This is a genomic window from Arthrobacter jiangjiafuii, from assembly GCF_018622995.1.
Taxonomy (GTDB): domain Bacteria; phylum Actinomycetota; class Actinomycetes; order Actinomycetales; family Micrococcaceae; genus Arthrobacter_B; species Arthrobacter_B jiangjiafuii.
In genome coordinates this window covers 900,749-957,526 of the sequence record NZ_CP076022.1, presented here as the reverse complement: position 1 = coordinate 957,526, position 56,778 = coordinate 900,749, and the positions used below count along the sequence as shown (strand labels likewise).

General features: G+C 65.5%; 53 protein-coding genes, 1 tRNA gene, 3 pseudogenes and 1 riboswitch (1 of these 58 running past the window's edge). Of the genes and pseudogenes, 18 read left to right on the top strand and 39 right to left on the bottom strand.

Features of this window, described 5'->3' with window-relative positions:
• The 6 genes from KKR91_RS04635 to KKR91_RS04610 form a co-directional block, all read right to left on the bottom strand.
• Positions 1-1,386, bottom strand: the 5' portion of a protein-coding gene (locus KKR91_RS04635) for an ABC transporter substrate-binding protein (RefSeq protein WP_210230254.1). Its footprint begins 6 nt before the window's first position; the window shows 1,386 of its 1,392 coding nt (coding positions 1-1,386); its start codon is at positions 1,384-1,386; the stop codon falls past the left edge of the window.
• 171 nt (positions 1,387-1,557) lie between these two features.
• Entirely contained in the window at positions 1,558-1,941 is a 384-nt protein-coding gene (gene rbsD / locus KKR91_RS04630; protein WP_210230252.1) for a D-ribose pyranase, read from the bottom strand.
• Complete coding sequence (locus tag KKR91_RS04625) at positions 1,938-2,879, bottom strand: substrate-binding domain-containing protein (protein WP_210230250.1); 942 nt, start codon at positions 2,877-2,879, stop codon at positions 1,938-1,940. Before KKR91_RS04625 ends, rbsD begins: the two co-directional genes overlap by 4 nt.
• A 67-nt stretch (positions 2,880-2,946) precedes the next feature.
• Positions 2,947-3,945: an ABC transporter permease gene (locus KKR91_RS04620; RefSeq protein WP_210230248.1), complete on the bottom strand. Its 999-nt coding sequence runs from the start codon at positions 3,943-3,945 to the stop codon at positions 2,947-2,949.
• Positions 3,942-5,474, bottom strand: coding sequence for a sugar ABC transporter ATP-binding protein (locus KKR91_RS04615; protein WP_210230246.1), 1,533 nt, complete (start codon positions 5,472-5,474; stop codon positions 3,942-3,944). The genes KKR91_RS04620 and KKR91_RS04615 overlap by 4 nt, the downstream gene beginning before the upstream one ends.
• Complete coding sequence (locus KKR91_RS04610; protein WP_210230244.1) at positions 5,471-6,484, bottom strand: LacI family DNA-binding transcriptional regulator; 1,014 nt, start codon at positions 6,482-6,484, stop codon at positions 5,471-5,473. The genes KKR91_RS04615 and KKR91_RS04610 overlap by 4 nt, the downstream gene beginning before the upstream one ends.
• A gap of 210 nt (positions 6,485-6,694) precedes the next feature.
• On the opposite strand from KKR91_RS04610, the gene KKR91_RS04605 reads away from it, so the two are divergent.
• Positions 6,695-6,970 carry a hypothetical protein gene (locus KKR91_RS04605; protein ID WP_210230242.1) on the top strand — a complete coding sequence of 92 codons (276 nt, stop codon included), beginning with the start codon at positions 6,695-6,697 and terminating at the stop codon, positions 6,968-6,970.
• Between the two features lie 15 nt (positions 6,971-6,985).
• On the opposite strand, the gene KKR91_RS04600 is transcribed toward KKR91_RS04605, so the two are convergent.
• The 18 genes and pseudogenes from KKR91_RS04600 to KKR91_RS04520 all read right to left on the bottom strand — a co-directional run bounded on the left by KKR91_RS04600 (position 6,986) and on the right by KKR91_RS04520 (position 26,794).
• Positions 6,986-7,058, bottom strand: a tRNA-Leu gene (locus KKR91_RS04600).
• Between the two features lie 114 nt (positions 7,059-7,172).
• The gene (locus KKR91_RS04595) at positions 7,173-8,558 is read right to left on the bottom strand and encodes an NAD(P)/FAD-dependent oxidoreductase (RefSeq protein ID WP_210230240.1); all 1,386 of its coding nucleotides are present in this window, start codon (positions 8,556-8,558) and stop codon (positions 7,173-7,175) included.
• A gap of 31 nt (positions 8,559-8,589) precedes the next feature.
• On the bottom strand, positions 8,590-9,990 hold the full coding sequence (locus tag KKR91_RS04590; protein ID WP_210230238.1) for a S8 family serine peptidase: 1,401 nt from the start codon (positions 9,988-9,990) through the stop codon (positions 8,590-8,592).
• Positions 9,987-10,841: pseudogene (locus KKR91_RS17230) on the bottom strand (Ppx/GppA phosphatase family protein); the annotation flags it as partial. The gene KKR91_RS04590 and the pseudogene KKR91_RS17230, both read right to left, overlap by 4 nt.
• Before the next feature lie 117 nt (positions 10,842-10,958).
• A pseudogene (locus tag KKR91_RS17225) lies at positions 10,959-11,627 on the bottom strand (DUF501 domain-containing protein); the annotation flags it as partial.
• Between the two features lie 89 nt (positions 11,628-11,716).
• Positions 11,717-12,568, bottom strand: coding sequence for an FtsB family cell division protein (locus tag KKR91_RS04580; protein ID WP_210230234.1), 852 nt, complete (start codon positions 12,566-12,568; stop codon positions 11,717-11,719).
• A gap of 146 nt (positions 12,569-12,714) precedes the next feature.
• Positions 12,715-13,998: a phosphopyruvate hydratase gene (gene eno, locus KKR91_RS04575; protein ID WP_210230232.1), complete on the bottom strand. Its 1,284-nt coding sequence runs from the start codon at positions 13,996-13,998 to the stop codon at positions 12,715-12,717.
• Positions 13,999-14,119: 121 nt separating this feature from the next.
• Positions 14,120-14,878 (bottom strand): MazG nucleotide pyrophosphohydrolase domain-containing protein, encoded by a 759-nt coding sequence (locus tag KKR91_RS04570; RefSeq protein ID WP_237687488.1) that lies wholly within the window; start codon positions 14,876-14,878, stop codon positions 14,120-14,122.
• Positions 14,871-16,028 (bottom strand): adenosine deaminase, encoded by a 1,158-nt coding sequence (locus tag KKR91_RS04565; RefSeq protein WP_210230230.1) that lies wholly within the window; start codon positions 16,026-16,028, stop codon positions 14,871-14,873. Before KKR91_RS04565 ends, KKR91_RS04570 begins: the two co-directional genes overlap by 8 nt.
• Before the next feature lie 44 nt (positions 16,029-16,072).
• A complete protein-coding gene (locus KKR91_RS04560; protein WP_210230750.1) occupies positions 16,073-16,750 on the bottom strand; it encodes a DedA family protein in 678 nt (225 codons plus the stop codon).
• 126 nt (positions 16,751-16,876) lie between these two features.
• Positions 16,877-18,166, bottom strand: a complete 1,290-nt coding sequence (locus tag KKR91_RS04555) for a thymidine phosphorylase (protein WP_210230228.1) — start codon at positions 18,164-18,166, stop codon at positions 16,877-16,879.
• The gene (locus tag KKR91_RS04550) at positions 18,163-18,600 is read right to left on the bottom strand and encodes a cytidine deaminase (RefSeq protein ID WP_210230226.1); all 438 of its coding nucleotides are present in this window, start codon (positions 18,598-18,600) and stop codon (positions 18,163-18,165) included. Before KKR91_RS04550 ends, KKR91_RS04555 begins: the two co-directional genes overlap by 4 nt.
• 37 nt (positions 18,601-18,637) lie before the next feature.
• Positions 18,638-19,924, bottom strand: coding sequence for an ABC transporter permease (locus KKR91_RS04545; RefSeq protein WP_210230224.1), 1,287 nt, complete (start codon positions 19,922-19,924; stop codon positions 18,638-18,640).
• Positions 19,921-21,288 carry an ABC transporter permease gene (locus tag KKR91_RS04540; protein WP_210230222.1) on the bottom strand — a complete coding sequence of 456 codons (1,368 nt, stop codon included), beginning with the start codon at positions 21,286-21,288 and terminating at the stop codon, positions 19,921-19,923. Before KKR91_RS04540 ends, KKR91_RS04545 begins: the two co-directional genes overlap by 4 nt.
• Positions 21,285-22,829, bottom strand: coding sequence for an ABC transporter ATP-binding protein (locus KKR91_RS04535; protein ID WP_210230219.1), 1,545 nt, complete (start codon positions 22,827-22,829; stop codon positions 21,285-21,287). The genes KKR91_RS04540 and KKR91_RS04535 overlap by 4 nt, the downstream gene beginning before the upstream one ends.
• A 134-nt stretch (positions 22,830-22,963) precedes the next feature.
• On the bottom strand, positions 22,964-24,070 hold the full coding sequence (locus KKR91_RS04530; RefSeq protein WP_420481421.1) for a BMP family lipoprotein: 1,107 nt from the start codon (positions 24,068-24,070) through the stop codon (positions 22,964-22,966).
• A 270-nt stretch (positions 24,071-24,340) separates the two neighbouring features.
• On the bottom strand, positions 24,341-25,507 hold the full coding sequence (locus tag KKR91_RS04525) for an amidohydrolase (RefSeq protein ID WP_210230745.1): 1,167 nt from the start codon (positions 25,505-25,507) through the stop codon (positions 24,341-24,343).
• Between the two features lie 147 nt (positions 25,508-25,654).
• Entirely contained in the window at positions 25,655-26,794 is a 1,140-nt protein-coding gene (locus tag KKR91_RS04520) for a mannose-1-phosphate guanylyltransferase (RefSeq protein ID WP_210230217.1), read from the bottom strand.
• Positions 26,795-27,054: 260 nt separating this feature from the next.
• Between KKR91_RS04520 and sdhC the strand changes: the two genes are divergently transcribed.
• The 5 genes from sdhC (at position 27,055) to KKR91_RS04495 (ending at position 31,417) form a co-directional block, all read left to right on the top strand.
• Positions 27,055-27,435, top strand: coding sequence for a succinate dehydrogenase, cytochrome b556 subunit (gene sdhC, locus KKR91_RS04515; protein ID WP_210230743.1), 381 nt, complete (start codon positions 27,055-27,057; stop codon positions 27,433-27,435).
• 3 nt (positions 27,436-27,438) lie between these two features.
• On the top strand, positions 27,439-27,918 hold the full coding sequence (locus KKR91_RS04510) for a succinate dehydrogenase hydrophobic membrane anchor subunit (protein ID WP_210230216.1): 480 nt from the start codon (positions 27,439-27,441) through the stop codon (positions 27,916-27,918).
• A 71-nt stretch (positions 27,919-27,989) separates the two neighbouring features.
• Entirely contained in the window at positions 27,990-29,756 is a 1,767-nt protein-coding gene (gene sdhA, locus KKR91_RS04505) for a succinate dehydrogenase flavoprotein subunit (protein WP_210230214.1), read from the top strand.
• Positions 29,756-30,532, top strand: a complete 777-nt coding sequence (locus KKR91_RS04500) for a succinate dehydrogenase iron-sulfur subunit (protein ID WP_210230212.1) — start codon at positions 29,756-29,758, stop codon at positions 30,530-30,532. Before sdhA ends, KKR91_RS04500 begins: the two co-directional genes overlap by 1 nt.
• Before the next feature lie 111 nt (positions 30,533-30,643).
• The gene (locus tag KKR91_RS04495; RefSeq protein WP_210230210.1) at positions 30,644-31,417 is read left to right on the top strand and encodes an alpha/beta hydrolase family protein; all 774 of its coding nucleotides are present in this window, start codon (positions 30,644-30,646) and stop codon (positions 31,415-31,417) included.
• Positions 31,418-31,435: 18 nt separating this feature from the next.
• Here KKR91_RS04495 and KKR91_RS04490 read toward each other — a convergent pair whose 3' ends face one another.
• The 5 genes from KKR91_RS04490 to KKR91_RS04470 all read right to left on the bottom strand — a co-directional run bounded on the left by KKR91_RS04490 (position 31,436) and on the right by KKR91_RS04470 (position 35,335).
• Positions 31,436-32,014 (bottom strand): 2'-5' RNA ligase family protein, encoded by a 579-nt coding sequence (locus KKR91_RS04490; RefSeq protein ID WP_210230208.1) that lies wholly within the window; start codon positions 32,012-32,014, stop codon positions 31,436-31,438.
• 3 nt (positions 32,015-32,017) lie between these two features.
• On the bottom strand, positions 32,018-33,055 hold the full coding sequence (gene trpS / locus KKR91_RS04485; protein WP_210230206.1) for a tryptophan--tRNA ligase: 1,038 nt from the start codon (positions 33,053-33,055) through the stop codon (positions 32,018-32,020).
• Positions 33,052-33,915: an exodeoxyribonuclease III gene (locus KKR91_RS04480; protein ID WP_237687487.1), complete on the bottom strand. Its 864-nt coding sequence runs from the start codon at positions 33,913-33,915 to the stop codon at positions 33,052-33,054. The genes trpS and KKR91_RS04480 overlap by 4 nt, the downstream gene beginning before the upstream one ends.
• A gap of 94 nt (positions 33,916-34,009) precedes the next feature.
• The gene (locus KKR91_RS04475; protein ID WP_210230203.1) at positions 34,010-34,525 is read right to left on the bottom strand and encodes a hypothetical protein; all 516 of its coding nucleotides are present in this window, start codon (positions 34,523-34,525) and stop codon (positions 34,010-34,012) included.
• Between the two features lie 57 nt (positions 34,526-34,582).
• A complete protein-coding gene (locus KKR91_RS04470; RefSeq protein ID WP_210230202.1) occupies positions 34,583-35,335 on the bottom strand; it encodes an SDR family NAD(P)-dependent oxidoreductase in 753 nt (250 codons plus the stop codon).
• Positions 35,336-35,488: 153 nt separating this feature from the next.
• On the opposite strand from KKR91_RS04470, the gene KKR91_RS04465 reads away from it, so the two are divergent.
• Entirely contained in the window at positions 35,489-36,055 is a 567-nt protein-coding gene (locus tag KKR91_RS04465; protein ID WP_210230201.1) for an O-acetyl-ADP-ribose deacetylase, read from the top strand.
• Here KKR91_RS04465 and KKR91_RS04460 read toward each other — a convergent pair.
• From KKR91_RS04460 to glyA, 5 genes are all read right to left on the bottom strand, one after another.
• Entirely contained in the window at positions 36,021-36,869 is an 849-nt protein-coding gene (locus KKR91_RS04460) for an ABC transporter permease (protein WP_210230200.1), read from the bottom strand. The genes KKR91_RS04465 and KKR91_RS04460 overlap by 35 nt on opposite strands.
• Positions 36,866-37,765: an ABC transporter permease gene (locus KKR91_RS04455; RefSeq protein ID WP_237687486.1), complete on the bottom strand. Its 900-nt coding sequence runs from the start codon at positions 37,763-37,765 to the stop codon at positions 36,866-36,868. Before KKR91_RS04455 ends, KKR91_RS04460 begins: the two co-directional genes overlap by 4 nt.
• A complete protein-coding gene (locus KKR91_RS04450) occupies positions 37,758-38,723 on the bottom strand; it encodes an ABC transporter ATP-binding protein (RefSeq protein WP_210230199.1) in 966 nt (321 codons plus the stop codon). The genes KKR91_RS04455 and KKR91_RS04450 overlap by 8 nt, the downstream gene beginning before the upstream one ends.
• 81 nt (positions 38,724-38,804) lie before the next feature.
• Entirely contained in the window at positions 38,805-39,737 is a 933-nt protein-coding gene (locus tag KKR91_RS04445) for a bifunctional methylenetetrahydrofolate dehydrogenase/methenyltetrahydrofolate cyclohydrolase (RefSeq protein ID WP_237687580.1), read from the bottom strand.
• A 122-nt stretch (positions 39,738-39,859) separates the two neighbouring features.
• Entirely contained in the window at positions 39,860-41,143 is a 1,284-nt protein-coding gene (glyA, locus tag KKR91_RS04440) for a serine hydroxymethyltransferase (protein ID WP_420481420.1), read from the bottom strand.
• A 104-nt stretch (positions 41,144-41,247) separates the two neighbouring features.
• A riboswitch (ZMP/ZTP riboswitch) is annotated at positions 41,248-41,335 on the bottom strand.
• A gap of 116 nt (positions 41,336-41,451) precedes the next feature.
• On the opposite strand from glyA, the gene KKR91_RS04435 reads away from it, so the two are divergent.
• Positions 41,452-42,564, top strand: coding sequence for an FAD-dependent oxidoreductase (locus KKR91_RS04435; RefSeq protein ID WP_210230197.1), 1,113 nt, complete (start codon positions 41,452-41,454; stop codon positions 42,562-42,564).
• On the opposite strand, the gene KKR91_RS04430 is transcribed toward KKR91_RS04435, so the two are convergent.
• Entirely contained in the window at positions 42,561-43,097 is a 537-nt protein-coding gene (locus KKR91_RS04430; RefSeq protein WP_210230195.1) for a GNAT family N-acetyltransferase, read from the bottom strand. The two genes, KKR91_RS04435 and KKR91_RS04430, sit on opposite strands and share 4 nt — an antisense overlap.
• Positions 43,098-43,142: 45 nt before the next feature.
• On the opposite strand from KKR91_RS04430, the gene purU reads away from it, so the two are divergent.
• The 7 genes from purU to KKR91_RS04395 all read left to right on the top strand — a co-directional run bounded on the left by purU (position 43,143) and on the right by KKR91_RS04395 (position 51,498).
• Positions 43,143-44,030, top strand: coding sequence for a formyltetrahydrofolate deformylase (gene purU, locus KKR91_RS04425; protein WP_237687485.1), 888 nt, complete (start codon positions 43,143-43,145; stop codon positions 44,028-44,030).
• A 54-nt stretch (positions 44,031-44,084) separates the two neighbouring features.
• On the top strand, positions 44,085-44,609 hold the full coding sequence (locus KKR91_RS04420; RefSeq protein ID WP_210230193.1) for a gamma carbonic anhydrase family protein: 525 nt from the start codon (positions 44,085-44,087) through the stop codon (positions 44,607-44,609).
• 92 nt (positions 44,610-44,701) lie between these two features.
• On the top strand, positions 44,702-45,916 hold the full coding sequence (locus KKR91_RS04415; RefSeq protein ID WP_210230191.1) for an ROK family transcriptional regulator: 1,215 nt from the start codon (positions 44,702-44,704) through the stop codon (positions 45,914-45,916).
• Positions 45,917-46,176: 260 nt separating this feature from the next.
• Entirely contained in the window at positions 46,177-47,748 is a 1,572-nt protein-coding gene (gene mmsA, locus KKR91_RS04410) for a multiple monosaccharide ABC transporter ATP-binding protein (RefSeq protein ID WP_210230189.1), read from the top strand.
• Positions 47,745-49,040, top strand: coding sequence for a multiple monosaccharide ABC transporter permease (gene mmsB / locus KKR91_RS04405; protein WP_210230187.1), 1,296 nt, complete (start codon positions 47,745-47,747; stop codon positions 49,038-49,040). The genes mmsA and mmsB overlap by 4 nt, the downstream gene beginning before the upstream one ends.
• Positions 49,041-49,114: 74 nt before the next feature.
• Positions 49,115-50,191, top strand: a complete 1,077-nt coding sequence (locus KKR91_RS04400; protein ID WP_210230185.1) for a substrate-binding domain-containing protein — start codon at positions 49,115-49,117, stop codon at positions 50,189-50,191.
• A 194-nt stretch (positions 50,192-50,385) separates the two neighbouring features.
• Positions 50,386-51,498, top strand: coding sequence for a Gfo/Idh/MocA family protein (locus KKR91_RS04395; protein WP_210230183.1), 1,113 nt, complete (start codon positions 50,386-50,388; stop codon positions 51,496-51,498).
• A gap of 78 nt (positions 51,499-51,576) precedes the next feature.
• Here the strand turns inward: KKR91_RS04395 and KKR91_RS04390 are convergent, their stop codons facing one another.
• The 4 genes from KKR91_RS04390 to KKR91_RS04375 are packed head-to-tail and all read right to left on the bottom strand — an operon-like array spanning position 51,577 to position 53,666.
• Positions 51,577-51,768 (bottom strand): hypothetical protein, encoded by a 192-nt coding sequence (locus tag KKR91_RS04390; RefSeq protein WP_210230181.1) that lies wholly within the window; start codon positions 51,766-51,768, stop codon positions 51,577-51,579.
• Positions 51,769-51,820: 52 nt separating this feature from the next.
• A complete protein-coding gene (locus KKR91_RS04385; protein ID WP_210230179.1) occupies positions 51,821-52,429 on the bottom strand; it encodes a DUF3618 domain-containing protein in 609 nt (202 codons plus the stop codon).
• Entirely contained in the window at positions 52,426-52,845 is a 420-nt protein-coding gene (locus KKR91_RS04380; protein ID WP_210230177.1) for a phage holin family protein, read from the bottom strand. The genes KKR91_RS04385 and KKR91_RS04380 overlap by 4 nt, the downstream gene beginning before the upstream one ends.
• Positions 52,845-53,666, bottom strand: a complete 822-nt coding sequence (locus KKR91_RS04375; protein ID WP_210233873.1) for a hypothetical protein — start codon at positions 53,664-53,666, stop codon at positions 52,845-52,847. The genes KKR91_RS04380 and KKR91_RS04375 overlap by 1 nt, the downstream gene beginning before the upstream one ends.
• Positions 53,667-54,007: 341 nt before the next feature.
• Between KKR91_RS04375 and KKR91_RS04370 the strand changes: the two genes are divergently transcribed.
• The 3 genes and pseudogenes from KKR91_RS04370 to KKR91_RS16945 form a co-directional block, all read left to right on the top strand.
• A complete protein-coding gene (locus KKR91_RS04370) occupies positions 54,008-54,547 on the top strand; it encodes a hypothetical protein (protein ID WP_210230173.1) in 540 nt (179 codons plus the stop codon).
• A 110-nt stretch (positions 54,548-54,657) separates the two neighbouring features.
• Positions 54,658-56,115 (top strand): glutamate-cysteine ligase family protein, encoded by a 1,458-nt coding sequence (locus KKR91_RS04365; RefSeq protein ID WP_337925351.1) that lies wholly within the window; start codon positions 54,658-54,660, stop codon positions 56,113-56,115.
• Positions 56,116-56,295: 180 nt separating this feature from the next.
• Positions 56,296-56,691: pseudogene (locus tag KKR91_RS16945) on the top strand (Hsp20/alpha crystallin family protein); the annotation flags it as partial.
• Positions 56,692-56,778 lie beyond the last annotated feature (87 nt).

Here is a 56,778-nt window from a genome sequence, read left to right as displayed (position 1 = left end):
CTTGCCCTCTTCGGAGCGGCTCGGAACCGGCTTGTTGTCGGCGTCGTACTGGTAGATACCGATGAACGCCTCGGTCGGGTCACCGTTCTCATCGAAGGTCACCGGGCCGGAGTAACCGTCGTAGTCGATGTCCCCTCCGCCGCGCAGGATGGTCACGCAGCCCGCGTAGTCGAAGCACTTCTCGCCCTCCGCAGAGACACCCTGCAGTTCGGCGGCCATTGCCTTGCCATCCGTGCTGCCTGCTGCCTCAGCGGCCAGCGCCAGCATGGTCACGGCGTCGTAGCTTTCACCGGCGTAGGCCCAGTCCTTGAGGGCCGGGTCCAGTGCCAGCAGCGATTCCTTGAAGTTGTCGGAGGCGAACGGGCCGGGGATTGTTCCCTGTGCCCCTTCAAGTGTTCCGGCTTCAAGATCCTTGCTGTAGTCGGACGTGTTGCCGTCCACGAGGAACAGCTGGGTGGGATCGATGCCCTTTGCAGTCAGCAGCGGAACAATGCTCTTGGCCTGTTCGAAGCTGATGACCACAATGGCGTCCGGCTTGGCAGCCGCGACCTGGTCCACCTGGCTGCTGAACTGGGACTCGCCCTCGTTGAACATTTCTTCGGCAACAATCTGTCCGCCTGCGGATTCAACCGAGCTTCGGACGTTGCTCGCCAGTCCGGTGCCGTAGGCATCATTCAGGACAATCATGCCCACGGTCTGGGCGCCGCAGCCAATGACGTAGTTGCCGAGGGTGCGTCCCTGGAGTACGTCCGAGGGAGCGGTCCGCCAGAACAGTCCGTTGTCATCCCAGTCCGTGAAGTCCGGCGAGGTATTCGCAGGCGAGAACTGGATAACGCCGGCTCCGGTGATCTGACCGATGACGGTCTTGGAAACGCCCGAGGATGCAGCACCGACAATGCCGCTGACCCCCTGGCTGAGCAGATCGGTAACCGACTGCGTGGCGATGTCCGTGGTGGTGTCACCGGAATCGCGGTGGATAACTTCCATTGGCTGGCCCAGGACGCCGCCGGCGGCGTTGACTTCCTCAACGGCCAGGTTGACGCCGGCAATCTCGGGCGGGCCCAGGAAAGCCAGGGCGCCCGTGGTGGGAAGCAGGGAGCCGATCTTCAGCGGGGTGGCAGTGGTGCCGGTGGACGCGGGCACTGCCGAGGCGTCACCCTTGGGTCCCGGGTCTTCGCCCTTGCCGCCTTGATTGGGCGGGCAGCTGATTGCCGACGATGCGGCCGCAGTGGATGCCGACTCTGAGCCGGTGGACTCCGCGGGGCTGTCTCCCCCGCTGCAGCCGGTTGCGAACATCGCGAAGCCCAGCCCGAGCGCAGCAATTTTGGCCGCCCGGCTGTAACCGACCCCTAGGCCCAACCGACTCGTGGTGCGTAGTTCAGTCATAGATTTTTCTCCCGGATCGAAAGGCGGAGGCCTTTGATGCTGTTATCAGGTATTCCTGATTAGAAGAAAAGCTAGTTGAATAATGAGTCAAACATAAGGGTTTAGGGTTACGTCCTTGTAACACTCGTCACAAAGCCGTTCTTTACCTCTTGCTTCGGAACGCTCCGGCAGTTAAAAGCTCACTCCGCTGCGCAACATGACGTTGGCGTAGGGCGTGGCCTCCCCCGTCCGCACGATGAGCCGTGCGGACGGGAGCAGTGCCTTGAACTCCTCATGTGTCACCGTTTCAGGGCTCAGCCCCGCAGCAGCAACGAGGGCTTCCACGCCGGTGCCTCCGGCTTCCTCAGCCAGCAATGCCCCCTCGACCACAATCTCCTCCATCAGCGCGGCCAGCACCTGGGCGAAGGACGGGATGCCCTTCACCAGGGCCAGGTCCACGGCAGGGACGCCGTCGGGAATCGGCAGGCCGCAATCGGCGATCACCACGAGGTGGCCGTGACCGAGCCGGCCGATAGCGGCGTTCAGGGGTGCGTTGAGGATGCCGGCCTTTTTCATGAGGTGAATTCAGCCACGTTGTCGGTGTTCACGGTGGTGACCGGAACCGGGATAGTGGATTCCACGGTTTCGCCGGCGAGCAGCTGTGCCAGGACCTCTACGGACCGCTTGCCCAGCTCGGCGGGCTGCTGGGCGATGGTGGCCGTCAGGGTGCCATCCTGGATCGCCTTGAAGCCGCCTTCCGTGCCGTCGAAGCCGACCACGCTGACGTCGCTTCCGGCGCGGTTGCCCAGGGCCTGGATAGCGCCCAGCGCCATCTCGTCATTCTCGGCGAAGATTCCCGTAACCCCCGGATTGGCCTGGAGCAGGTTGGTGGCGACGTTCAGGGCTTCGGCCCGGTCAAAGTTGGCTGTCTGCTGAGCTGCGACCTTAATGCCCGGGTAGTCCTTCAAGCCTTCGGCAAAACCGGCACCGCGGTCGCGGCTGGCGGAGGTTCCGGCAACACCCTGAAGGACGATGATCTCGCCTTCGCCGCCCATGGCCTTGGCCAGTTCTTCGGCCGCCTGGCGTCCGCCGGCTTTGTTGTCGCTGGAAACCAGCGACTGGACTTCGGCGCCGTTGACCGTGCGGTCCACCGCTACGATCGGGGTTTCGTCGCTGAGCAGCGGGCTGATGGAGGCTGCCGCTGCGTCGGAATCGACCGGGTTGATGATGACGCCGTCGGTGCCGGACGTGGCGGCGGTAGCCAGCTGGTTGGTTTGGGTCGCGGAGTCGTTCTGGGCGTCCAGCACGTCCAGGTTCAGGCCTGCCTCCTCGGCTGCCGCCTGCGCGCCGTCGCGCAGTTCAACGAAGAAGGGGTTGTTCAGGGTGGAGACGGCCAGGGTGACCGTGCCGCCGTCGGCCGCTGCGTCGTCGCCCCGGTTGCAGGCGGTGGCGGTCAGCAGCAGGGCCAGGGAGACGGTCAGTGCCGCACTCTTGCGGGCGGAGGAGAACTTCATTGTCTTTTCCTTTTGGTGGGGGTGGTCCGGTGCCGTGCGCGGCACCGGGGAAGCGGTCCGGGGACCGTTAGTGGGTGGAGTTTTTCCGGCGCAGCGCATCTGCGCCGACGGCGAGGGCGATCACGAGGCCGATGACTACCTGCTGCCAGAACGAGGAGACGTTCAACAGGTTCAGTCCGTTGCGGATCACCACCAGCACCAGGGCGCCGATCAGGGTGCCGCTGATCCGCCCGACACCGCCGGCCAGCGATGCACCGCCGATGACGACGGCGGCGATGGCGTCCAGCTCGTAGCCGGAAGCGGCCTGGGGCTGGGCAGAGTCCAGGCGCCCGGACAGGAGCAGCCCGGCAAGGGCCGCAAAAAGCCCCGACAGCGCAAAGACGGTAACCAGCACGCGGCGGACCGGGATGCCGGAGAGGCGCGCGGCTTCGGTGTTGCCGCCGACGGCATACATGTAGCGGCCGATCACGGTGTAGTTCAGGATCAGGGCTGCGGCGATGCCGGCGATCACCAGGACCACGATGGGCATCGGGATGGGCCCCAGGTCTCCGCCCAGGAAGGAGACTTCGCTGGCGGTGGCGATCGGCCGGCCGTCGGAGAGGACCAGGGTCAGGCCGCGGGCAATGCTGAGCATGGCCAGAGTGGCGATGAACGAGGGCAGCCGGCCGTAGGCAACGGCGAATCCGCTGACGGCGCCGCTGAGCGTTCCGATCAACAGGCCGCCCAGCAGGGCCATCCAGCCGGGAAGGTTCCCCTGCGTGAACATCCAGGCCGAGCCCATGGCGGACAGGGCTGCCACCGAGCCCACCGACAGGTCGATGCCGGCGGCCACGATCACAAAGGTCATGCCGAAGGCCAGGACGGCAATCACCGAGGCCTGGATGCCGATGTTCAGCAGGTTCGGACCGGTCAGGAAATCCGGGGTGGCGATAAAGAGCGCCAGCCCCAGGACCACCAGGCCGACCAGTGCCCCATTGTCGGCCAGGAACTTCCTGACCCGGGCACCGGTATCCGGGGCCTTCTTCCGCGCGCCGGTCTCCGGCGTCTGCACCGCTGCCTTGTTCATGATCCGTCCTTCATCAGTTGGTATTCCAGGTCACGCTGTATATCCCGCACCGCCAGTGACATCACGGCGTCCTGGGTGGCGCCGGCGGCATCAAGCTCACCGGCAATGTGTCCGCCGCTCATGACCAGGATGCGGTCACTCATGCCCAGCACCTCCGGAAGTTCGCTGGACACCATGACGACGGCGCCGCCGGCGGCGGTGATCGCGTTGATCAGTTCGTAGATTTCCACCTTGGCGCCCACATCCACGCCGCGGGTGGGTTCGTCCAGCAGCAGGACGGTGGAGCCGGCTACGATCCAGCGGGCAAACACGGCCTTCTGCTGGTTGCCGCCGGAGAGCGAACCCACGGCCTGGTCCAGGCTGTGCATCCGGATCCGCAGCCGGTCCGCCACTTCCTGGGCGCGTGCGCGCTGCCCGGAGAAGTCCACCAGGCCTGCCTTGGCGGTGGCTGCCAGCGTCGCGTAGCCGATGTTGTCGTTCACGGCGGCCTCGAGTACCAGGCCCTGGACCTTGCGGTCCTCCGGTACGTGGCCGACGCCGGCCCGGATGGCCGCGCCGATGTCCGCTTTGGGAAGCTGCTTTCCCCTCACGCTGACCGAACCCGCGGTGTAGGAGTCAGCTCCGGCGATGGCCCGGACCACCTCGGTGCGGCCGGCACCCATCAGCCCGGCCAGCGAGACGACCTCGCCCGCTGCGACCGAGAAGGAGACGTCGTGGATCAGGCCCTTCATGGACAGGCCCCGGACTTCGAGCAGCGTTTGGGCCTCACCGGCATATTCACGCCGCCGCGGGAACTGCGCCTCGATGTCCCGCCCGACCATCAGGCGCACCAGCTCGTCCTCCGGTGTGCCGGCGGGGACCTCGGCAATGAATTTCCCGTCCCGCAGCACGGACACGGAGTTCCCGATGGCGGCGATCTCGTCCAGATGGTGGGAGATGAACACCATGCCCACGCCTTTGCGGCGCAGGTCCTCGACCACTGTGAAAAGTGCGGCGATTTCACGGGTGGTCAGGGCCGCCGTCGGCTCGTCCAGGATCAGGATCCGGGCGTCCAGGCTCAGCGCCTTGGCGATCTCCACCAGCTGCTGGCGGGCGATGCCCAGTTCCCCGACGGGCTGGTCCAGGTCCACGTCCAGGCCGATCAGATCCAGCGCTGCCCGGGCGCGGGCCTTCATGGCGCGGCGGTCTACCAGCCCGTATTTGCGGGGCATCCGGCCCAGGCAGATGTTCTCGGCGACGCTCATCGATCCCACAAGGTTCAGTTCCTGGTGGATGGTGGCAATGCCTGCCGCTTCGGCGGCCTTGGTGTCCGGCAGTGAAACCGGGTTTCCGTCCACGAGGATGCGGCCGCCGTCGGGCTGGTACACCCCGGACATCATCTTGATCAGGGTCGATTTTCCGGCCCCGTTTTCGCCCAGGAGCACCTGGACCTTTCCCGGGTACACGTTGACGGTCACGCCGTCGATCACGGTCACCGGGCCGAAGGACTTGCTGACACCCTCAAGCGTCAGGAGGGGGTTCTCGCTCATGCTGGGTTTCCTTCTGGGAGGGGCGGGGTGGAGCCGCGGATGATGAGGGTGCTCGGCAGCACCACCGATTCGGGAGCCTCGCCTGCAATCTCTGCGAGCAGCAGGTCCACGGCCAGGCGGCCCATGGCGTGCACATCGTGGGCGATGACGGTCAGCGCGGGATTGAGCAGCGTAAAGGCTTCGATGTCGTCATAGGCCACGAAGGCCAGATCCGGGCCGATCGCCAGTCCGCGTTCGTTGCAGACGCCGACGGCGCCGATGCTCATCAGGCTGTCCGCTGCCAGCAGCGCGGAGGGCGGATTGGGCAGGTCCAGCAGGTGCCGTGCTCCTGCGGCGCCGCTGGCGGATTGGAAGTCCCCGAGGTAGACCAGGGAAGCATCCGCATCTGCGCCGGTGTCGGCCACGGCTGCCCGGTAGGCCTGCAGCCGTTCACGGCCCGTCGACGTGGACTGCGGACCGGCGATGTACCCGATCCTGGCGTGGCCCAGCGCGGTGAGGTGGCGGACGGCGTCGGCTATGCCGCCGGTGTTGTCCGCGGTGACGCTGGGAAGCTCCGCGCCGTCGACCACGCGGTCCACGAACACCGTGGGGACTTCGCCGCCCAGCAGCCCGGTCAGGTGCCGGGCCTCCCCCTGCGGAGCGGCAATCAGGCCGTCCACGCGCTGGGAGAGCATCACGTCCAGGTAGCTGTCCTGCTGCTGCTGGCTCTCGTTGGCGTTGCCGAAGAGGGTGAGGTAGCCGAATTCGCGGGCGCGCTGCTCGACGGCATGGGCCAGGTCGGCGAAGAAGGGGTTGCGGACATCGGGCAGCAGCAGGCCGATGGTCTGGGTGCTGGTCTTGCGCAGCGAGCGGGCCTGGGCGTTGGGACGGAAGCCGAGGTCGGCAGCGGCCTTGCGCACAGCCTGGCGGGCATCCTCGGAGGTTGCGGAGTGCCCGGAGAGGACGCGGGAGGCGGTTGCCGCAGAGACGCCGGCAGCCTTCGCCACGTCCTTGATCGTCGTTGACCGCACACTTGCTCCCTACACCGTTGTGGAATCGATTCCATGGAATCGATTCCAAGTATGATGCAGAACATGTGTGTCGTCAAACACGGGGATGTGGCGGGGGTAACCAGGCCTGTCTGTACGGGCACTCAGAGCGGTTCAGCGGAACGGGAGCCCCCAGCGGACCTCCACCGCGTCCCGCCCATCCGCAGGGAGGTCCGTCAACGAACTACAGGCATGATCGAGCAGAGCCGTGACCTGCAGGCAGACTGGCCGGCAGAGCGTCCGCTGCGGGAGTTTTCCGGCACCTACGGCGGCTTTTACCTGCCCTGGGAGGCGTGGGGTGTTCCGGTGGCCGAAGACGGCAGTCCTCATGCACGCTGCTGCTCCTGCAGCTGGGAGCACGACGCCGCGACCGAGGAGGAGGCCATCGGGAGCCTGGAGGCACACCTGAGGGCCGCCCATCCGTGGGGCCAGGGTCCGCAGCCACCCTCGGGCAGTAACCGCGGATAATGCCTCTGGAGGCAGTACCCCAGGTCGGACTCGAACCGACAACACATGGATTTTAAGTCCACTGCCTCTGCCATTGGGCTACTGGGGCGAAGCGAAAAGCTTCTGCTCAAGCCTACTGGATCACTCCCGCCCCAAAACAACGACGGCGGTCCCTCCCGAGGGAGGAACCGCCGTCGTACGCGTTATGCGGAAGGGAAGAAGCCTACTTGACGGCTTCCTTCTTCTTGGCCGGCGTGGCTGCGGTGCGGAACGCCCCGCGCGGGTCCTTCAGGTTGCGCAGGTCGGTCAGGTCGCGGCCGTAGGTCACGTTCAGGAGCCAGCCGGAGACGACGCGGAACTTGCGCTCGAACATCGGCATGGCCAGGCCGTGGTAGCCACGGTGTGCCAGCCAGGCCGGGAAGCCCTTCATACCGAAGCCCATGATGTTGGCCACGCCCTTGTACTGGCCCAGGCCGGCAACGGCACCCAGGCTCTTGTGGTTGTACTCTTCGACGCTGCCGACGCCGTAGCGGGCGGCCAGGATGTTCTTGGCCAGCAGCTTGGCCTGGCGGACGGCGTGCTGTGCGTTCGGAACGCAGAAGCCGCCGACGCCGCCACCGGAGAGGTCCGGAACGGCGGAAACGTCGCCGGCAGCCCAGGCACCGTCGAGGGGGCCGTCGTCGCCGGTGATGCGCAGTTCGGCGTTGGCGCGGACGCGGCCGCGGTCATCGATCGGGAAGTCGGTGGCACGGACCATGGGGTTGGCCTGGACCCCGGCGGTCCAGATCAGGGTGTCGGTGCCGAATTCGCCGGCCGGGGACTTGTCGGCCATGTTGATCAGCTTGAGCACGCCGTCTTCGGCCGAGGCCAGCGACGTGTTCAGCAGCACCTCGATGCCGCGCTCACGCATGCTGGCGACTACCCACTCGGCCTGGTCGGGCTTGACCTCGGGCATGACGCGGCCCATGGCTTCGATCAGGACGAAGCGGAGGTCTTCGCGCCGGAGCCGGTCGTTGATGCGCACGGCGTCGCGGGCCATGTCTTCAAGCTCGGTCAGGGTTTCGATGCCGGCAAAGCCGCCGCCGACGACGACGAAGGTCAGGGCGCGTTCGCGCTCCGGGCCTGCAGGCATGAGTGAAGCGGATTCGATGCGCTCCAGCACGTGGTTGCGGGTGGCCACGGCTTCTTCAATGGTCTTCATGCCGATGCCGGCTTCGGCGAGGCCCGGAATGGGGAACGTGCGGGTGATCGAGCCTGCAGCCAGGACAACATCCTGGTACGGGAGCTCAAAGGACCCGCTGCCGTCGCCCGGCTCGATGGTGGCCGTACGGGCGGCGTGGTTGATGGAAACGACCTTGCCCGTGATGAGCTCGGTGTTCCTCAGGTGCATGCGGTGGGATACGACGGCGTCGCGCGCCTCAATGGTGCCGGCGGCAACTTCGGGAAGGAAGGGCTGGTACGTCATGTACGGCAGCGGATCCACAACCGTGACGATCCCGCCCTGGTCCTTGACCTTCTTCTGGAGGTTTTTCGCTACATAGAGCCCTACGTAGCCACCGCCTACCACTAGGACGCGGGGACGGTCTGAAAACTGAGTCGTAGATGCCATGCCCCCATGATACCCGACTTTGTGAAAACGTTCACGAGATATTTTGGTGTTCCAGAGGGCCGGTATCTGCCTCGTCAGGAAGGGGATTTTCCAGCACCTTCCGCCGCGCCCGGACCACCATGACCGCGCCGCCGGCGGTAACGGCCAGCAGCAGTCCCCCGAAGCCCAGGACCAGCGCAGCGGGCAACACATCGGCCTCCGCCTGCGGTGAAAGCGCCGTCGGAATGGTCGGCTCCGGCAGCTCCGGTGCTGACGGTTCCACGGCCACAGGCGCGTCGGAGGCGGGCGTGGTGGAAGCGTCCCGGCGGTGGATCCTGATCCAGTCGGCGATGCTGCCCAGCGGGTTCGCGGCCACCGGCGGGATATCGGCGGCCAGCGCCGCTGAAGCGTCTAGCAACCCATAGCCGTACAGCGTGTCCTGCCCGGGGACTCCTGCATCCTTGGCGGTGCTGATGATCCGGTTGATCACATCAGCGGCGCTGAGGTCGGGGTAGGCGGAGCGGATCAGGGCCGCCGTGCCGGCCACCAGCGGCGCGGCGCCGGAGGTACCGCTCCAATCCGCATACTGGACCGTGCCGCCGGGCAATCCGCCGATCAGGTTTTCGGCCGGTGCCGCAACCCCGATGCTGATCCCCTCGGAGGAGGAGTCCCAGCTGGCTACCCGCTGCCGGTCTACGCCGGCCACGGTGAGCACGCCGGGAATGGTGGCCGGAGCTCCGACCTGGACCATGCCGCCGCCGCGGTTGCCGGCGGCAGCTACCACCACCACGTCCTGCTGCTCGGCGTAGAGGAACGCATCGTCCCAGCTTTGCGGCCAGGAGGTCGACGTGCTGCCCAGGGACATGTTGATCACCTGCGCGCCGTTGTTGACGGCCCACCGGATGGCGGCCGGGATCTGGTCCTCGATCGGAATGCCGGCGGGATTGTCCGGGCCGATCCAGGCCGAGACAGCCAGCAGCTCGGCCTTCGGCGCCACTCCCATGATGCCTTCGGGGTTGGGACCGGCGTCCTTGTCCTTGTCGGCCGCGTCGTCCTTTGTATCCCCTTCGCCGGCGGGGGCCGCGGCGTGTCCGCGCCCAGCCAACAGGGTCGCCACCAGGGTCCCGTGCGCGGGCTCGGCGCCCAGCCCGGCGCTCCCGGCCGGGTTCCCGGCTCCGGAGACATCGGTGCCACCCACCACGGCGCCGGCGAGGTCGGGGTGTGTGGGGTCAATCCCGGTGTCGATCACGGCGACCTTCACGCCCTCGCCCTGGCTGATTTTCCAGGCCTCCGTGAAGCCGTAGTCGTTAAGCCAGTACTGCTTGTCCCGCCATTCGTCGGCGGCGGCCGGGGCAGCCGGAAGGAGGGACAGCGCCAGTACCGCCGCTGTCAGCAGCCCGGCACCTGTTGCCGTCCGCCCGGTCCTGCCCCGGGCCGCCGACCTGCCGGTCACGGCGCTGCGCTCAGGGCGATGCCGTCAAGGATGTCGTGCTCGCTGGTGATTGCGGAGGAGACCCGTCCGTCGGTGAGCTCGGCTACCCGGTCCACGATGGTCTGCCAGATCAAGGCGCCGGCACCGATCACGTCAACGCGTCCCGGATGCATGTAGGGCAGGGCTGCGCGGGTGCTGCGGTCCATGTGCAGCAGTTCACCGGCTGCCTGGTCGATCCGCGCGATGTCCAGGTCGGCGCCGTGGATGGCTTCCGCGTTGTACTCAGCCAGGCGCAGGGCATGGGCAGTCACCGTGGTGACGGTGCCGGCGACGCCCACCAGCCGGTCTGCGTCGGCCAGCGGCACCGTCGGCAGGACCTGGGCGATGATGTCCAGGACCTCGCCGCGGGCGATGGCGATTTCAGCCTCGGTGGGCGGGTCGGACACGAGATGGCGCTCGGTGAACCGGACGCAGCCCATGTCGGTGCTTTTTGCTGCCTGCACGCCTTCGGACGTTCCCAGGACAAATTCGGTGCTGCCGCCGCCCAGGTCAACGACGAGGGTCTTGGAGCCGTTGCGTCCCGCCAGGACGCTCGTGGCACCGGCGAAGGACAGTGCTGCTTCTTCGTCGCCGGTGATGACCTCGGGTTCCACGCCCAGGCGGGCACGGATTCCGTCCACGAATTCCTGCCGGTTCTCGGCATCGCGGCTGGCGGAGGTCGCGACGAAGCGGGTGCGCGCTGCTCCGTGTTTCCGGATCAGCGCGGCGTATTCGTCCGCGGCAGCAAAGGTGCGTTCCAGTGCCTCCGGCGCCAGGCGTCCGGTGGCGTCCACGCCCTGGCCGAGGCGGTTCACGCGCATCAGGCGGACGACGTCGGTCAGCTTCGGCACGCCGTCCTCGTAGGTGACGTCGGCAATGAGCAGGCGGATCGAGTTGGTGCCGCAGTCAACCGCTGCAACACGCATGCCCTGGGTCTGTTCCTGCACTGTTTCCCCCTGCTGTTCGGTGGCTGCTGCCGCCTCGCCGGCTTCCCGGCGGGCGGCACGCTTGGCCTCGAGGTCACCGGCGGAGAGTCCCTGGGTCTTCGTGTGCCGGCTCAGGTCGCGGCTGGGCACCGCACCCGCGGTGTCCCACGCGCCCTCACAATAGCAGCGCTCACGGGTCCACCAGGGTGAGATGCGTTCGATGGCCTCGTCGCCGAGCGGATTGACGCCGGGCCCGGCCGCCAGCGAGTGTCCGACCAGCACGTGCAGGCACTTGACGCGGGTGGGCATGCCGCCTGCGGAAACGCCGTCGATCTCGGGAACGGGCCCGACGCCGGTGCGGGCGCCGATCTCGTCCCTCACCTGCAGGTACGCCTCGTGGGCTTCGCGGTAGCGGGCGGCCAGCCCGGCGTCCTGCTCCAGCCGTTCGGTCATTTCATTCATCACGCCGGCAGCTTCCAGCCGGGAGACGGCGGCGGTAATGACCGGGTGCGTCAGGTAGTAGGTGGTGGGGAAGGGAATACCGTTGCTCAGCCGTGGTGCCGTGGTGGCCACGAGCGGGTTGCCGCAAACGCAGCGGGCTCCGATTTCCACCACATCACGAGCCGGCCTGCCGAGCTGCCGGCTCAGTGTCTCCAGGTCTTCGGAGGTGGGGGTGAGCTGCTGCTGGGTCATGCCGGAAGTTCCTTCCTGAGGCCTGGACCAGGCCCGGGCTGTGAATGTCTGCGCTTCTAAGATTACTGTGCGCAGGGACGCCCTGCCGCCTACGATGCTGCAGCTGAGCGCGTGACGGAATCCCAGAGAGCGTCCACCCACTGCAGGTCGGTTTCCTGTTCCTGCGCCTGCTGTTCCACGTTTTCCACCCCGTGCTCACCCTTGACGAGGTAGCGGGTCTCCCCCGGCATCACCAGGAAGATCCGTTCCCGGGCCTGCTGCTTGATGTAGTTGGGGTCCGCCCAGCGGTCCAGCTGGGACTGCAGTTCCTGGGCGCTCTGCTCCTTAGCGGCGATGTCCGCCTCGAGGGCGGCAATTTCGGACCGCTGATGCAGATAGGTGCTGACGGACGGGGCCAGGAGCACCGTGACCACGGCGCTCACCATGGCGAGCACCAGCAGTCGGCCGGAAAACGTCTTGGCCGGAACCGGCTGCAGGTCATCCGAGGGTTCGGGCGTGGGAGCGTTGCTGGCGGTGCCGGCCGCAGGCTTCCGGGTGAAGCGCCCGAACCGGGAGGCCCGTGGCTCCGTAGTGTTTTTGCCGGGTTTGGCGGCTTTGCCGGGTTTTGCGGATTTGGGGGCCTTGCCGGATTTGGTGGCCTTGCCGGGTTTGCTTGCGGGTGTACCGGTCTTGGCTTCCTTCGCGGAAGGCTTCGCCGCTGCCGTCTTGGCCGAAGACTTGGCGGCGGCTGCAGCTGGCTCGGCGGAAGATTTGGCCGTGGCCGGTTTCCGGGCCGCCGGACGCGTTGCCCCGCCGACGGGCTTCGTGGCGGTGATGGTGTCGGGGTCTGCGCCGGTGGGCCGGCGCGCCGGGTTGCCGGAGGAGACGGCGGGCACGGCCTCGGATGCGGTCCTGCCGCCGGCGGTGCGCGCCTGGGGAACCTTCGGGCGTCGGGTGGACATGCAAACTCCTTGATCAAACCTGCTGATAACGCTCAGGCGCACGACATCCGGGATGGTTAAGACGCCGGTATTTCAGACGTGAATACTCAGACCTTAAACACGACTGGCGGGCACCCTCTCTACGAGGGTACCCACCAGTTGCAGGCTTACTCTGCCGTGAAACGCGGGAACGCGCTGCGTCCTGCGTAACGTGCGGCGTCGTCGAGCTCTTCCTCGATGCGCAGCAGTTGGTTGTACTTGGCTACGCGCTCGGACCGGGCCGGGGCGCCGGTCTTGATCTGGCCGGCGTTGGTGGCCACGCAGATGTCGGCGATCGTGGTGTCTTCGGTCTCACCGGAGCGGTGCGACGTGATGGTGGTGTAGCCGGCACGCTGGGCCATGGTGATGGCGTCCAGGGTTTCGGACAGGGTGCCGATCTGGTTGACCTTCACCAGCAGGGAGTTCGCGGCGTTGTTCTTGATGCCGGTCTCGAGGCGGGTCGGGTTGGTGACGAAGAGGTCGTCGCCCACGATCTGGACCTTGTTGCCGATCGAGGCGGTCAGCGTCTTCCAGCCGTCCCAGTCCTCTTCATCAAGCGGGTCTTCGATGGAAACCAGCGGGTAGTCCCGGACCAGTTCCTCGTAGTAGGCGGACATTTCCCCAGCCGTGCGGTTGGTGCCTTCGAAGAGGTAGGAGCCGTCCTTGAAGAACTCGGAGGCGGCAACGTCCAGGGCGAGGGCGATATCCGTGCCCGGAGTGTAGCCGGCGCGGGTGATCGCCTCGAGGATCAGGTCCAGTGCCGCGCGGTTGGACGGCAGGTTCGGCGCGAAGCCGCCCTCGTCGCCGAGGCCGGTGGACAGGCCCTTCTCCTTCAGGACTGACTTGAGGTTGTGGTAAACCTCCACACCCCAGCGCAGGCCCTCGGAGTAGGTCTGCGCGCCCAGGGGAACAATCATGAATTCCTGGATGTCGACGTCGGAATCAGCGTGCGATCCGCCGTTGAGGATGTTCATCAGCGGCACGGGCAGGACGTGTGCGTTGGGGCCGCCGAGGTAGCGGTACAGCGGCAGCGCTGCCGACTCGGCAGCGGCGCGTGCCACGGCGAGGGAAACACCGAGCATGGCGTTGGCGCCAAGGTTGGACTTGTTCTCCGTGCCGTCCAGGTCGATCATCGTCTGGTCGATGGCCCGCTGGTCTGCGGCATCGAAGCCCAGCAGCGCCGGCTGGATCTGCTCGATGACAGCTTCGACGGCCTGCAGGACGCCCTTGCCCTGGTAGCGGTTCTTTTCGCCGTCGCGGCGTTCGTTGGCTTCAAAAGCACCTGTCGAGGCGCCGGAGGGCACGGCAGCGCGGCCAAACGTGTCATCGTCAAGCAGTACCTCCACCTCAACGGTGGGGTTTCCGCGGGAATCCAGGATCTCGCGGGCGTGAATGGCATCGATGATTGCCATGGGAATGCTCCTGTTCGTTGGAACGCTAGGGGTAAACGGAGCGCGGCCCTATGAAGGGGGCCACGCTGTCTGCTCCCAGCCTAGTTGAAAGCGTCCCGGTAGTAAGGACCCGCGACGCCATTTAAAACCCCTGGGGACCCGCCGGCAGCGTTCCGGACCCGTCAAGACGGGTGCTGAAGCGGCGCACGGCGGCCCGCAGTGCGGCCTCGGCGTCCAGACCCTGTTCCTGCGCCTGCCGGACGACGTCGAACAAATGGTCCCCCAGCTCCTCACCGGTGCGCCAGGCTGGTGCCGGTCCGCCGGTCTGCGGGTGCGGGTCAGACGGCGGCTCCGACAGCGGCGGGACGCTTATCCCGGCACGCCGCGCCCGGTCCAGGGCCTTGGCTGCCAGCAGGAGGGCCGGAAGCCCGGCCGGGATGCCGTCCAAGGGCGAGGTCCGTTCGGGTTTTTCCTGTTTCTTTACTTCGTCCCAGGCCCGTTCGATTTCCGCCGGGTCGTCCGTGGTGGCTGCACGGAGGGAGCCGTCGGGCGCAAATACGTGCGGGTTGCGGCGGATCATCTTGGCGGTCAGTGCGTCCAGGACCTCGCCGATCCCGAAGTGGCCCGCTTCTTCCTGCAGCCGTGCGTGCAGCAGCACCTGGAACAGGACATCGCCCAGCTCGCCGGAGAACTCCGCTGCGTCCGACACCCCGGTGTGGCCGGCCTCGACGGTTTCAACCACTTCGTAGGCTTCTTCGATGAGGTATTCCAGCAGTGACTGGTGCGTCAGCGCAGCAGTCCACGGGCAGCGCGCCCGGAGCTCGGTGATGACCCCGGCCAGGCGGGTGAACCGCCGGCCGAGGTCATCGCCGGATAGTGCGTCGGTTTCCTGCTCAGCCACGTGCCTGGTTGAAGCCTTCCGTGACATAGGCGGCAAGGACATCGCGCTCTTCCAGCGGAAGGAAGGCTGCGTCCACCGCGTTCATGGTCAGTTCCAGGATGTCGTCAAGATCGTAGTCGAAGGTTTCCACCAGCAGTTCGAACTCGCCGGTCAGGGTGACCCCGCTCATCAGGCGGTTGTCGGTGTTGACGGTGACCTGGAACCCGGTCTGGTACAGCAGGTCGATCGGATGGGATTCGATGTCATCGCCGAAGGAGGCGATGGCACCGGTCTGCAGGTTCGAGGAGGGGCAGATTTCCAGCGGGATCCCCCGGTCGCGGACCCAGCCGGCGACCTGCCCGATGCTCACCATGCCCACTTCGGTGTCGTCTGCGGCGCTCTCGGAGGGGACGTCGTCGGCGTCGAAGTCCACCTCGATGTCCTCGGCGATGCGCACGCCGTGGCCAAGCCGCAGCGCCCGCCCGGAAACCAGGGCATCCTTGATGCTCTCCACGCCGGCGGCCTCACCGGCGTGGACGGTCACCGGGAACTGGTTCTCAGCCAGATAGGTGAAGGCGTCGGCGAAGCGCGAGGACGGGAAGCCGTCTTCCGCGCCGGCAATATCAAATCCGACAACCCCGTTGTACCGGTGCCGGACGGCCAGCTCGGCGATTTCCAAACCGCGGTCCGCATGGCGCATGGCGGTGACCAGCTGGCCCACCTGGATGAGGGCTCCGCCGGCCTCGACGGACTCGACGCCGGCGTCAAGCCCTTCCTGGACGGCTTCCACTGCTTCGTCCAGGCTCAGGCCGCCGCGCAGGTGCTGCTCGGGTGCCCAGCGGATTTCGGCGTAGACCACGCCGTCGTCGGCCAGGTCCTCCACGAACTCGCGGGCCACGCGGGCCAGGCCTTCGCGGGTCTGCATCACGGCGATGGTGTGGTCAAAGGTCTCGAGGTAACGCGGCAGGGATCCCGAGTCCGCGGATTCGCGGAACCATTCGCCCAGGGCAACCGGATCCGTCGAGGGCAGCTCGTGCCCGGCGGAGGCCGCGAGGTCGATGATCGTGGCGGGCCGCAGGCCGCCGTCGAGGTGGTCATGCAGCGATACCTTGGGCAGGCTGCGGATGTCGAGGAACAGGTCAGAGGCAGGAAGCAATATAGGCTCAGTCACGATTCCCACTCTACGTGAGCCGCGGCACGTCTCCGGCGGCCGACTCAGGGCGTTTCGAGCGAGTCTTCGGCGTCAGCCTCGGCGGTCTCATGGCGCGTCCGGGCGTCGTCCCGGTTGCTCTGCAGCGGTGTCGGGCCGCGCAGCTTGGTGATGATCCGGTCGATGACCAGGCCCAGGACCATTGCCACGGCGATCGCCACCACCACGCCCAGCAGGTGGTTTTCCTCGAACCAGGAGCCGGCCAGGGCGCCGATGGCTACGCTGTAGCTGGCCCAGACCAAGGCGGACATGGCGGTCAGCCCCACAAAGAGCCGGCGCGGGAAACCGGTGGCGCCGGCGGTCAGGTTCACCACCACCCGGCCGATCGGAATGAACCGGGCGATCAGGATCAGCGATACGGACCGCTTATCCAGTTCCCGGCGGGCCCAGGCGAACCCGCGGGTCATCCGCGGGCCCCGCATCCACCCGTAGCGTTCGGTGCCGATCCCCCGCCCGATCAGGTAGGACAGGTTGTCGCCCAGGAAGGCGCCGGCAGCGGCTGCCGCCATGACCAGCCACGGATTGGGGCCGGCGCCGGTGGCGACCAGCGCGGCCAGCCCCACCACCAGCGATTCGCTGGGAACCGGGGGGAAGAAGCCGTCAATCAGGCAAAAGGCGAATAAAACCAGATAGACCCACGGCGCATCTGCGGAAGTCAGGATGAAATTGTTGATACTGTCCACTGCTGCACTCAGCACGTCCAACGGGCGGCTCTCCTTGCATTCGGTCTCTGGTATCTACAACGATGCCACTCCCGTAGTGGTGCCCGCCAACCGCGGCGTCCCAGCTGGGACGCCGCGGGCAGATGGTCAGCTGATGCGGTCGATGATCAGCTTCTGCGCCGGACGGGAGCCTTCGGGAGCAATGACGACGGCGTTTTCCAGTGCCTCGCGCGCCCGGTCAAACTTCTCCGGAGTGTCCGTCAGCAGCGTCATCAGGGGCTCTCCGGCCCGGACCTGCGCGCCGGGCTTGGCATGCATGACCACACCGGCCCCGGCCTGCACCACGTCCTCCTTGCGTGCCCGGCCGGCACCGAGGCGCCAGGCGGCCACGCCCACGGAGAGGGCGTCCAGTTCCACCAGCACACCGTCGGCCGCGGCGTAAATGGTTTCTGATTCCCGTGCCCGCGGCAGCGCAGCATCCGGGTCTCCGCCCTGGGCGGAGATCATCCGGCGCCAGACGTCCATGGCCCGTCCATCCGCCAGCGCGGCGGCCGGATCGGCGTCGGGCAGTCCCGCGGCCGCCAGCATTTCCTCTGCGAGCCGGACGGTCAGCTCAACCACATCGGCCGGCCCGCCGCCGGCCAGGACATCCACGGATTCCTGGACCTCGATGGCGTTGCCGGCGGTCAGTCCCAGCGGCGTGGCCATGTTGGTCAGCAGCGCCACGGTGTTGACCCCGGCATCCTTCCCAAGGGCCACCATCGTCTCCGCCAGCTCCCGTGCGTTGGCTTCGGTCTTCATGAACGCACCGGAGCCCACCTTCACATCCAGCACCAGAGAGCCGGTGCCTTCGGCGATCTTCTTGCTCATGATCGAGGAGGCGATCAGCGGGATCGCTTCCACCGTTCCCGTCACGTCGCGCAGTGCATAGAGCTTCTTGTCCGCCGGCGCCAGCCCGGTTCCTGCGGCGCAGATGACGGCTCCGACGTCGGCGAGCTGGGCCATCATTTCCTCGTTGGAGAGGTTTGCGCGCCAGCCCGGGATGGCCTCGAGCTTATCCAGGGTTCCCCCGGTGTGGCCCAGGCCCCGCCCGGAAAGCTGCGGCACTGCCACCCCGAAGACGGCGACGAGCGGTGCCAGCGGCAGGGTGATCTTGTCCCCCACTCCGCCGGTGGAGTGCTTGTCGGTGGTGGGCTTGCCCAGCGAGGAGAAGTCCATCCGCTCGCCCGAGGCAATCATGGCCGAGGTCCAGCGGGAAATCTCCGCCCGGCTCATGCCGTTGAGGAGGATCGCCATGTTCAGCGCTGCCATCTGCTCGTCGGCAATGGCGCCGCGGGTGTAGGCGTCGATCGTCCAGTCAATCTGTTCCGGCGAGAGCGTTCCCCGGTCACGCTTGATCCCGATGATGTCGACGGCGTCAAACTTTTCACTGCTCATTTGCTGTCCTGTCCTTCCAAATGCTGCGGTCCAAAGGCATCCGGCAGGACCTCGTCCATGGTCCGGATGCCGCTGACGGTAAGTAACAACATGCCCGGAGCCCGGAATTCGTAGAGCAGCTGCCGGCAGCGTCCGCACGGCATCAGGATCTCCCCTGCCCCGTCCACGCAGACAAACGCCGCCAGGCGCCCGCCGCCGGTCATGTGCAGCGCGCTGACCAGGGCGCACTCGGCGCACAGGGTCAGCCCGTAGGAGGCGTTTTCCACGTTGGCGCCGGAGATGACCCGGCCGTCGTCGGTCAGCGCCGCCGCCCCCACCGGGTACTTCGAGTACGGCACGTAGGCGTGGGCCAGGGCGGCACGGGCCGCGTCCTGCAGGCTGTCCCAGTCGATTCCTGCCGCTGCGTCGGCAGCGGCACCTGTATCTGTGTTCATAGGTTTTCCTTGCTTGTTTCCTGCATCAGTGCGGCCGTCAGCCCTTGATATACGGTATGCCGCTGGCCGCAGGACCGCGCGACTTACCCACCACACCGGCGACGGCGAAGATGGTCACCACGTAAGGCAGCATGGCCAGGAACTGGTTCGGTACCGGGGTCCCGAGCAGGCTCAGCACCGACTGCAGGTTCGACGCAAAGCCGAAGAGCAGGGCGGCGAAGAGCGCACCGATCGGGTTCCAGCGGCCCAGGATCAGCGCCGCCAGCGCGATGTAGCCCTGGCCGGAGGTCATGTCGCGGTTGAAGGAGGACACCGAGACGAGGGTGAAGAACGCGCCTCCGACACCGGCCACCGCACCGGCGAGCAGGACGTTGGTGAACCGCATGCGGTTCACATTCACGCCCAGCGTGTCAGCCGCCTTGGGATGCTCCCCGACGGCCCGTGTACGCAGGCCCCACTTGGTGTGGAACAGGCCGAAGTAGATTCCCGCCACGGCGATGTACATGAGGTAGCCGATCACGGACTGGTCGAACAGGATCGGGCCGAGGATCGGAATGTCCGCCAGCAGCGGGATGCGGATGGAGGGCAGCCGGGGCGGGGAATTCCACTTGGAGGTGTCGGTGCTGAGCACCGTGGAGAACAGGAAGCCGGTCAGCCCGGAGACCAGAACGTTCAGCACGACGCCGACAATCACCTGGTTCACGATGTACTTGATGCTGAACACTGCCAGGACCAGCGAGACCAGCACACCGGCAACGGCTGCGGCGAAGAGCCCCACGAAGGCGTTGCCGGAGAGGGTTCCGGCGACTGCTGCGGCGAAGGCACCGAAGAGCAGCTGGCCCTCGATTGCGATGTTCACAACGCCGGACCGCTCGCAGAGCACACCCGAAAGCGCACCGAAGATCAGCGGGAACGCCAGCGTGAAGGATCCGGCCAGCAACCCGTAGATGGCGACGCTGGGGCTGCGGGCGCTGCCCACGGACCAGGTCAGGAAGGCAGCGACAAAGAAGACGGCGAACATGGCTATCAGCCAGACCGGCACGTGCTGGAACCTGCTGACCAGGATGGTGGAGTAGGCGGCCGATGCCAGCAGGACCACCGAGGAGATCCAGCCCAGCACCGGCGCAGAGACCACGATATTGGGCAGCTGGATGGCGGCGCTTTCCTCCGTGAGGCGGAATGTTACTTCCGCGGAGGGGGAACCGAGGCCGAAGAGGATGAACCCGAGGATTGCCAGGGCCCAGAGGATGACCGGGATTTTCCAGCTGCGGATTGCCTGCCCTGCAGTCTTTCCCGCGGAGGAGAGAGTGGTTGCGGTGCTCATGCTTTTCCTCCGGCTGCTTCGGTGTTCTTGGTTGTGCGCTTGCCGGATGTCTTGAACGCGCCCGGCGGCGGGATCCTAAACAGCGACCGGACCAGCGGGGGCGCGGCGATGAAGAGGACAATCAGCGACTGGACCACCAGGACGATGTCGATGTTGGTTCCGGTGCTGGTCTGCATGGTGACGCCGCCCGCACGGAAGGCGCCGAAGAGAATTCCTGCCGCGAAGGTTCCCCACGGAGAGGAGCGGCCGAGCAGGGCAACCGTGATCGCGTCGAAGCCGAAGCTGGCGGCCACGCCGGAGGTCAGCACCTTTTCGGTGCCGGAGACCTGGGCAACGCCGGCGAGTCCGGCGAGGGCACCGGCGATGAGCATGACGATCACGTAGCCCTTGGTGGTGCTGATCCCGGCGTTCCGTGCAGCGGCCGGGTTGGCTCCGACTGCGCGCAGCTCGAAGCCCACGGTGGAACGGTTCAGCAGCCACCAGATGAAGACAGTGGCGGCAACGGCCATCACGAAACCCCAGTGCAGGCGGAAGCCGGAGCCGAGCAGGGGCGGGAACATGGCGGTTGTATCGAGCTGCGGGCTGATCGGGTTGGTGGAACCCGGTCGCTGGAAGCCCGGAGTCGTGAGCAGGAAGAGCACCAGCTGGATGGCGATGTAGTTGAGCATGATGGTCACAATGACTTCATGCGCGCCGGTCCTGGCTTTGAGGAGGCCGGCAATGCCGCCCCAGAGTGCACCGCCGACGGCACCTGCGATCACCACGACCAGCAGGTGAAGCCCCACCGGCAAGTGCCAGCTGAAACCGACCCAGGCGGCCATGGTGGCGCCGATGAGGATCTGGCCCTGAGCACCGATGTTGAAGAGGCCCGCGCGGAAGGCCAGGGCAACGCCGAGTCCGGCGCAGATCAGCGGTGTCGCCACTGTCAGCGTCTGGGTCAGCGGGTAAATCATCCGGGAAAAGCTCTCGGCTTCGAAGTTGAAGACCGAGCCCTGGAAAAGGGCGATGTAGGCCCCCGATGCCGCGGACCAGGCAGCTGCAAAAAGGTCCCCCGGACGGCTGAAGAAGTAGGATGCCGCACTGGCAACGTCTTCGTCGGTGAGGGCGATCAGCAGGCCGCCGACGATGAGCGCCATCAGGACCGAGAGGACCGAAACCAGCGCGTTCCCGGAGACGATGCGGCGGAGCACCGATTCATCGCTGCTCTCCGGGTGGAGCTCCGATTCGGGGACGGGAACGGCAGGCGGCGGCAGTGCCCCGCCTGCGGTTTCGGCAGCGGTCAGCAGCCGGGTGTCTTCGGCTGCCGCCTCCTCTTTCCGGTGGGCTGGTTGGCCCTGCTGCCTGTTTTCGTTCTCCGGGCTCACTGCGCCCCTCCCTCAATATCGCGGTCGTGCGAAAGTGCTTCTTCGGCGCGCATCCCGGCCATCATCAGGCCAAGGACGTCACGCGAGGTATTGCCCGGGACAATGCCCATGAGCTTGCCGCCGTACAACACGGCGATGCGGTCTGCCAGTTCCAGGACTTCGTCCAGTTCGGTGGAGACAATCAGGACCGGCGTCCCGCCGTCGCGCTCGGCAACGATCCGCTTGTGCAGGAACTCGATCGAACCGACGTCCACGCCGCGGGTGGGCTGGGAGGCGATGAACAGCGAAAGCGGGCGGGACAGTTCACGGGCCATCACGACTTTCTGCTGATTGCCACCGGAAAGTGTCCCGGCAGCTGCCTGCGCAGACTGCGTCCGGATGTCGAACTCGTCGATTTTCTCGCCGGCGTTGGCGGCCACAACGGACGGACGCATGGACATGCCCCTGGCGAACGGGGGCTTGTTGTACCGGTTGAGAATCAGGTTCTCCGCGACGGTGAAGGGGCCCACGAGTCCGTCGACGCTGCGGTCCTCGGGCACGAAGCCCACACCGGCGTCGATGATCTGGTCCACGCGGCGTCCGGCAAGTTCCTTGCCGTCGAGCTGGATGGAACCGGAGATGTGATCCTGCAGCCCCATGATGGCCTCGGTCAATTCCGTCTGGCCGTTGCCCTGGACACCGGCGACCGCGAGGATCTCGCCCTTGGCGATGCTGAAGGTGAGGTGGTCCACAACGGGCTGGCCGGTGTCGGACAGCACGACGAGGTCACGGACGGAGAAGGTTTCGGCGCCGGGCTGGGCTGGAGCCTTGTTAAGTGTCAGGTTGACGGAACGGCCCACCATCAAGGAGGCCAGTTCAGTGGTCGATGCTCCCGGAGCCGCGTCGCCAACAACCTTGCCGCGGCGGATCACGGTGATCACGTCTGAAACCGCTTTGACCTCACGCAGCTTGTGCGAGATGAAAACGACCGACTTACCGTCTTCGGTCAGCTGGCGCATGATGGCCAGCAGCTCATCCGTTTCGCGGGGCGTCAGCACGGCGGTGGGCTCGTCCAGGATCAGGACTTCAGCGTCCCGGATCAGGGCCTTGATGATTTCCACGCGCTGCTGCACACCCACGGGCAGGTCTTCGACGACTGCGTCGGGGTCCACGTCGAACCCGTACTGGTCCGAGATCTGGCGGATGCGGGCGCGGGTGGTTTCCAGGTTCAGCGCACCGGCGAACCCTGTTGTTTCGTGGCCAAGGGCCACGTTCTCCGCGACGGTAAAGACGGGAACCAGCATGAAGTGCTGATGCACCATGCCAATGCCGGCTGCCATGGCATCTCCGGGACCGGAGAAGACCACGGGCTTGTCATTGATCAGGATCTCGCCCTCTGTGGGTTCGTAGAGGCCGTAGAGCACGTTCATCAACGTGGACTTGCCTGCACCGTTCTCGCCGAGCAGGCTGTGGACCTGCCCCGGTTCGATCACCAGGTCTATATGGTCGTTGGCAACCAAGGCGCCGAAGCGTTTGGTGATGCCCCTGAGTTCGAGTTTCACAACCCCAACCAATCTGTTTGTGTCTGAGTGTTGGGCGCCTCCGAAGGAGAAGGCAACCCGGAACAAAATGAACCGCCATCCGCCGGCTGCAACGCAGCCGGCGGACGGCGGTTCAGGTCGCTGTCCAGTCCGTGTTACTTAGGGCTGGCTGCGGATTCCACGGTGATTTCACCGGAGATGATCTTGGCCTTGATCTCGTCAACGGCCGTCTTGACGTCGGCCGGAACGGCGCTTTCCTGGTCGTGGTAAGGAGCCAGTGCGACGCCGCCGTTTTCCAGGGTTCCGATGTACGGGGTGGCGTCGAAGTTGCCCTCGACGTCGGTGCTGATGACGTCCTCGACTGCCTCGCCCATGAGCTTCATGACCGAGGTCAGGATGAACTCGGTGCCCACGTCGTTGGTCTCGAAGCCGTCGGAGTCGACCCAGACAACCTTGTTGCTGCCGCCGTTGGCATTGGCTTCGACCACGGCATCCAGTGTTCCGGAACCGACAGGGCCGGCCACCGGCATGATGATGTCGGCGCCTTCGTTCAGGAAGTTCTCGGTGGTGGTCTTGCCTGCACCGGTGTCCGTGAAGTTGCCGACGAAGGAGCCGGTCTGGTCTGCCTTGTTCCAGCCGAGGAGCTGGACGTCGGCGCTGTTCTGTTCGTTGTAGTACTCCACGCCGTCGGCAAAGCCGTCCATGAAGATGGTGACGGTGGGGATGTTGATGCCGCCGTAGGTGGCAACCTTGCCGGTTTCAGACGTGCCTGCCGCTACGTAGCCGGCGAGGAACGCTGCCTGCGCCGTGTCGTAGATGATCGGCTTGACGTTGTCGAGCTCGATGCTGTTGTCATCGACGATGGCAAAGTTGCTGTCCGGGTTTGCCGTCGCAACCTCCTTGGTCGCGTCAGCCAGGAGGAACCCGACCGTCACGGTGAGGTTGCAGCCTTCGCTGATCATGGAGTCAAGGTTCGGGAGGAAATCGGTCTCCGACTGCGACTGGGCCTCTGAGACCTGGATGCCGAGGGACTCCTCGGCTGCCTTCAGTCCCTCGTAGCTGGACTGGTTAAAGGAACGGTCGTCGAAACCGCCTTCATCCGAAACGATGCAGGCGCGGAAGTCGCTGTTTGCCGAAGCTTCGCTCGAATCCGCTTCTTCATCGGGTGCTGCACCGCAGCCGGAAAGCAGGAGCGCCGAAACGCCGAGCATGGCGGCTGAGACGCCTGCGTTGCGCTTGAAGCTGCGCGGGAAATTCTTCAATGTTCCTCCAGAAAAGAAATGGGTCCACCCGTAAAGGCATCAACGCCTGTGCCGCTCCCCTGCGGGAGGCACGAGCGCTGAAGGTCCGTGTGGTGCAGCGTTCCGTCCGTCCTTGGACCGCAGCTACCCCATCATAATGTGAAAAACAACACTGTGATGCTCATAACGCGCGCAGAGCAGCATCGTTTACATGTTGTTATCAATTGAGGGGACGCATACGCGGCCCCTCCGCCCCGGCAGGATGAGGCGGGTAAAAGGAAAAGGGAAGCGTCAGTGCCTCAGCCCGCGGGCCGCACGGACAGCCGCTGCCGCCATCACGGCCACCCCGGTGCTGATCGCCAGCTCGTCCGGGTTGTAGTCTCCGCGGTGCAGGTCGTACGTCTCCCCTCCGGGGGTGCGGGTACCCAGCCGCATCAAGGCTCCGGGAACCGCCTGCGTCATCCAGGCGAAATCTTCACCGCCCATGGACTGGGGGGCCAGGACAATCGCGTCCTCCCCCAGCTCGGCCCGGGCCGCGGCTTCGATCAGGCTGGTTTCGGCGTCTGTATTGATGACCGGCGGCACGCCACGGGTGTGTTCCAGCGTGACATCCACGCCGAAGGGCGCAGCTACCTGCCGGACGACGTCGTCGAGCAGTTCCCCGGCCGCGTACCAGGCCTCGGCATCCAGGCAGCGCATGGTGCCGGACATAAAGCCGTGGCCTGGAATGGCATTGGGGGCGGATCCGGCATGCATCTGTCCCCAGACCACGGAGACGCCGCTGCGCACGTCAATCCGCCGGGAAAGCACAGCCGGAACGCTCACCGCGATCTCCGCCAGCGCGAAAACCAGGTCTTCGGTGAGGTGCGGCCGGGAGGTGTGTCCGCCGCGGCCGGTCAGCTCAATCCGGACTGTGTCCGAGGCGGAGGTGATTGCCCCGATACGCGTTCCCACCTGGCCCACGTCGATCCGGGGATCGCAGTGCAGGGCCAGGATGCGCGGGACCCCCTCCAGTACGCCCTGCTTGATGACGCCGAGGGCGCCGCCGGGCATGACTTCCTCCGCTGGCTGGAAGATGACGCGCACCCGGCCGCCGAGTTCGCCGGCTGCCTCGAAGGCCGCGAGGATCTGGGCCACCCCGACCATGACGGTGGTGTGGATGTCATGTCCGCAGGCGTGGGTAATGCCCGTATTAACGGACGCGTAGCCCAGGTTGGTTTCCTCCAGGACCGGCAGCGCGTCGATGTCTGCACGCAGGGCCAGGCGCAGCGGCCCCTCGCCGATATCAACGTAGGCGCCGGTGCCCTCGAGCCGGACCGGGGCCAGTCCAGCGTCCGCCAGGACTTCGACAATGCGGTCAGTGGTGCGGAATTCCTTCGTTGACAGCTCCGGGTGCCGGTGCAGGTCCCGCCGGAAGGCGATCAGCTCACCCAGGATCGGAGCAACGCTTCTCCGCATCGAAGGGACCGGTGAACTCAGTGGGATAGTATGCACAGCTTCAAGGTTAGCCACTGAGGCTGCTGTTACGGGAACCGTGTGACGATGTTCCCTACCACCACTCAATATGACGCGGGTTACGGGCCTTTTCGGAGGCCCGTCCGGGCCTTAGAGGACGTCGGTGTCGCCGCTGGCCTTGAGGTGTTCCACAGCCTTCTTGACCTCCTGGGCGTGTTCCTTCGTGGTCACGAGCAGCGCATCGAGGGTGTCCACGATCACCACATCCTCGATGCCGATCAGAGCGATAACCCGCTTGGTATCCGATACGACGATTCCGGACGCGTTCTCCGAATAGACCCGTGCACCGTCGCCCATTACGGTCAGGTCGCTGTTCTCTGCGGCCGGATTCAGCCGGCCGATTGCCGCGAAGTCCCCGACGTCGTCCCAGTTAAAGATGCCCGGAATCATCGCGACGTCACCGGCTGCCGCGGCAGGTTCAGCCACCGCATAGTCGATGGCGATCTTGGGCAGGGTGGGCCAGATCCGCAGCACCACCTCACGCCGGCGCGGGGTGTCCCAGGCTTCAGCGATTTCCATCAGGCCGACGTAGAGCTCGGGCTGGTTCGCTTCCAGGTGCTTAAGCATCAGGTCCACGGGCGCAACAAACATTCCCGCGTTCCAGCTGTAGCGGCCGTTCTTCAGGTAGGTGCGGGCCACCTCTTCGGAGGGCTTCTCGACGAATTCGACGACGGCGTGTGCACTCGGCGCCCCGGGAATGTCCAGCGGGTCTCCGGCACGGATATAGCCGAAGCCGGTGGCTGCGTGGGTGGGGTGGATGCCGATGGTCACGATAAAACCCTGCGCAGCGGTGTGCACGGCTTCACGCACGGCATCCTGGAACACATCCACCGGGGTGATGACCTGGTCCGCGGCAAAGGAACCCATGATGATGTTCGGATCCCGCTTAAAAAGAATGGCTGCAGCCAACCCGATGGCAGCGGCAGAGTCCTTGGGCTCCAATTCCAGCACCAGGTTCTCTCTGGTGATCTCCGGCAGCTGCTTCCGCACCGCTTCCCGGTGGAGCGTGCCGGTCACGACCATGACCCGGTCACCGCTCAGCGGGCTCAGCCGGTCATAGGTCGCACGGATGAGGGTGGAACCCGAACCGGTGAGGTCATGGAGGAACTTGGGTGCGGCCGCACGGGACAACGGCCACAGGCGGGTGCCGACGCCGCCGGCGGGAATTACGCCGTAGAAGCGGTCGAAGTCCGCGGAGGAAGGATTGGGGTGTGCCGGTTCTGTACTCATCAGAGCCAAGATTAGCCGACGACCGCGCCCGAGGCCCGGCACCACGGTGATGCCATGGTGCCCGGACGTGGGGCTAAACCCCGGATCCCCGCTCACAAGCCCCACCCGCGGTGTAACGAGCGTCACATGATAGGGCTGCCTAAATTGAAAGCTCTCCGAGGGAGACCTAGATTATGCTTGAGCTTATATTGCTGTCGCACCGGCGTCATCACTGCGTGGAAGACACGCCAGCGCCGCTGCGTCGCAGGGAGGAAAATTCAGTGTCGAAGTTACCAGCAGGCACGCTCTACCGCGGCCGCGAAGGCCAGTGGTCGTGGGTTGCGCACCGTATTACCGGCGTGGTGATCTTCTTCTTCCTTTTGGTCCACGTCTTGGATACCTCATTGGTGCGTGTTTCACCCGAGGCCTACAACGTCGTGATTGGCGCATACAAGAACCCGATCATGGGCCTCGGCGAGCTTGGCCTCGTCGCCGCCATCGTGTTCCACGCCTTCAACGGCGTGCGTGTGATCCTGATTGACTTCTGGAAGAAGGGCCCCAAGTACCAGCGCCAGATGCTGTGGAGCGTCGTCGGTCTTTGGGTGGTCACTATGATCGGTTTCTCCATTCGCCACCTTCCCATCGTTTTCGGGGGTCATTAAGCCATGAGTACATCCACCAATGAGGCCGTCTCCATCGAGGCCCCCCGCTCCGGCCGGATCGCCCCCAAGTACGCCCGCACCCCGGGCGGCAAAGGCAACTTCGAGATGTTCGCGTGGCTGTTCATGCGCGTCTCCGGTGCCATCCTGATCGTTCTGATCTTCACCCACCTGTTCGTGAACCTGATGCTGGGCGACGGCATCCACGCCGTCGACTTCGGCTTTGTAGCCGGCAAGTGGGCCAGCCCGCTCTGGCAGGTCTGGGACCTGGTCATGCTGTGGCTGGCGATGCTGCACGGCACCAACGGCGTCCGCGTCATCATCAATGACTACGCAGACAAGAACTCCACGCGCATGGCCCTGAAGAGCATTCTCTACATTGCCTCCCTCGTGATCATCGTGCTCGGCACCCTGGTGATCTTCACCTTCGATCCGTGCCCGGCCGGCGCTCCCCTGGAGCTCCTCGGGGACTTCTGCACGGCTTAGCCGCAGCGCCCGTTCCTTCCGGAGCGGGCACAACGAACGTTTCACAAGCTTCAACAGAAAGAGCATCTGGTATGCAGGTCCATAAGTACGACGTCGTAATTGTCGGCGCCGGCGGCGCCGGTATGCGTGCCGCCATTGAATCCGGCCAGCGCGCACGTACGGCGGTACTGACCAAGCTGTACCCCACCCGTTCCCACACCGGTGCGGCACAGGGCGGCATGTGCGCAGCACTGGCCAACGTCGAAGAAGACAACTGGGAATGGCACACCTTTGACACCGTCAAGGGCGGCGACTACCTGGTGGACCAGGACGCAGCGGAGGTCATGGCGAAGGAAGCCATCGACGCCGTGCTCGACCTGGAAAAGATGGGCCTGCCCTTCAACCGCACGCCCGAAGGCCGTATCGACCAGCGCCGCTTCGGCGGCCACACCCGCGACCACGGCAAGGCCCCGGTCCGCCGTGCCTGCTATGCAGCGGACCGCACCGGCCACATGATCCTGCAGACGCTGTACCAAAACTGCGTCAAGCACAATGTGGAGTTCTACAACGAGTACTACGTCCTGGACCTGCTGACCGTCACCGACAGCTTCGGACAGAAGCGCGTAGCCGGCGTCGTCTCCTACGACCTGGCCAGCGGCGAACTGCACGTCTTCCAGGCCAAGTCCGTTGTGTTCGCCTCCGGCGGTGCGGGCAAGGTCTTCAAGACCACGTCCAACGCCCACACCCTCACCGGTGACGGCATGGGCATCGCGTTCCGGCGCGGCATCCCCCTGGAAGACATGGAGTTCTTCCAGTTCCATCCGACAGGCCTCGCCGGCCTGGGCATCCTGCTCTCCGAAGCAGCCCGCGGAGAAGGCGCCATCCTGCGCAACTCCGAGGGTGAGCGCTTCATGGAGCGCTACGCCCCGACCATCAAGGACCTGGCGCCCCGCGACATCGTGGCCCGTTCCATGGCCAACGAGGTCCGTGAAGGCCGCGGCTGCGGCCCGAACAAGGACTACGTCCTCCTGGACCTCACGCACCTGGAACCGGCGCACATCGACGCCAAGCTCCCGGACATCACCGAGTTCGCCCGCACCTACCTGGGTGTGGAGCCGTACACGGAGCCGGTGCCGGTCTTCCCGACCGCGCACTACGCCATGGGCGGCATCCCGACCAACATCAAGGCCGAGGTCCTGCAGGACAACGACACCGTGATCCCCGGTCTCTACGCGGCCGGAGAAGTGGCCTGCGTTTCGGTCCACGGCTCCAACCGCCTGGGCACCAACTCCCTGCTGGACATCAATGTCTTCGGCAAGCGGGCCGGCATCTATGCCGCCGAGTACGCGCTGACCGCTGACTTCGTTGACCTGCCGGAGAACCCCGAAGCCACCACCATCGAGCTGCTGGACCTGGTCCGCAACTCCGAGGGCACGGAGCGGGTTGCCGAGATCCGCCGCGACCTGCAGAACACCATGGATGCCAACATGCAGGTGTTCCGCAGCGCCGACACCCTGAACCAGGTGCTGACCGACATTGCCTCGCTCGAAGAGCGGTACAAGAAGATCAGCGTCCAGGACAAGGGCAAGCGCTTCAACCTGGACCTGTTGGAAGCCGTTGAACTGGGCTTCCTGCTGGAACTGGCCAAGGTCATGACCGTGGCTGCCCTGCACCGTGAAGAGTCCCGCGGCGGGCACTTCCGCGAGGACTTCCCGGAGCGCGACGACGAGAAATTCATGAAGCATTCAATGGCGTACAAGGTTGACGAAGCCGCCAACGCCGAGCACACCGCGGGCATTCGACTGGACACCAAGCCGGTCATCTTCACGCGCTACGAGCCGATGGTGAGGAAGTACTAATGACAACGGAAATTGCGGAGCCGGCCTCCAAGATCGACCTCCCGGAATCAGTGGGCGGGGAAATCCCCTCGTTCGAGATCACGCTGAAGGTCCGCCGCTACAACCCCGAGGTATCCGACGAAGGATACTGGGATGAGTGGAAGCTGACCATGTACGGCACGGACCGGGTGCTGGATGCCCTGCATAAGGTCAAGTGGGAGCATGACGGTTCCGTCTCCTTCCGCCGCTCCTGCGCCCACGGTGTCTGCGGCTCCGATGCGATGCGCATCAATGGCCGCAACCGCCTGGCCTGCAAGACCCTGCTGAAGGACCTGGACACGTCCAAGCCCATCCTGGTGGAACCCATCAAGGGCCTGCCGGTGGAGAAGGACCTGATCGTGGACATGGAGCCGTTCTTCCAGTCCTTCCGCGAAGTCATGCCCTTCCTGGTCAGCAAGGGCCACGAGCCCACGAAGGAGCGCCTGCAGTCTCCCGAGGACCGCGAGCGTTTCGATGACACCACCAAGTGCATCCTCTGCGCCGCGTGCACGTCCTCCTGCCCGGTGTTCTGGACCGACGGCCAGTACTTCGGCCCGGCTGCCATTGTGAATGCCCACCGCTTTATCTTCGACTCGCGTGACGACGCCGGAGACATGCGCCTGGAGATCCTCAATGACAAGGAAGGCGTGTGGCGCTGCCGCACCACCTTCAACTGCTCCGAAGCATGCCCGCGCGGCATCCAGGTGACCAAGGCCATCGCCGAGGTCAAGCAGGCCATCTTGAACCGTTCCATCTAGCGTTTTCGCTTCGCTCAAGGCGGCGCCGCCGGTCCTCCAGGACCGCCGGCGCCGCCTTTTGCATGCCCTCCACTGCTGCCCCGCTTGCACCATGCCCCTAAGGTGAGTCCCATGCCCACGTTTGAATCCGTTTCCTTCCCCGGCGTCAACGGCACCTCGCTGGCCGGCACCCTGGATATGCCCGACGGCGGTGCAAGCAGCTGGGCGGTGTTCTGCCACGGCTTTACCCTGGGCAAGAACAGCGCCGCAGCGTCCCGGATCTCCAAGGCCCTGGCGGCTCACGGCATCGGCGTGCTGCGCTACGACGCCGCCGGGCTGGGCGGATCATCCGGCGCCTGGGAAGACGGGACGTTCAGTACCAAGATCGCCGATATCCACAGTGCCGTGTCCTTCATGCAGGCCCAGGGCAGGCCCGTGTCCCTGCTGGTCGGCCATTCCCTGGGCGGAGCTGCCGTCCTGGCTGCGGCGCCGGAGGTCGAGGGCCTCGTCGCGGTGGTGACCATCGCGGCCCCGTACCGCCCGGACCATGTGGTGCATCTCTTCGAGGATGAGATGCAGACCATCAAGGCGGCGGGTTCGGCGGAGGTGGAGCTGGGAGGGCGCAGCCTGCGGATCCGTGAGGAGCTTCTCCACGATCTGGCCGCCCATGACCTGGCCGGGTGCATCCGCGGGCTGCATCTGCCCCTGCTGGTGATGCACTCCCCCACGGACAATACAGTGGGTATCGAGAACGCCAGCGAGATTTTCTCCATGGCCAGGCATCCACGGAACTTCATTTCCCTGGAGGGCAGCGACCATCTGATGGTGGACCGGGCCCAGACTCATCGGGCAGCGGCCATCATTGCGGCCTGGGCAGCCATCTATCTGCCCGGTGCCGGAATCTAGGGCTCTCCGGGCGCCAGCCTAGGCTTCGAGCGCGACTTCCTCGCGCAGCCGCCAAAGCCCGGTGGCGTCGTGTTCATACAGACCGATGGTGCGGACCATGAACCGGGCCTCGTAATCCTGCAGGGACTCCAGTGCGGTGTCCATACCGGCTTCACTCACATCGTGGGCCACCGTGACGTGCGGGTGGTACGGGAAAGGCAGGTCCCGGGAGAGCGGCCCGCTCTGCATTTCCTTGTGCAGGGCTGTGCATTCCTCGTGCCCGGCATCCACCTGCAGGTACACCACGGGTGAGACGGGGCGGAAAGTGGCCGTGCCGCGCAGCGATATCTCGAAGGCCTTGTGCCGGCGTGCCACCTGACGGACGTGCCGGGCGGCGATATCCCAGTCCTCGGTCTCCGTAGTGGTCACCACGGTAATGTGCGCCGGGATCAACGCCGCCAGCGGATCCCCGAACGATGCCCTGGCGCGCTGCAGGTCCGAAGCCATGGGCTCCGGCACCCCGATCACGATTCCCACGCAGGTGCAGGCAGGCGCGTCAGGACCGCCGTCGACGCCGTCGGCGGTGCCTGCCTGGATACTCGGATTCCAAAGACTCATGGATCAGACCGCAGTGGAACCCAAAGGTAGGAAACCTACTTTGTTATACACATCGGCCAGTGTAGCGGACGCGGTTTCCCGCGCCTTGGCTGCACCGAGGGCCAGGAGCCGGTCCAGTTCCGCCGGATCCTCCAGCAGATACAGGGCGCGTTCCCGGATGGGCCGCACGTGCTCGGTGACGGCCTCCGCCAGGTCCACCTTCAGGTGGCCGTACATCCGGCCTTCATACTCCTTGACCAGCGTCTCGATGCTCCGCCCCGAAACCAGGGAGTAGATGGAGAGCAGGTTGCTGACCCCCGGCTTGGCTTCCCGGTCAAAGCGGATCTCCGTGCCGTCGTCGGTGACCGCCGACTTAATGCGCTTGGCGATGACCTTGTCCGGATCCAGCAGGTTGATCAGCCCGGCCGGTGACGCAGCGGATTTGGACATCTTGGCCGTGGGGTTCTGCAGATCATAGATCTTCGCGGCTGCCTTCTGCACGAAGACCTCGGGAACGGTGAAGGTCTCGCCGTAGCGGGAGTTGAAACGCTTGGCCAGGTCGCGGCTGAGCTCCACGTGCTGGCGCTGGTCCTCCCCCACGGGTACCCCGTGCGGGTTGTACAGAAGGATGTCTGCAACCTGCAGGATCGGATAGGTGAACAGGCCAACCGATGCGGCGTCGGCGCCGAAGCGCTGCTGCTTGTCCTTGAACTGCGTCATCCGGGACGCTTCGCCAAACCCGGTCAGGCAGTTCAGTACCCAGGCCAGCTGGGCGTGCTCGGGAACCTGGGACTGGACGAAGAGGGTGGCTTTCTCGACGTCCACGCCGCCGGCAATGTACTGGGCGGCGGTGACACGGGTGCGCTGCCGCAGGTCTGCGGGATCCTGCGGCACTGTGATGGCGTGCAGATCCGGGATGAAGAAGTAGGCGTCGTACTCCTCCTGCAGCCGGACCCAGTTCACCAGCGCGCCCAGGTAGTTGCCCAGGTGCAGGGAGTCGGCGGAGGGCTGCATGCCGGAGAGGATGCGCTGCCGGCCGGTGGGAGGAACTGAGGTGCTCATGAGTCTGTCCCTTGGAACTGGTAGTCGACCACGACGGGCGCGTGGTCGGAGAAGCGGCTGTCATAGGTGGGGGCACGGTCGACGACGGCGGATATGGCGCGTTCGGCCAGTTCCGGCGTCGCGAGCTGGTAGTCGATCCGCCAGCCGCTGTCGTTGTCGAAGGCCTGGCCGCGCCAGGACCACCAGGTGTAGGGCCCGGGGACGTCGCCGGCCAGCTTCCGGGCGACATCGGTGTAGCCGACTTCCTCACCGAGGAACCGGTCGAAGTAGGCGCGTTCCTCCGGCAGGAAGCCTGCCCGCTTCACGTTGCCCTTCCAGTTCTTGATATCCAAGGTGGTGTGGCCGACGTTGAGGTCCCCCACCACCAGGACGAAGTCGCTCTGCTGCTTCAGTGCCGGCAGCCGCTGGGCCATCACGTCAAGGAAGCGGTACTTGTCCACCTGCTTGGGCGTGTCCACCTCGCCGGAGTGGACGTAGGCGCTGACAACCGTCAGGAGCTTCTCGGCGCCGTCCACCGGCACCTTGAAGTCTGCCTCGACCCAGCGTCCGGAGAGGGCGAAGTACTCATCTCCGATGTGCTCGCGGGTGGCAACGGGAGCCAGGCGGGAGGCAATGGCCACCCCTGCGCGGCCCTTGGCTTCGGCCTCGGCGTGGAGGATGAACCATTCATCCCCGAGGAGTTCACGGACAATGGCGTCCGGCGCCCGGACTTCCTGCAGGCACAGAATGTCGATGTCCCGTTCAGCCAGCCAGTCGGCCATGCCGCGCTTGTAGGCGGCGCGGATGCCGTTCACATTTACGGTTGCAATGCGCAGCGCCTTTGCCGCGCCTGCGGTTTCTCCTGCTGATGCCAAACTCACGCGAATAACCATACTCCTCAGTAGCCTGCGGTTCATCTTGGGCGCGCGGACGGCGGAACAGCCGCGCAGCGGGTCGTCGAATGACCCGGCGGTGCTAGTCGACCAGGGTGCCTTCTACCGGCCCGCCGTCGTCCTTCTTGATCATGGAACGGGCGTTGTGGGAAGTGATCTCGATGGTCTCCAGCGCGCGGTCCACCTGGTCTTGGTCCTTGCCGAGGTTTTCGCGGATGACCCGGGACTGCACCTGAATGATCTTGAAGCTGTGGTCCAGCTTCTGGTCGCGGATGGTTGCAGCCTCATCGATGACCTGCACGGAGGGTACGGTGCCGGCTGCGCGGTTCAGGGTGTCCTGCGCCTCGGCGATCTTCGCGCCGGCCTTGCGGGCCGCGCCGCGCACGCTGAAGACCACAAACGCGAACAGGCAGAGCCAGCCCAGCGAGACAATGGCAACCAGCCAGCCCACGACGTCGTTCTCATTCGCGGCGAAAACCACTGCCACCAGGAACACAAGCAGCATGAGGGTCATGCCGATGGATGCCATCTTCTGGCTGATCCCGCGGCGGGGCTTGGACGAAGGCTGCGGCATCTTGCCGTTGGGGAGCGACTGCATGGCTTTATTGTCTCAAACTCGGACCCAAGGACGTTAAACCGTCCACCCGCGGCGAAACTACTGCGTGGTGTAGGCACCGTCCACGGCGTACTGGGCTCCGGTGACGAAGGCCGCACGGTCCGACAGCAGGAACAGCACCACATGCGCCACTTCGTCGGCGGTACCGAGCCGGCCGGCCGGATGGAGCCCCACCAGCGAGGTGTAAACCTCCCCCGGCAGCGCTTCCAGCAACGGCGTGTCGATGTAGCCCGGGTGTACCGAGTTGATGCGGATCCCCTGGTTGGCGTAGCCCAGCGCTGCCGCACGCGTCATGCCGGTGACCCCGTGTTTGGCCGTCACGTAGGGCACGGCAGTGCTGGAGCCGACCAGGCCGAGGATCGAGGACATGTTGACGATGGCGCCGCCGCCGGCCTGCTGCATGGCCGGAATCTCGTAGTACATCCCGTAGAACACCGAGTTCAGGTTCACGTCGATAACCCGCCGGTACCCTTCCAGATCCACCTCCGTGAGCAGTCCGAGGGGTCCGCTGATGCCGGCGTTGTTGAACGCCAGGTGCAGGGCACCGAATTCGCTGACCGCGGTGTCCACCGCACCTTTGACATCCTCTGCCCTGCCCACATCCCCAACGGAGGGCACTGCGGTTCCGCCGGCGTCGGAGATCTGGTTCACCACCACCTGGGCGGCTTCCAGATCGAGGTCATTCACGACGACGTTGGCGCCTTCCGCGGCCAGCGCCACGGCCGCAGCCCTGCCGATTCCGGATCCGGCGCCGGTCACGAGTACGGTTTTCCCGGTGAACTGATCAGCCATGGCAACTCCTCAGGGATGGGCCCGGCGGTTCTGCCGGGGTGCGCCTGGCTTCGGCTGCTGACCGGTGCCGGCCCCGCTCCCGCCCTGCGCAACCCATGATCCCCGCCCGGTTCCACTTGCGGAAGGCATCGGTGCAGGTGCCAGACTTGCCGGATGCAGATCATCTTCAGCACCGGAGACATCACGGCCAGTACCGCCGACGCGATTGTGAATGCGGCCAATTCCTCGCTGCTCGGCGGCGGCGGGGTGGACGGCGCGATCCACCGCGCGGCGGGGCCGGAACTGCTCGCTGCCTGCCGTGAGCTGCGGGCCGGAGCCTATGCACAGGGCCTGCCCGTCGGAGACGCGGTGGCTACGCCCGGGTTCTCCCTGCCGGCGCGCTGGGTGATCCACACCGTCGGCCCCAATGCGCGGGCTGGGCAGACGGACCCCGAGCTGCTGGCCTCCAGCTTCAGGCGCTCGCTGGAGGTGGCCGAGGAGCTCGGTGCCGCCACCGTGGCCTTTCCCGCGATCAGCGCCGGGGTGTACGGCTGGGACCCCGCGGTGGTGGCCGAGACGGGGCTGCGGACGGTGGCCGCCCATCCCGCCCGGAGTGTGCAGTCGGTGGAGTTTGTGCTCTTCAACCCGGGCCTGGAACGGCTGTTCCGCTCGGTTTGGGAGGAGCTGGCAGCTGATCGAGGAACGCCTACTTCAGGAACAGGGCCCGAAGTCGCCGGGTAGTCACCACCAGTCCCAGGGCGATCATCACAATGAAGTAGAGCAGGTGCCCGGCGGTGGACCAGTCGATCAGGCCCATGCTGAGCTGGCGCATCATTTCCACCCCGTGCCAGAGCGGCAGCGCCTGGATGACCCATTGGATGCCCTGGGGGTACACGCTGAGCGGGTAGAAGGTCGCGGAGAACAGGAACATCGGCAGCATGACAAAACCCACCCAGTCCAACTGCTGGAAGGTCTTCATATAGCTGGTGATGGCCATGCCGAAGGAGGCAAACCCGAAGGCCACCACCACGGCCGCCGGAATCATGAGCAGCGCCCACGGCGACGTGATCAGCACCATGGCCGCCATCACCGCGGTGAAGCCGGTGGCGTACATGGCCCCGCGCAACAGCGCGAGCAGGATTTCCCCGAGGGCGACGTCGAGCGGCCCCAGCGAGGTGGCGAGCATGCCTTCATAAAGCTTGGCGTAGTTCAGTTTGAAGAACACGTTCATGGTGGAGTCGTAAACGGCGCCGTTCATGGCGGAAACGGCCAGCAGCGCCGGAGCAATGTAGTTGGCGTAACCGATCTCCTGGCCGCCCGGCCCTGCAACGGTGCCGATCAGGGACCCCAGCCCGATACCCATGGCCACCAGGTACAGCACCGGTTCCACGAACCCGCTGATCATGACCGCGTAGTTGCTGCCCCAGGTGGCTTTGAGCCCGCGGGCGAAAACCGAGCGGATGTTCCGGGCGTAAAGGGACCCGAGAATACGGTTTTCCGGCGCCAGTTGGGTGGGGGCAAGCCGCGGGGCCGCGATCGCTCTTCCATGCGTCATTTTCCCAACCTCCGGGTGAAGTTGCGGCGCGCCAGGAGCCAGCCGACGACGGCAAGCAGCAGCAAATACGCCAGGTGCACCGCAGTCAGGGCCGGCGGTTCCACATAGCCGTAGCTCAGGATGCGTCCCAGCTCGGTGGAGTGCCACAGCGGGGAGATCCAGCCGATCCACCGGATGGCTCCGGGCAGGGATTCCAGCGGAAAGAAGGTGCCCGAGAACAGGAACAGCGGCATCACGATGAACCGCTGCACCATGGCGAACTGGCCCTTATCCTCTTCGAGGGAAGCACTGAAGGCCATCAGCGGCAACCCAAAGGCCACGCCGCCCAGAATGGCCGTGAAGATCATCAGCCAGGCGGTAGCGGGCCGATCAACGGCTCCGAACGCCAGCAGGAATGCAAAGTACGTTCCGGTGGTGATCAGCAGCCGGACGGAAAAGCCGATGAGGTGCCCGTCCACCAGCTGGCCGCTGCTTAGCGGAGAGGCGTTGGGGCCGTAATAGGTCCGGTGCCATTTGAAGCCGCCCATCACCGTATAGGTGTTCTCCTCGCTGGCGACCATGATCGCGGCGGTGGCCAGCAGCGCCGGCGCCACGAAGGAGAGGTAGGACACCGAGGTCCCGTTGCCGGCGTCGAACGCTGCTCCGCTGGTATCCACCAGCGAGGCAAGCCCCACGCCCATGCCAAAGAGGTACACCAGCGGCGTGCCCACCGCCGTCATGAGCACGGTCCAGCCATAGCCGCGCATGCGCCGGACCCAGTGTTCGGCGTAGTAGAGCGCGCCAAAGCGCCGCGCCCGGACCGCCGTCTCTTCCGGTGTCAGCGGTGAGCGCAGCCCCAGCACGGCATGGTGGTCAGCCGGGGCGGTGACAGGGCCGGAGGGCTGCCGCTCAGTCAACGAGGCTCCTGCCGGTCAGCCGGAGGAACACGTCCTCCAGCGAGGAGCGGCGCACCAGCGAGGTAATGGGACGCAGCCCGCGGGCGCTGACCGCCTCGAGGGCGGCCTCGCCGTCGTTGGCGTAGATCAGGACGCGGTCCGGAAGTGTCTCGAGCCGTTCGCCGATTCCTTCCAGTTCACCGGCCACCGTGGTGTTGCGCTCGGAGCCGAAGCGCAGCTCCAGCACCTCGCGGGTGGAATGCTCCCGGATCAGCGCAGCCGGTGAACCCTCGGCCATAATTCTTCCCTTGTCCACCACGACCAGCCGGTCGCACAGCTGCTCTGCCTCGTCCATGTAATGGGTGGTCAGGATCAGCGTGACGCCGGCTTCCTTGAGCCGGAAGAGCCGGTCCCAGAGGATGTGCCGGGCCTGCGGATCCAAACCGGTGGTGGGCTCATCCAGCAGCAGGATTTTGGGGTCGTTGATCAGCGACCGGGCGATGGTCAGCCGCCGCTTCATCCCCCCGGAGAGCGAGTCCACCCGTGCCTTGGCTTTGTCGGTGAGCTGGGCGAACTCCAGCAGTTCGTCCGCCTTGGGCCCGAGGTAGCTCTTGGGCAGGCCGAAGTAGCGGCCGTAGGCCAGGAGGTTGTCACGCACCCGCAGGTCCTCGTCAAGATTGTCCTGCTGCGGGACCACACCCAGGTGCGCCCGCACTTCGGGCCCGTAGCGGTCCGGGTCCAGGCCCATGATGGCCAGGTCGCCGGAGGTGCGGGAGGAAACACCGCCGATCATTTTCATGGTCGTGGATTTGCCGGCCCCGTTGGGTCCGAGCAGGCCGAAGGACTCCCCGGCCGGCACCTCGAAACTGATGCCGTCCACAGCGTTGAAACTGCCGTAGGTCTTGGTCAGGTTATGAGCGGAAATGACGGTAGCGGAGGCGGTCCGGGGAACGGTTTGGGATGGTGTGATCTGCGGCACTGCAACAGCCTAATGCACGCCGCCGGTCCGGAGCGCGCGCGGCGCGGCCCGGACCAGCGGCTAAATAACCGGAAGCGGTGCCTAGAGAATCCCGGCAGCGCGCTCGGCGGCCTCCACCACGTTGGAGAGCAGCATGGCCCGGGTCATCGGACCGACTCCCCCGGGGTTCGGGGAGATCCAGGACGCCACGTCAGCTGCCGCCGGCTCGACGTCGCCGGTCAGGGTGGTCTTGCCCGTCTCCGGATCGGTCACCCGGGTCACGCCCACGTCCAGCACGATGGCCCCGGGCTTGAGGTCCTCGGCCCTGATCATTTCCGGGAACCCGGCGGCGGCCACCACCACGTCGGCTTCCTGCAGGTGTTCAAACAGGTCCACCGTGCCGGTATGCGCCAGGGTCACCGTGGCGTTGATCGGACGGCGGGTCAGCAGCAGGCCCAGCGGGCGGCCCACGGTGACGCCGCGGCCGACCACCAGCACCTTCTTGCCGTTCAGGGAGATCCCGTTGCGGACCAGCAGCTGAACGATCCCGTGCGGAGTGCACGGCAGCGGAGAGGTCATCGGTTCGCTGACGTTCAGGACCAGCCGGCCCAGGTTCACCGGGTGCAGCCCGTCGGCGTCCTTTTCCGGGGCAATCCGTTCCAGGATCGCGTTGGTGTCGATATGTGCCGGCAGCGGCAGCTGGACGATGTACCCGGTGGTGGCAGGATCGGCGTTGAGTTCGTCGATGACCTTCTCCAGGTCCTCCTGGCTGATGTCTTCGGGCAGGTCCCGGCGGACCGAGTTGATGCCCACCTGCTGGCAGTCCTTGTGCTTGCCGCCCACGTAGGAATGGCTGGCCGGGTCGTCACCGACCAGGACGGTTCCCAGGCCCGGGGTGATGCCGTGCGTCTCCTTCAGGACCGCGACACGCTCCGCCAGTTCTTCCTTGATCTCCCGGGCAGCCTTGCGGCCATCGAGGATCTGCGCGGCGACCGGAGTGCCGAAGTCGGTCTTCTCCTTTTTCTCCCAGCCCAGGTTCACGCTGTCGGTTTCGGGTGATTCCGGCGGGGTTTCCTGCACGTTGGCGGAGCCTTTCTGCGTCGTGGTGTCTTTCCGTGTCACGGAGCCTTCCATATTGGTTCCCTTTTCCATGGTCGTTACCACTGTTCCTGTCCGGGGTAGAGCGGGAAGTCCGCGGTGAGGGCCTGGACGCGGGCACGCAGTGCCTCAACATCGGGGGCCGGTTTCAGGGCCGCGGCGATGATCTCCGCAACCTCGGTGAATTCCGCGGCGCCGAAGCCCCGCGTTGCCAGGGCGGGGGTTCCGATGCGCAGGCCGGAGGTGACCATGGGCGGGCGCGGATCGAACGGGACCGAGTTGCGGTTCACCGTGATGCCCACCGAATGCAGAAGGTCTTCGGCCTGCCTGCCGTCCAGCGCGGAGTTGCGCAGGTCCACCAGGATCAGGTGCACATCGGTGCCGCCGGTGAGGACGGAGACGCCGTGTTCAGCGACGTCGGGGGCGTTGAGCCGGTCGGCAATGATCCGCGCACCTTCCAGCACGCGTTCCTGCCGTTCACGGAACTCTTCGGAGCCGGCAATCTTGAAAGCCACTGCCTTGGCGGCGATGACGTGCATCAGCGGACCGCCCTGCTGGCCCGGGAACACTGCCGAGTTCAGCTTTTTGCCGTACTGCTCCTTGGCGAGGATGACACCGGAGCGTGGTCCGGCGAGGGTCTTGTGCACGGTGGAGGTGACGACGTCGGAGGCCGGCACCGGGTTCGGGTGCAGGCCGGCGGCCACCAGGCCGGCGAAGTGCGCCATGTCCGTCCAGAGGTAGGCCCCCACCTCCTTGGCGATGGAGGCGAACGCGTCGAAGTCCAGCTGGCGGGGATAGGCGGACCAGCCGGCGATGATCACCTTCGGCCGCTCGGCGAGCGCCTGCTCGCGGACCTTGTCCATGTCCACCCGGTAGGTGTCCTTGTCCACGCCATAGGCCGCCACCTCGTAGAGTTTTCCGGAGAAGTTCAGCTTCATGCCGTGGGTCAGGTGTCCGCCGTGGGCAAGATCCAGCCCCATCAGCTTGTCGCCGGGTGAGATCAGGGCGGCCAGGGCCGCTGCATTGGCGGAGGCACCGGAGTGTGGCTGGACATTGGCGAACTCGGCGCCGAACAATTCCTTTACCCGCTCGATGGCCAGGTTCTCGGCAACATCCACGTGTTCGCAGCCGCCGTAGTAGCGGCGGCCCGGGTAGCCCTCGGCGTACTTGTTGGTCAGGACCGAGCCCTGGGCCTCCAACACGGCGCGGGGAGCAAAGTTCTCCGAGGCGATCATTTCCAGTGTGTCCCGCTGGCGGGCCAGCTCGTCGTTCAGGACCGCGGCAATTTCCGGGTCGACGTCCGATAGCCGGGCGTCGGTCACTGGCTGGGTGGATAGTCTCACAAGGATCTCCTGGGGAAGGGGTTCTATGGGTCAGGCAGACTGCCGGGCACATCCCGACACTCTGTATAAGACAAAGAGCCCGGGCATGACAAACAGAAGGCGTGACCTCCGGCCCAGGCGTGCGATCCGTGGTCTGTGCTGCTTGGCCGCTCCCTGGTGGTGACCCACCTAACGCCAGTTGCGACGTCACCATCGTATCGGAAGTCGGGCTTCACACCCCCTCCCCGCCGTCACAATGGGCGGCCGGACGGAATAGGCAGGCCGGCCCGACGGTTGGCAGAAGGGAAGACATCCCGGAAGGCGGATTCATGGCGCACTCCAGCGCGGTCGAAGTTGATGTGGCGGTGATCGGCGCCGGACAGGCCGGCTTAAGTGCCGCCTACCATCTGCAGCGCCGGGGCCTGGCCCCCGGCACCGGTTTCGTGGTCCTGGATGCCAACGATGGCCCCGGGGGCGCCTGGCGGCACCGTTGGGATTCGCTGACCCTGGGGTCCGCGCACGGCATCCATGACCTGCCCCGCTTTCCGCTGGGCACCCCGGATCCCCGCGAGCCGGCATCGTCGGTGGTCAGCCGCTACTACGGCGCCTACGAGCAGGAATTCGGGCTGCAAGTCCAACGGCCGGTCCGGGCCCTCACGGTGACCGAGGCCGGGACGGACCGGCTCCTCGTCGCTACGGACCACGGATCCTGGCTGGCCCGGGCCGTCATCAACGCCACCGGCACCTGGGACAAGCCGCACTGGCCGCGCTATCCGGGACAGGAGTCCTTCAGCGGCACCCAGCTGCACACCCGGGACTTCACCAATGCAGGAGACTTCGCCGGTCGCCGCGTCCTGGTGGTGGGCGGCGGAACCTCCGCCGTACAGTTCCTGCTGCAACTGCACGACGCCGGTGCCGGCACCGTCTGGTCCACCCGCAGGCCGCCGGAGTTCACCCGCACCCCGTTCGACGCCGAGTGGGGACGCGACGTCGAGCAGCAGGTCAGCGAGCGCACCCGTGCCGGGCTTCCCCCGCTCAGCGTGGTTGCAGCAACCAAGCTGCCGCTGACCACCCAGTACCGGCAAGGGATCGACGACGGCGTCCTGGTTTCCCGGGGCCCTCTGGCCCGGTTCACCCGGACGGGGGTGGTCTTCGCAGACGGCAGTACGGCAGAGCTGGACACAGTCCTGTGGGCCACGGGGTTCCGTGCGTCCCTGGACCATCTGGCTCCCCTGCGGCTGCGCGGACCGGGCGGGGGTATCCGGATGGACGGACCTCAGGTGGCGGGCCGCCCGCAGCTGTTCCTGGTTGGCTACGGGGAATCCTCCTCCACGCTGGGGGCGACGCGGGCCGGGCGCGCGGCGGCGACGGCAGCGCTGGAGCTGCTCACCGGCTCCTCCGCCCCGACCCGGCCTGCGGAGCCCTCCCGAAGCGGTTCCTAGTCCACGTCCTCCCAGATGAAGCCGGTCACCGTCCCCTGTTCCCAGTCACGGCGCAGGACAGAGTAGGTGACGGAGGCGATCCGGCGCCCGTCATCCAGCGGCCAGTCCTCCCGGTAGTGCGCCTCCTTCAGGAAGCCTGACCGGAGGAACGTCTTGCGCATGGCAATGTTGTCCTCCCTGGTGCGGCCCGCAAACCGCAGTGCCTCAGGCCGGTCCGTGAACACCAGCCCGGTCAGGGCCTGCAGCACCGGAACCCCGGCGCCGCGCCCACGGGACTCTTCCACCAGGCGCAGGTCGAACGTGGGGCACAGGCTGTCCAGCCGCTCCACGATGGCCAGCCCCAGCCGGTGGTTGTCTCCAAAGACCCAATAGGTGCAGACGCCGTCGGCCTCAAAACGGCCGTCGAGAACCAGCTGGCGGACCAGGGCCTCCGACGGCGCGGTGATCCGGTGGAAGGGGAAGGCATTGGTTGTCAGGAACTTGACCAGCTCTTCGACGTCCTTGTCGGAGAGCGGCATGAAGGTTACGTCCATTTCCTTAGCCTAAGCGAGCCTCTCCCGGGCGGGTAACCTTGAAATGTGAGCGACTTTCCAGCACCTCTGCCAACCGACGCCAACACCGGCCCAGCGGCCTACACGCTGACTCTGTCCTGTCCGGACCAGCCAGGGATAGTCCACGCCGTCTCCGGCGGGCTTGTGGCAGCGCAGGGAAACATCATCGAATCCCAGCAGTACGGCAGCCGGGAAACCGGGACCTTCTTCATGCGCGTCGACTTTGCCGCTCCGGGCTCCCACGCCGAGGTCCGGGCCGCACTGGCTCCGGTGGCCGACGCCTTCGGCATGGAATGGCAGCTGCACAAGGCCGGCACTCCGGTACGGACCCTCATCATGGCGTCCAAAGCCGGGCACTGCCTCAACGACCTGCTCTTCCGGCAGCGGGCGGGAACGCTGCCGATCGAGATCCCGGCAATTGTCTCCAACCACCAGGACCTGGCGGAGTTGGCGGCGTTTTACGGTGTGCCCTTCCATCACATTCCCCTGGCTCCTGCCGGCAAGGAAGCGGCTGAGGAGCAGCTGCGCGGGCTGATGCAGGACCTGGATATCGAGCTGGTGGTGCTGGCGCGCTACATGCAGATCCTGAGCAACGACCTTTGCCGCGACCTTTCCGGCCGGGCCATCAACATCCACCATTCATTCCTGCCCTCCTTCAAGGGCGCCCGGCCGTACCACCAGGCCCATGCGCGCGGGGTGAAACTGATCGGTGCCACGGCGCACTATGTCACCTCCGACCTGGATGAAGGGCCGATCATCGAGCAGGAAGTGATCCGGGTGGACCATGCCCGTTCGGCCACGCAGCTGGCCGCCCTGGGTTCCGATGTCGAAGGCCGGACGCTGTCCAAGGCGGTCCAGTGGCACGCCGAGCACCGGGTGCTGCTCGACGGCAAGCGGACCATCGTTTTCAACTAGGGGCAGGCTTTGGGCCCGGACCAGCGTTTTTGCGTATCCGGCTAGGCTGGCCGCATGGCAAACATCATTACGCTCCGGGGCCAGACCCCCACCGTCGATCCGTCCGTTTTCCTTGCCCCCACTGCGTCCCTGATCGGCGACGTCGTGATGGCGGCAGGCTCCAGCGCGTTTTACGGCGTCTGTGTGCGCGGGGACTCCAACGCGATCCGCGTCGGCGCCGGGACCAATCTGCAGGACAACGTGGTTCTCCACGCCGACCCCGGGTTCCCCACCACCGTGGGCGAGCGGGTCAGCGTCGGCCATGGCGCCGTGGTGCACGGATGCACGGTGGAGGACGACTGCCTGATCGGAATGAGCGCCACCGTGATGAACGGGGCCGTGGTCGGCGCCGGTTCCCTGGTGGCTGCCGGAGCAGTGGTGCTGGAAGGAACAGTCATCCCTCCGCGCTCGCTCGTCGCCGGGGTTCCGGCAAAGGTCCGGCGGGAGCTTACGGACGAGGAGTATGCCGGCGTCCGGCAGAATGCGGCGACCTACCTGCAGACTGCCGCAGCGCACCGCGACGCCATGCAGACCCCGTAGCGGACACGAAGATGGGTTCAGGACATCACACCAAGAGCAGGGCTTGCGTTCACTTCTTGACGACAACGAGGTGATGTAGCACGCTGGGGCATATGCCAGAGAACACAGCCCCAGCGTTGCGGCCCAGGACAGCTGCGGGCGTCCATCCCGGAAAACCCGGATCGCAAAGCGCGCTGCGCCAACGCAACCAGCAGCGGATCCTCTCGGCGCTGGCAACCGGCGGACCGCAGACCCAGGCCGAGCTCTCCCGCCAGACCGGGCTCTCCAGTGCCACCGTCTCCAATATCGTGCGGGAGATGAACGGGAACCGGCTGGTCATTACCGAGCCCACCACCAGCTCCGGGCGCCGCGCCCTGTCCGTGCGGCTGAACGACACCGGAGCGGTTGCGGTGGGCATCGACATCGGCCGGCGCCATGTCAGGGTGGTCCTGGCCTCGCTCGGCTACCGGATCCTCGAAGAGGAGGCGGTCCCGCTTCCGCTCGGCCACTGTGCAGAGGAAGGCATGGACGCAGCCGCCGATCTCCTGGCCAAGCTGCTCGGCCAGGCGGGTGTGGACCGGGCCGCAGTCCTGGGGGCCGGCGTCGGCATCCCGGGCCCCATCGACCGCCGCACCGGAACGGTGGTCCACGGAGCGATCCTGCCGGAATGGGTGGGCATCAACATCCGCGAGGCCCTGGCGGAACGGCTCGGGACCCCCGTCCACGTGGACAATGACGCGAATCTGGGCGCCCTTGCCCAGGTCACCTGGGGACCGCACCGGGGCACCGACAACCTGGTCTTCGTCAAGGTGGCCTCCGGCATCGGCGCCGGACTGGTCATCAACGGCGCCCTTTTCTACGGGCACCTGGGCATCACCGGTGAAATCGGCCATGCCACCGTGTCCGAGCACGGGGTGGTCTGCCGCTGCGGCAACCGGGGCTGCCTGGAGACCGTCGCATCCACGTCCGTCATGATCGAGCTGCTGAGCCGCGGAGCCGGCGAACCGATCCAGACCGCAGACATCGTGGACAGGGCAGCAGCCCGCGACCCGGCCACGCTGCGGATCATTGACGACGCCGGTCTCGCCGTCGGGCGTGCGGCCGCCAACGTGGCGAACACCCTAAACCCCGAAATCATCGTCCTTGGCGGTTCGCTGACCGGCCTGGGTGACACCTTCCTGGCGCCGGTGCGCCGCGGATTCATCCGCCATTGCGTACCGCTGGTCGGGGAATCCACCCAGGTTTTGATGTCCAGCCTCGGGGACCGGGCCGAGGCCCTCGGTGCTGCCGCCCTGGTGCTGGGCAGGCACGGAGCCCTTCTGGGTTAGCCCCGGCAAGGCCTGTGCCGCCCGCCTTCGGACTGCTGGAAAACCACCTGCCTTCACCCCCTGTTGCGTTCAAGACTTGACGGCAACCCGTTGCAGGAGTTTACTGCTATATCGGCTCACATTGTGATTTGCATCATCAACGAGTGTGAGCTGTATCTAGACAATGAAGTCCTAACTGGAGGCACCCATGCGAGCAGCACCAGCAGCTCCACCACCCGGCGCAGGTTGCGCCACCTGCCGCAACGGCTGGAAAGCCAGCCATGACGGCTAATCCCACCATTCTGGAAATGCGCTCCATCACCAAGGAGTTTCCGGGGGTCAAAGCCCTCTCGGATGTTTCCCTCACCGTCCATGCAGCGGAGATTCACGCCATCTGCGGAGAGAACGGTGCCGGCAAATCCACACTGATGAAGGTGCTCTCGGGGGTCTACCCTTACGGCAGCTACAGCGGTGAGATCGTCTTCGAGGGCGAAGAGGTCCGGTTCAAGGACATCCGCTCCTCAGAGGCATCCGGAATTGTCATCATCCACCAGGAACTGGCGCTGATCCCCGAACTATCCATCGCGGAGAACATCTTCCTTGGAAACGAGCCCCGCCGGTTCGGTGTCATCAACTGGGACAAGGCAAACCAGGAAGCCATAGAACTGATGGCGCGCGTGGGGCTGAGCGATGACCCCACCACACCGGTGAAGGACATTGGCGTCGGCAAGCAGCAGCTGGTGGAAATCGCCAAGGCGCTGAGCAAACGGGTCAAGCTGCTGATCCTCGACGAGCCGACAGCCGCACTGAACGAGACGGACTCCACGCACCTGCTGGACCTGATCGCCGGGCTGCGTGCCAAGGGCATCTCCTGCATCATGATTTCGCACAAGCTCAATGAGATCGAACGGATCGCGGACTCCATCACGATCATCCGCGACGGAAAATCGATCGAGACCATCGACGTGGCCCTCGACGGCGCCGATGAAGACCGCATCATCAAGGGCATGGTGGGCAGGTCGCTGGAATCCCGTTTCCCAGACCACACGCCGCAGATCGGCGAGACCTTCTTCGAGGTCAGCGGCTGGACGGTGGGCCATCCGCAAATAGCCGACCGGCTGGTCTGCAAAGGGTCCAACTTCCACGTCCGCCGGGGAGAGATTGTCGGCTTTGCCGGGCTCATGGGTGCCGGCCGCACCGAACTGGCCCGCTCGGTGTTCGGCCGGTCCTACGGCAACTTCATCTCCGGCACCATCGTCAAGGACGGCCGCGAGATCACGCTCAAGTCAGTGCCCTCGGCGATCCGGCACGGCCTGGCCTACGTGACCGAGGACCGCAAGTCCCTGGGACTGAATCTCCTGGATGACATCAAGGCCACCACGGTCTCGGCGGACCTGCAGAAAATCACCAAGGGCCTGGTGGTCGACGACGACGCCGAGTACCGCTACGCCGAGCAGTACCGCACGAGCCTGCGCACCAAAGCGCCCAGCGTGGACGAGGGAGTCTCCAAGCTTTCCGGCGGAAACCAGCAGAAGGTTGTCCTGGCCAAGTGGATGTTTACCGACCCGGACCTGTTGATTCTGGACGAACCCACCCGCGGCATTGACGTGGGGGCCAAGTACGAGATCTACGGCATCATCCAGGAGCTGGCCAACCAGGGCAAAGGCGTCATCGTCATCTCCTCCGAGTTGCCGGAACTTCTAGGCCTCTCGGACCGTATCTACACCATTTTCGAAGGCGCCATCACCGGAGAGGTTTCCAAGGCCGAGGCCACTCAGGAAAACCTGATGAGGCTCATGACCTCCTCCGGCAGGAAACCCGCTGACTACGCCACTCAAGGAAACCCCTCATGAAAGCACTCAAACAACTCCTGGGCGGAAACGGCCGCCAGTTCGGAATGGTCGTCGCGCTCGTCGCGCTGGTGGCTGTCTTCCAAATCGCCACCGGCGGGAAGACGCTCACCTCCACGAACATGATGAACCTGTTCAACGGCAACTCCTACATCCTGATCCTGGCCGTGGGCATGGTCTTCGTGATCATTGCCGGACACATCGACCTCTCCGTGGGCTCCGTCGCGGCGTTCACAGGGATTGTGGTGGCCATGGCCATGCGCGACTGGGGCCTGCCCTGGTACATGGGCATCCTGCTCGGCCTGGCGCTGGGAGCACTGATCGGCGCCTGGCAGGGCATGTGGGTGGCCTACGTCGGGATTCCCGCGTTCATTGTCACGCTCGCCGGGATGCTCATTTTCCGCGGTGCCAACCAGTGGATCGGCCGTTCCAACACGGTTCCTGTCCCCTCCGAATTCCAGGTCATCGGCTCCGGTTACCTTCCCGAAATCGGCCCCAACACCGGGTACAACAACCTCACCGTCCTCCTTGGGCTGGGGCTGTGCGCCGCCGTCATCCTCGGTGATGTCCGCAAGCGCCGGCGCAATGCCCGGCTCGGGTCGGAAAACCCGCCGCTGTGGGTCTCGGTGGTCAAGACCGGCCTGCTCTGCGCTGCCATCGTCTACGCCACCTACCTGTTCGCCACCGGCCGACCGGGAACCTCGTTCCCGGTCTCGGGCATCATTCTGGGCGCACTGGTCATCATCTACGCGTTCGTCTCGAACAAGACCATCTTCGGCCGGCATGTGTACGCGGTCGGCGGCAACCGCCACGCCGCCGAGCTGTCCGGCGTCCAAAGCAAGAAGGTCAACTTCCTGGTCATGATGAACATGTCCATCCTGGCCGCGCTGGCCGGCATGATCTTCGTGGCTCGGGCGACCGCATCCGGCCCCGCAGACGGCACCGGCTGGGAACTCGATGCCATTGCGGCAGTGTTCATCGGCGGCGCTGCCGTGAGCGGCGGCGTGGGAACCGTCGTCGGCTCCGTAGTGGGTGGCCTGGTCATGGCCGTACTCAACAACGGCCTCCAGCTGCTTGGCATCGGCGCGGACCGCACGTCCATCATCAAGGGCCTGGTGCTGCTGCTGGCCGTCGCCCTTGACGTGTGGAACAAGACGCAGGGCAAGCCGTCCATCATCGGCCTGCTGACACGGAACTTCGGCGGCGGCACCAAGTCCAAGGAGCCGGCCGTACCGGCTGCCCAGCCCGAACCGATGCCCACCGGCACCAAATCCGTCATCGGCACCGATGCCTGAGCCCGGCCCGGAACCTTCCGCGGCCACCCCAATCACCACCACCGTTATCACCCCAACCCAGAAAGAGAATCCACATGCGTAAGTTCGCAAAGACCCTCGCCGTAGCGGCGACCGTGACAGCACTGTCGCTGTCCGCCTGCGGCCGTGCCGAGGAATCCACCGAGTCCGAGGCCGCCGGCTTCGGCGAGGGCACCAAGATCGGTGTCTCCCTGCCCCAGAAGACATCCGAGAACTGGGTCCTGGCTGAGGGCCTGTTCAACGACAGCCTCACCGAGGCAGGCTACGAGCCCCAGGTGCAGTTCGCCAACGGCGGCGCATCGGAGCAGCAGAACCAGATCAGCGCCATGATCACCAACGGCGTAGAGGTCCTGGTCATCGGGGCCGTGGACGGCAGCCAGCTGGGTACCCAGCTGCAGGAAGCCAAGGATGCCGGCATCACGGTCATCGCCTATGACCGCCTGCTGACCAACACCGAAAACGTCGATTACTACGCGGCGTACGACAACTACACGGTCGGCACCCTCCAGGGCCAGGCCCTGCTCGAAGGCATGGCTGCCCAGGGCGAGGGCCCGTACAACGTTGAGCTCTTCGCCGGTTCCCCCGACGACGCCAATGCCCCGGTGTTCTTTGAGGGTGCAATGAGCGTGCTGCAGCCCGAAATCGACAACGGCAACCTGGTTGTCGTTTCGGGCCAGACGGAGTTCGGAAACGCATCCACGCAGGGCTGGAAGGCAGAGAATGCCCAGACCCGCATGGACGCCCTGCTCTCGGCCAATTACGCGACGGCGGAGCTCGACGGCGTGCTGTCCCCCAACGACACGCTGGCACGCGCCATCCTGACCTCCGTTGAGTCGGCCGGCAAGCCCCTGCCGATCGTCACCGGGCAGGACTCCGAGGTTGAATCCGTGAAGCTGATCATGGACGGCAAGCAGTACTCCACCATCAACAAGGACACCCGTGCCCTGGTTGCCCGCTCCATCGACATGGTCAAGAGCCTCGGAGCCGGCGAAGAGCCCGAGACCAACAACAACGAGTCCAACAACGGCGTCAAGGACGTTCCCGCGTACCTGCTGGAACCGGTCATTGTCACCAAGGAAAACGCTGTCGAGTCCTACGCCAACGACCCGACGCTTTCCGCGCTCGTCAAGTAACAACCGTTTTCGCACCACTCCGGTGTACGCCTTGGACAACCCGGGCAACATCACCGAGCGGCCCGGCCTGGACATCAGGCCGGGCCGCTTTTCCCATGAAGGCCTCCCCATCCCTGCCATAGGCCTAGGCGCGGCGCGGCCCAGCAAATACAGTGGATAGCGCACCAAACGGTGCGTCTTCAGAGACGAGGACCATGAACGCCACGCAGATCCCCACGCCACCGTGCGTGCTGCCCGGGGCACCTAGCCCGGTGCAGAAAACCGGCCGCACCCTGAGATGGGGCGTGGTTGCCACCGGCAACATCGCCGCCAAAGTCACGGAGGACATTGCCCGCTTGGACGACGCCGTCCTCCAGGCCGTCAGCTCCCGCACCGAATCCTCTGCCGCGGAATTCGCCGAGCGTTTCGGCTTCGCGAGCAGTTACTCCGACGGTGAGGCAGGCAAGGGCTATCAGCAGCTTTTCGACGATCAGGAAGTCGACGTCGTCTACGTGGCCGCCCCGCATGCCCAGCATTACGAGATATCCCGAGCCGCCCTTCTTGCCGGCAAGCACGTCCTCTGCGAGAAGTCGCTGACCATCAACGCCAGGGAAGCCGAGGACCTGGTTACGCTGGCTTCCTCCTGCGGACTCTTCCTGATGGAGGCGGTCTGGACCAGATTCCTGCCCTCAATCAACCGCATCTGGGAGATCCTGGCCAGCGGCGAACTGGGCGACGTGCAGTGGGTGCAGGCCGATCTCGGTTTTCCTGCCGTTGCTGATCCGACCAGCCGGCTCTGGGATCCTGCTGCCGGTGGCGGAGCGCTGCTGGACCTCGGTGTCTACCCCCTGACGCTGGCAGTCGGTTCGCTGGGCTTCCCGCAGCAGGTCACCGCAGCAGGGTCCCTGAACAGCGACGGAGTGGATGAGCAGACCTCACTGCATCTGGCCTACTCCAGCGGGGCTTCAGCTCAGCTGATGTGTTCGCTGGTATCGGCGGGCACCCGCGACGCGACGATTTCCGGCACCAGGGGCTGGTTAAGGACCGGTGCGCCGCTGCATAACCCGGTGGAACTGATAGTCCAGCCACTGGACGGCCCGCTCCGGGTGGAACGGTTTCCCCAGGTTGGCAATGGCTATACCTACGAACTGCGCGAGGTCACGCGCTGCATCCAATCCGGACTGACCGAGTCACCGACGATGAGCCCGGCGGACTCCCTGCAAACGATGCAGCTTTTCGACGAGGTCCGGGCCCAGCTGGGCGTGCAGTATCCCAACGACCTGTACCAGCGTGCGTCCGTCCCTGCCGCGGCCAGGTCCCGGATGTAAAACCTGAGGCAAAACTGAAGCGGTCCCCACCGGTGGAGGACCGCTTCAGTTGTTTCAATTGTGGTTTGGCTGGTCCGGTTATCCGCCGATGCCGCCCAAACCGGGGATCTTGCCCATCAGGTCCTTGGGATTGATTCCGAGCTTGCCGAGCAGGCCCGAATCTCTCTCCGTATCTACCTGGTCGGGGAGATCCGACTCAGCCTGACCGGCTTTGTCGCCATCTCCGCGCTTCTTGAGAAAATCTATGATCTGCTGCTTGCCTATCTCCATGTGACCTCCCGTTTGCTGGGTGTTGTTTCAGGATCTGGAAGGATCCGGCGCCTCAGGCGTCCCGGACGTTGTCCTTTGCGTCGGTGGCCTTGCCTTTCACCTCACCGGCCGCGCCCTGGCCCTCGGCCTTGACGTTCTGCGCCGCTTCGGTAGCCGTTGTCCTGACGTTATCCATCGCCTCCTGCGCCGGTTCCTTCAGGCCCTGGGCTACGTCCTTCGCCGCATCGGTGACCTGCGCCGTGAGCGGTTCCGCTGCCGTCTTCAAGCTGTCGGCAGCAGTGCGTTCCTTCTCGCTGGCGGGAATCAGGGACGCGGCCAGCAGCCCGGCACCAAAGGCAATCAGGCCGGCGGCAATGGGGTTGCCTTGGGCCTTTGTAGTGATTCTCTGCGGAGCCTCGCCAACGGCCGATCCCGCACGGGACATGGTGTCCGACGCCGAACCGGTTCCGGCCTGTACCTTGTCAGTCATTGAATCCGTCGCTCCCATTACCTTGTCCCTGACGCTGTCCCTAGCGCCAAAGACGGCGTCCTTCACCTTGTCCGTCTGCCGTTGGACAACATGTGACGGGGTCACTCTGTCCGCAACGGCGTCCACGTTGCTACCCAACCGGCGTCGGGTCTCTTCAATGTCAGCGCGTATCTCGTCGGGGTTTTCGCTCATTGTGGGTCCTCATTCGGTTTCAGGGTTCCGGGGATTTCCTGCAGGGTCTCCGAGGTCTGGGGCAAGCCGCGGATCCTGCGCAACTCGGTGCGGCCGCGCGCAGCCAGGACCGCGGCGATAATCGCCCAGATAACGGCAACCACCAGGCTCGACCAGCCCAGGCCGATCAAGTATCCGAGTGCCAGCCACAGTGCGATGGACAGGAACAGCAGAACGAAGTAGCCGGCCACGGCGGCACCGGTCAGCATCCCGGCTCCCTTACCCGCGCGGGTGCTCGACTGCTTCAGCTCGGCCTTCGCAAGCTCCACTTCCTGCCTCAGGAGGGTGGACATATCCTGCGTCACTTGGCCCAACAGGTCGCCCAGCGAGCTGCTCTCGGCTTTGGTCGGGGGCGGTTCAGGAATCTCGGTGCTCATCAGTGCCGACCGCCGCTGAATGGATCACTGGCACGGGTTCCCGCGGTGGGAAGCTGGTCATCCGAGACCGGCGGGCGCCCGACAGGAAGCGTGGGTTCGCCGAACGCGTCGTCCGCCGCCCCACCGGGGTTCACTGTTCCTGTGTCTGCAGCGTAGGTCGGCTGGACCTGGGGCTCCGGCGGGTAGATGGTTTCAGGAGCGCTCACGGTACCCGCCGCAGGGCGTTGGCTGGATGCTGAGTCCGATCCGCTTCCCGCCTGCTGTTCCGGAGCACCGGCGCTGAGGCTCTTGTTCAAGCGGCCGGCGAGGAATCCGGCGCCTGCCGCGATCGCGAGGAACGCCACCGGACGCTGCCGGGCGAAGCCCTTGACCTCGTCGAGCAGCGATCCTGGATTGCGGTTGTCCAACCACGACGCAACCGACGAGGACCGCTCGGCTGCCTGGCGCACCAGGTCCGTGGCAACCCCGGATTCCTCTGAGTTATCTGCCATCGACCGCAGCTCCCCCGCCACTGACCGGAGTCCCTCGGCAACCTTCTGCTGCTGGGTCCCGGCCTGGTCGGTGAGGTCGCTGCGGGCCTGGTTGAACAAATCCTTGGCGTTCGCCGTCACTTCGGTGGCGACACCCGCGGCTTCTGACTTCGCGGTTTCAGCAACGTGCTGCGCTCCGCCGGCTGCTTCCCTCGCCACGCCCGCCGCCTCGTTCTTGGCGGCGCCTGACTTTGCTGCGGCCGCCTGCTTTGCCCCTGCCGCGTCGGATGAACTGCCCTGTGGAGATTCTGCGGCATGGCTGCCGTCTCTGGGCCACTCATGATCTGTCATCGTCGCTCACTCCTGAATCGTTGCGGATGAAGAATCAGACTGCTGCCGATGAGGATCGGCCGAGCCGTCCACATCGATGGTAAGCACACTTAGTATGTGTTCGTAAAGACGGGAGTTCTTCCTGCATCAAGGTCGAGCCAAATGGACCCGCTGCCATGCTCCCGCCCTCGTTGGGATCCGATGGACGCCTCTCGCTCATCACCCTTGTAGAGCAGTCGGGCTCATGCTTGGCTGGCTACCCGTGAGCACCACGGGAACCCTCCCGGAGTGTCCTTATCCTCCTGAGGGGCCGCGGGGTTGCCGGTGCTGTTCAAGGTCCAAATTCTGAACAAGGAGTTGACGTGGCAGGAAACCTGATCGCGCGGTCGGTGCACGACCTCAGCGCAGCGGCATGGTTCGGTGGCTCACTCATGGGGGCCGTGGGCCTGAACGGTGCCGCTGCGCATGCCAAGGATCCAACGGAGCGCATACGGCTTTCCAGCCTGGGGTGGAAAAGATGGGCGCCCGTACAGGGAACCGCCATCATCAGCCACCTCGTCGCCGGCCTGGCCATTGTCGGAGACAACAAGGGCCGGTTGGCCAAACAGGAAGGTGTTGGCTCCCTGACTGTTTACAAAACCGCCGTCACGCTTGCCGGCGCAGCAGTGACCCTATATGCGGGGGTTATGGGACGCCGGGTGGAGAAGTTCTCGCACGAAGGCGCAGCCGGTGCCACCGAACCCCTGCAGGGAGCGTCACGGCAACTCGAAACCGCACAGCGGCGGCTGAAGCTGCTGCAGTGGTGCATACCCGTGCTTTCCGGAGCAGTCATTGTCATGGGTGCCAAACACGGCGAAATGCAGCGGGAGGGCAGGGTTTTCAAGGGCCTGCTCGGCTCGTAGGCCAGCTGCCGCAACCTTTCCCCGTCCGGCCGGTCATTTTCTGACTCACCGGCGGCGGACGCTATACATCCCCGCGCGCCCGAGGCTATCTTCAGACAATGGGTGCCGAAGTGAACAGCAAAACCTACAGCCGGGAACAGCGAACGCGGTATCGCGAGCGGCTGCTCGAGAACCTTGACCGTTTTGCCGGGTACCTTTCCACGGCACAATTTGCAGAGAGTGCCTCCATTGGCCTGGAGCTGGAACTGAACCTGGCCAACCAGGATTTCACCCCGGCCATGCGCAATGCCGCCGTTCTCGCGGAAATTGCCGATCCGGCATTCCAGACCGAGATCGGCGCTTTTAACATTGAGATGAACCACCCGGCCCTGGCAATCGGCGGGAGCGGCCTGCGCGAACTCGAGGACAGCCTGCGGTTCCAGCTCAACCGTGCCGATGCCAAAGCTGCCGAGGTGAAAGCTGAAATCCTCATGGTGGGCATCCTGCCCACATTGAAGCCAAGCCTTTTGGAGGATAAGAACTGGCTCAGCGAGGGGAAGCGGTACGCGGCCCTGAATACCTCGGTCCTGCAGGCACGCGGCGAGGACGTCCACATAGACCTGCGCGGGGTGGAGTCCCTGTCCTTTTATGCCAGGAACATCGCCCCGGAAGCCGCCTGCACTTCTGTTCAGCTCCACCTCGAAGTTGGACCCGAGGACTTCGCCTCGGCGTGGAATGCAGCCCAGATTATCGCTGCCCCACAGATTGCCCTAGCTGCCAACTCCCCTGTGTTCATGGAGCATATTCTCTGGCATGAGACACGGATCGAACTGTTCAAGCAGGCCATCGACACCCGACCGCCCGAAATGAGGAGCCAGGGCGTGCGGCCACGCGTGTGGTTTGGCGAGCGGTGGATCACCTCTATCTTCGACCTCTTCGAGGAAAACGTCCGCTACTTCCCGGCCCTGCTGCCCGAACTTTCCCACAGCAGCGGCGGATCCACGGCCGCTGGCGCCCCGCTGCTCCCCGAGCTGCGGCTGCACAACGGCACGGTCTACCGGTGGAACCGTCCGATCTATGATCCCGGCGCCGAAACCCCCAACCTGCGGCTGGAAAACCGGGTGCTGCCGGCCGGGCCGACTGTGCTGGATGTGGTGGCCAACGCTGCCTTCTTCTACGGCCTGGTCGAGTATCTGCGCACTGCCGACCGGCCACTGTGGAGCCGCCTGGCCTTCAAAAGCGCCGCGGACAACTTCCTGGCCTGCGCCCGCAACGGCCTGGAAGCATCGGTGTACTGGCCCGGCATCGGCGAAATCCCGGTGGCGGAACTGATCGTCCGCCATCTGGTCCCCCAGGCAGCCGCCGGCCTCGAGGCCCTGGGGGTGGACCGGCAGCTGATCGGTCGCTACCTCGATGTTGTCCGGGAGCGCGCACGGACTGAGCAGAACGGCGCCGCCTGGCAGATTGCCTATTTGCGCCGCCTCGAGGCCCAGGGCATGGAACGCGGACCGGCCCTGGCAGAACTGACCCGCCGGTACTGGGAAAACATGCACACCAACGCGCCTGTCCACGAGTGGCCGGTGGACTGATTCAGGTCCGAAAAAAGTTTGCCGATCCCAGTCAAAAAACCGCTTTCAATGCTGGCACTCCCCTAGGACGAGTGCTAGCCTAAATTCATTCTTGAGTCGAGGTGACTCAAGTTACCGACCCTTCTGAAGTTCCGAATGATGATTCGCCTGCCTACAGGCGGGCGCAAGGAGTTGATGATTATGGCGATGAAGTTTGATCCATTCCGTGAGCTGGACCGCGTAGCCGGAGCACTGCTCGATCCGCGGCAGAGGCTGCGGCTGATGCCCATTGATCTGTACCGCGAGGGCGACCACTACATTCTCAACGCCGATCTGCCGGGCATCGACCCGGGCTCGGTGGACGTGGATGTGGACGGCCAGCTGTTGACGATCCGGGCCGAGCGCACCATCCAGACCTCGGAAGGCGTCAATTGGCTGACCCGGGAGCGGGAATCCGGCTCGTTCCTGCGCCAGTTGAACCTGGGTCAGGGAATCAACATCGAGGGCATCTCGGCCAAGTACGAGAACGGCGTGCTTAGCGTCCTCATTCCGGTCAGCGAGCGGGCCAAGCCGCGCAAGATCGAGGTGTCTTCCTCTTACAAGGATTCAAACACCATCAGCGGCGAGTCCAGCTCGGAATCCGTAACCTCCTCGGTTTCAGGCTCCGGTGGCTCGGGTTCCGGA

Bases quoted from the DNA above. Each gene is read 5' to 3' on its own strand.
- rbsD (WP_210230252.1), bottom strand. From the start codon at position 1,941: ATGAAAAAGGCCGGCATCCTCAACGCACCCCTGAACGCCGCTATCGGC.
- KKR91_RS04625 (WP_210230250.1), bottom strand. From the start codon at position 2,879: ATGAAGTTCTCCTCCGCCCGCAAGAGTGCGGCACTGACCGTCTCCCTG.
- KKR91_RS04620 (WP_210230248.1), bottom strand. From the start codon at position 3,945: ATGAACAAGGCAGCGGTGCAGACGCCGGAGACCGGCGCGCGGAAGAAG.
- KKR91_RS04615 (WP_210230246.1), bottom strand. From the start codon at position 5,474: ATGAGCGAGAACCCCCTCCTGACGCTTGAGGGTGTCAGCAAGTCCTTC.
- KKR91_RS04605 (WP_210230242.1), top strand. From the start codon at position 6,695: ATGATCGAGCAGAGCCGTGACCTGCAGGCAGACTGGCCGGCAGAGCGT.
- KKR91_RS04595 (WP_210230240.1), bottom strand. From the start codon at position 8,558: ATGGCATCTACGACTCAGTTTTCAGACCGTCCCCGCGTCCTAGTGGTA.
- KKR91_RS04580 (WP_210230234.1), bottom strand. From the start codon at position 12,568: ATGTCCACCCGACGCCCGAAGGTTCCCCAGGCGCGCACCGCCGGCGGC.
- eno (WP_210230232.1), bottom strand. From the start codon at position 13,998: ATGGCAATCATCGATGCCATTCACGCCCGCGAGATCCTGGATTCCCGC.
- KKR91_RS04555 (WP_210230228.1), bottom strand. From the start codon at position 18,166: ATGAGCAGTGAAAAGTTTGACGCCGTCGACATCATCGGGATCAAGCGT.
- KKR91_RS04550 (WP_210230226.1), bottom strand. From the start codon at position 18,600: ATGAACACAGATACAGGTGCCGCTGCCGACGCAGCGGCAGGAATCGAC.
- KKR91_RS04545 (WP_210230224.1), bottom strand. From the start codon at position 19,924: ATGAGCACCGCAACCACTCTCTCCTCCGCGGGAAAGACTGCAGGGCAG.
- KKR91_RS04525 (WP_210230745.1), bottom strand. From the start codon at position 25,507: ATGCGGAGAAGCGTTGCTCCGATCCTGGGTGAGCTGATCGCCTTCCGG.
- KKR91_RS04520 (WP_210230217.1), bottom strand. From the start codon at position 26,794: ATGAGTACAGAACCGGCACACCCCAATCCTTCCTCCGCGGACTTCGAC.
- KKR91_RS04510 (WP_210230216.1), top strand. From the start codon at position 27,439: ATGAGTACATCCACCAATGAGGCCGTCTCCATCGAGGCCCCCCGCTCC.
- sdhA (WP_210230214.1), top strand. From the start codon at position 27,990: ATGCAGGTCCATAAGTACGACGTCGTAATTGTCGGCGCCGGCGGCGCC.
- KKR91_RS04500 (WP_210230212.1), top strand. From the start codon at position 29,756: ATGACAACGGAAATTGCGGAGCCGGCCTCCAAGATCGACCTCCCGGAA.
- KKR91_RS04495 (WP_210230210.1), top strand. From the start codon at position 30,644: ATGCCCACGTTTGAATCCGTTTCCTTCCCCGGCGTCAACGGCACCTCG.
- KKR91_RS04490 (WP_210230208.1), bottom strand. From the start codon at position 32,014: ATGAGTCTTTGGAATCCGAGTATCCAGGCAGGCACCGCCGACGGCGTC.
- trpS (WP_210230206.1), bottom strand. From the start codon at position 33,055: ATGAGCACCTCAGTTCCTCCCACCGGCCGGCAGCGCATCCTCTCCGGC.
- KKR91_RS04475 (WP_210230203.1), bottom strand. From the start codon at position 34,525: ATGCAGTCGCTCCCCAACGGCAAGATGCCGCAGCCTTCGTCCAAGCCC.
- KKR91_RS04470 (WP_210230202.1), bottom strand. From the start codon at position 35,335: ATGGCTGATCAGTTCACCGGGAAAACCGTACTCGTGACCGGCGCCGGA.
- KKR91_RS04465 (WP_210230201.1), top strand. From the start codon at position 35,489: ATGCAGATCATCTTCAGCACCGGAGACATCACGGCCAGTACCGCCGAC.
- KKR91_RS04460 (WP_210230200.1), bottom strand. From the start codon at position 36,869: ATGACGCATGGAAGAGCGATCGCGGCCCCGCGGCTTGCCCCCACCCAA.
- KKR91_RS04435 (WP_210230197.1), top strand. From the start codon at position 41,452: ATGGCGCACTCCAGCGCGGTCGAAGTTGATGTGGCGGTGATCGGCGCC.
- KKR91_RS04430 (WP_210230195.1), bottom strand. From the start codon at position 43,097: ATGGACGTAACCTTCATGCCGCTCTCCGACAAGGACGTCGAAGAGCTG.
- KKR91_RS04420 (WP_210230193.1), top strand. From the start codon at position 44,085: ATGGCAAACATCATTACGCTCCGGGGCCAGACCCCCACCGTCGATCCG.
- KKR91_RS04415 (WP_210230191.1), top strand. From the start codon at position 44,702: ATGCCAGAGAACACAGCCCCAGCGTTGCGGCCCAGGACAGCTGCGGGC.
- mmsA (WP_210230189.1), top strand. From the start codon at position 46,177: ATGACGGCTAATCCCACCATTCTGGAAATGCGCTCCATCACCAAGGAG.
- mmsB (WP_210230187.1), top strand. From the start codon at position 47,745: ATGAAAGCACTCAAACAACTCCTGGGCGGAAACGGCCGCCAGTTCGGA.
- KKR91_RS04400 (WP_210230185.1), top strand. From the start codon at position 49,115: ATGCGTAAGTTCGCAAAGACCCTCGCCGTAGCGGCGACCGTGACAGCA.
- KKR91_RS04395 (WP_210230183.1), top strand. From the start codon at position 50,386: ATGAACGCCACGCAGATCCCCACGCCACCGTGCGTGCTGCCCGGGGCA.
- KKR91_RS04390 (WP_210230181.1), bottom strand. From the start codon at position 51,768: ATGGAGATAGGCAAGCAGCAGATCATAGATTTTCTCAAGAAGCGCGGA.
- KKR91_RS04385 (WP_210230179.1), bottom strand. From the start codon at position 52,429: ATGAGCGAAAACCCCGACGAGATACGCGCTGACATTGAAGAGACCCGA.
- KKR91_RS04380 (WP_210230177.1), bottom strand. From the start codon at position 52,845: ATGAGCACCGAGATTCCTGAACCGCCCCCGACCAAAGCCGAGAGCAGC.
- KKR91_RS04375 (WP_210233873.1), bottom strand. From the start codon at position 53,666: ATGACAGATCATGAGTGGCCCAGAGACGGCAGCCATGCCGCAGAATCT.